The sequence below is a fragment of the Pseudomonas sp. FeS53a genome (genome assembly GCF_000931385.1).
Taxonomy (GTDB): Bacteria; Pseudomonadota; Gammaproteobacteria; order Pseudomonadales; family Pseudomonadaceae; genus Metapseudomonas; species Metapseudomonas otitidis.
In genome coordinates this window covers 115344-171244 of the sequence record NZ_JYFT01000008.1, presented here as the reverse complement: position 1 = coordinate 171244, position 55901 = coordinate 115344, and the positions used below count along the sequence as shown (strand labels likewise).

Annotated in this window: 52 protein-coding genes (2 of these 52 cut by a window edge); 32 read left to right on the top strand and 20 right to left on the bottom strand. The window is 66.9% G+C overall.

Annotation, left to right across the window (positions count from 1 at the left end):
* A protein-coding gene (locus tag SZ55_RS03470; RefSeq protein WP_044401343.1) for an isocitrate lyase/PEP mutase family protein crosses the window boundary here: on the bottom strand, positions 1–9 show its 5' end (the start). It extends 861 nt beyond the left edge of the window; 9 of the gene's 870 nt are visible here — the first part of the coding sequence; its start codon is at positions 7–9; its stop codon lies beyond the left edge, outside the window.
* Between the two features lie 244 nt (positions 10–253).
* Here SZ55_RS03470 and SZ55_RS03465 point away from each other — a divergent pair, with 244 nt between their 5' ends.
* The gene (locus SZ55_RS03465) at positions 254–691 is read left to right on the top strand and encodes a YqaA family protein (RefSeq protein ID WP_044401339.1); all 438 of its coding nucleotides are present in this window, start codon (positions 254–256) and stop codon (positions 689–691) included.
* A 25-nt stretch (positions 692–716) separates the two neighbouring features.
* Here SZ55_RS03465 and SZ55_RS03460 read toward each other — a convergent pair whose 3' ends face one another.
* A complete protein-coding gene (locus SZ55_RS03460) occupies positions 717–986 on the bottom strand; it encodes a PsiF family protein (protein ID WP_044401336.1) in 270 nt (89 codons plus the stop codon).
* A gap of 131 nt (positions 987–1117) precedes the next feature.
* On the opposite strand from SZ55_RS03460, the gene SZ55_RS03455 reads away from it, so the two are divergent.
* From SZ55_RS03455 to SZ55_RS03430, 6 genes are all read left to right on the top strand, one after another.
* Positions 1118–2383: an Hsp70 family protein gene (locus SZ55_RS03455; protein ID WP_044401333.1), complete on the top strand. Its 1266-nt coding sequence runs from the start codon at positions 1118–1120 to the stop codon at positions 2381–2383.
* A gap of 95 nt (positions 2384–2478) precedes the next feature.
* A complete protein-coding gene (locus SZ55_RS03450) occupies positions 2479–2691 on the top strand; it encodes a hypothetical protein (protein WP_044401330.1) in 213 nt (70 codons plus the stop codon).
* Between the two features lie 117 nt (positions 2692–2808).
* Complete coding sequence (gene osmE / locus SZ55_RS03445; protein ID WP_044401327.1) at positions 2809–3153, top strand: osmotically-inducible lipoprotein OsmE; 345 nt, start codon at positions 2809–2811, stop codon at positions 3151–3153.
* 148 nt (positions 3154–3301) lie between these two features.
* Positions 3302–3643, top strand: coding sequence for an osmotically-inducible lipoprotein OsmE (osmE, locus tag SZ55_RS03440; RefSeq protein ID WP_044401324.1), 342 nt, complete (start codon positions 3302–3304; stop codon positions 3641–3643).
* A 114-nt stretch (positions 3644–3757) separates the two neighbouring features.
* A complete protein-coding gene (locus tag SZ55_RS03435) occupies positions 3758–4294 on the top strand; it encodes a ferritin-like domain-containing protein (protein ID WP_044401322.1) in 537 nt (178 codons plus the stop codon).
* Positions 4295–4377: 83 nt separating this feature from the next.
* Entirely contained in the window at positions 4378–4824 is a 447-nt protein-coding gene (locus SZ55_RS03430) for a GyrI-like domain-containing protein (protein ID WP_044401319.1), read from the top strand.
* A gap of 15 nt (positions 4825–4839) precedes the next feature.
* On the opposite strand, the gene SZ55_RS03425 is transcribed toward SZ55_RS03430, so the two are convergent.
* Positions 4840–6891 (bottom strand): AsmA family protein, encoded by a 2052-nt coding sequence (locus SZ55_RS03425; protein WP_044401316.1) that lies wholly within the window; start codon positions 6889–6891, stop codon positions 4840–4842.
* 274 nt (positions 6892–7165) lie between these two features.
* Between SZ55_RS03425 and SZ55_RS03420 the strand changes: the two genes are divergently transcribed.
* The 7 genes from SZ55_RS03420 to SZ55_RS03395 all read left to right on the top strand — a co-directional run bounded on the left by SZ55_RS03420 (position 7166) and on the right by SZ55_RS03395 (position 14187).
* Positions 7166–7639 carry a hypothetical protein gene (locus tag SZ55_RS03420; RefSeq protein ID WP_044401313.1) on the top strand — a complete coding sequence of 158 codons (474 nt, stop codon included), beginning with the start codon at positions 7166–7168 and terminating at the stop codon, positions 7637–7639.
* 543 nt (positions 7640–8182) lie between these two features.
* On the top strand, positions 8183–8950 hold the full coding sequence (locus SZ55_RS03415; protein WP_152644431.1) for a hypothetical protein: 768 nt from the start codon (positions 8183–8185) through the stop codon (positions 8948–8950).
* 2 nt (positions 8951–8952) lie between these two features.
* The gene (locus tag SZ55_RS03410; RefSeq protein WP_044401307.1) at positions 8953–9354 is read left to right on the top strand and encodes a hypothetical protein; all 402 of its coding nucleotides are present in this window, start codon (positions 8953–8955) and stop codon (positions 9352–9354) included.
* A 226-nt stretch (positions 9355–9580) separates the two neighbouring features.
* Positions 9581–9748, top strand: coding sequence for a hypothetical protein (locus SZ55_RS28240; RefSeq protein ID WP_160298831.1), 168 nt, complete (start codon positions 9581–9583; stop codon positions 9746–9748).
* Positions 9749–9979: 231 nt separating this feature from the next.
* Entirely contained in the window at positions 9980–11302 is a 1323-nt protein-coding gene (locus tag SZ55_RS27860) for a hypothetical protein (RefSeq protein WP_152644430.1), read from the top strand.
* A gap of 792 nt (positions 11303–12094) precedes the next feature.
* Complete coding sequence (locus SZ55_RS27855) at positions 12095–13423, top strand: hypothetical protein (RefSeq protein ID WP_152644429.1); 1329 nt, start codon at positions 12095–12097, stop codon at positions 13421–13423.
* A 542-nt stretch (positions 13424–13965) separates the two neighbouring features.
* Positions 13966–14187: a hypothetical protein gene (locus tag SZ55_RS03395; RefSeq protein ID WP_044401299.1), complete on the top strand. Its 222-nt coding sequence runs from the start codon at positions 13966–13968 to the stop codon at positions 14185–14187.
* A gap of 2 nt (positions 14188–14189) precedes the next feature.
* On the opposite strand, the gene SZ55_RS03390 is transcribed toward SZ55_RS03395, so the two are convergent.
* On the bottom strand, positions 14190–15272 hold the full coding sequence (locus SZ55_RS03390; RefSeq protein WP_044401296.1) for a fatty acid desaturase family protein: 1083 nt from the start codon (positions 15270–15272) through the stop codon (positions 14190–14192).
* A gap of 11 nt (positions 15273–15283) precedes the next feature.
* Positions 15284–16390 carry a ferredoxin reductase gene (locus SZ55_RS03385; protein ID WP_044401294.1) on the bottom strand — a complete coding sequence of 369 codons (1107 nt, stop codon included), beginning with the start codon at positions 16388–16390 and terminating at the stop codon, positions 15284–15286.
* A 177-nt stretch (positions 16391–16567) separates the two neighbouring features.
* On the opposite strand from SZ55_RS03385, the gene SZ55_RS03380 reads away from it, so the two are divergent.
* The 7 genes from SZ55_RS03380 to SZ55_RS03350 all read left to right on the top strand — a co-directional run bounded on the left by SZ55_RS03380 (position 16568) and on the right by SZ55_RS03350 (position 21808).
* A complete protein-coding gene (locus SZ55_RS03380; protein WP_044401292.1) occupies positions 16568–17203 on the top strand; it encodes a TetR family transcriptional regulator in 636 nt (211 codons plus the stop codon).
* Positions 17204–17374: 171 nt separating this feature from the next.
* Positions 17375–17875, top strand: a complete 501-nt coding sequence (gene ureE / locus SZ55_RS03375) for an urease accessory protein UreE (protein ID WP_044401288.1) — start codon at positions 17375–17377, stop codon at positions 17873–17875.
* 17 nt (positions 17876–17892) lie between these two features.
* Positions 17893–18564, top strand: a complete 672-nt coding sequence (locus tag SZ55_RS03370) for an urease accessory protein UreF (RefSeq protein WP_236692384.1) — start codon at positions 17893–17895, stop codon at positions 18562–18564.
* A 9-nt stretch (positions 18565–18573) separates the two neighbouring features.
* Complete coding sequence (gene ureG, locus SZ55_RS03365) at positions 18574–19188, top strand: urease accessory protein UreG (RefSeq protein ID WP_044401282.1); 615 nt, start codon at positions 18574–18576, stop codon at positions 19186–19188.
* 18 nt (positions 19189–19206) lie between these two features.
* Positions 19207–19779 (top strand): HupE/UreJ family protein, encoded by a 573-nt coding sequence (locus SZ55_RS03360; protein ID WP_044401279.1) that lies wholly within the window; start codon positions 19207–19209, stop codon positions 19777–19779.
* A 385-nt stretch (positions 19780–20164) separates the two neighbouring features.
* On the top strand, positions 20165–20614 hold the full coding sequence (locus tag SZ55_RS03355; protein ID WP_044401276.1) for a BRO-N domain-containing protein: 450 nt from the start codon (positions 20165–20167) through the stop codon (positions 20612–20614).
* A gap of 279 nt (positions 20615–20893) precedes the next feature.
* On the top strand, positions 20894–21808 hold the full coding sequence (locus tag SZ55_RS03350) for a glycerophosphodiester phosphodiesterase (RefSeq protein ID WP_044401273.1): 915 nt from the start codon (positions 20894–20896) through the stop codon (positions 21806–21808).
* Here the strand turns inward: SZ55_RS03350 and SZ55_RS03345 are convergent.
* The 9 genes from SZ55_RS03345 to amaB all read right to left on the bottom strand — a co-directional run bounded on the left by SZ55_RS03345 (position 21786) and on the right by amaB (position 32810).
* A complete protein-coding gene (locus SZ55_RS03345; RefSeq protein ID WP_044401270.1) occupies positions 21786–22550 on the bottom strand; it encodes an SDR family oxidoreductase in 765 nt (254 codons plus the stop codon). The two genes, SZ55_RS03350 and SZ55_RS03345, sit on opposite strands and share 23 nt — an antisense overlap.
* Before the next feature lie 811 nt (positions 22551–23361).
* The gene (locus SZ55_RS03340; protein WP_044401267.1) at positions 23362–24291 is read right to left on the bottom strand and encodes an ornithine cyclodeaminase family protein; all 930 of its coding nucleotides are present in this window, start codon (positions 24289–24291) and stop codon (positions 23362–23364) included.
* A 96-nt stretch (positions 24292–24387) separates the two neighbouring features.
* A complete protein-coding gene (locus tag SZ55_RS03335; protein WP_044401264.1) occupies positions 24388–25104 on the bottom strand; it encodes an ABC transporter ATP-binding protein in 717 nt (238 codons plus the stop codon).
* Entirely contained in the window at positions 25101–25976 is an 876-nt protein-coding gene (locus SZ55_RS03330) for an ATP-binding cassette domain-containing protein (RefSeq protein WP_044401261.1), read from the bottom strand. Before SZ55_RS03330 ends, SZ55_RS03335 begins: the two co-directional genes overlap by 4 nt.
* Entirely contained in the window at positions 25973–27250 is a 1278-nt protein-coding gene (gene livM / locus SZ55_RS03325; protein ID WP_044401258.1) for a high-affinity branched-chain amino acid ABC transporter permease LivM, read from the bottom strand. The genes SZ55_RS03330 and livM overlap by 4 nt, the downstream gene beginning before the upstream one ends.
* A gap of 2 nt (positions 27251–27252) precedes the next feature.
* On the bottom strand, positions 27253–28167 hold the full coding sequence (locus tag SZ55_RS03320; protein ID WP_044401255.1) for an ABC transporter permease subunit: 915 nt from the start codon (positions 28165–28167) through the stop codon (positions 27253–27255).
* 275 nt (positions 28168–28442) lie between these two features.
* Positions 28443–29564 carry a branched-chain amino acid ABC transporter substrate-binding protein gene (locus SZ55_RS03315; RefSeq protein WP_044401252.1) on the bottom strand — a complete coding sequence of 374 codons (1122 nt, stop codon included), beginning with the start codon at positions 29562–29564 and terminating at the stop codon, positions 28443–28445.
* 438 nt (positions 29565–30002) lie between these two features.
* Entirely contained in the window at positions 30003–31286 is a 1284-nt protein-coding gene (gene amaA / locus SZ55_RS03310; protein ID WP_044401250.1) for an L-pipecolate oxidase, read from the bottom strand.
* A 33-nt stretch (positions 31287–31319) separates the two neighbouring features.
* Positions 31320–32810: an L-piperidine-6-carboxylate dehydrogenase gene (gene amaB, locus SZ55_RS03305; protein WP_044401247.1), complete on the bottom strand. Its 1491-nt coding sequence runs from the start codon at positions 32808–32810 to the stop codon at positions 31320–31322.
* A gap of 130 nt (positions 32811–32940) precedes the next feature.
* Here amaB and SZ55_RS03300 point away from each other — a divergent pair, with 130 nt between their 5' ends.
* Both SZ55_RS03300 and SZ55_RS03295 read left to right on the top strand, forming a co-directional pair.
* Positions 32941–33852 carry a LysR substrate-binding domain-containing protein gene (locus tag SZ55_RS03300; RefSeq protein WP_044401243.1) on the top strand — a complete coding sequence of 304 codons (912 nt, stop codon included), beginning with the start codon at positions 32941–32943 and terminating at the stop codon, positions 33850–33852.
* 80 nt (positions 33853–33932) lie between these two features.
* A complete protein-coding gene (locus tag SZ55_RS03295; protein ID WP_044401241.1) occupies positions 33933–34958 on the top strand; it encodes a DUF1338 domain-containing protein in 1026 nt (341 codons plus the stop codon).
* Positions 34959–35147: 189 nt separating this feature from the next.
* Here the strand turns inward: SZ55_RS03295 and azu are convergent, their stop codons facing one another.
* Positions 35148–35597, bottom strand: a complete 450-nt coding sequence (azu, locus tag SZ55_RS03290; protein WP_044401239.1) for an azurin — start codon at positions 35595–35597, stop codon at positions 35148–35150.
* Positions 35598–35953: 356 nt separating this feature from the next.
* On the opposite strand from azu, the gene SZ55_RS03285 reads away from it, so the two are divergent.
* The 8 genes from SZ55_RS03285 (at position 35954) to SZ55_RS03250 (ending at position 47146) form a co-directional block, all read left to right on the top strand.
* Complete coding sequence (locus SZ55_RS03285; RefSeq protein WP_044401235.1) at positions 35954–36541, top strand: TIGR00730 family Rossman fold protein; 588 nt, start codon at positions 35954–35956, stop codon at positions 36539–36541.
* Between the two features lie 72 nt (positions 36542–36613).
* The gene (locus tag SZ55_RS03280; protein ID WP_044401224.1) at positions 36614–36988 is read left to right on the top strand and encodes a thiol-disulfide oxidoreductase DCC family protein; all 375 of its coding nucleotides are present in this window, start codon (positions 36614–36616) and stop codon (positions 36986–36988) included.
* Positions 36989–36991: 3 nt separating this feature from the next.
* Positions 36992–37438, top strand: a complete 447-nt coding sequence (locus SZ55_RS03275; RefSeq protein ID WP_044401221.1) for a GNAT family N-acetyltransferase — start codon at positions 36992–36994, stop codon at positions 37436–37438.
* A 91-nt stretch (positions 37439–37529) separates the two neighbouring features.
* Positions 37530–38771, top strand: coding sequence for a parallel beta-helix domain-containing protein (locus tag SZ55_RS03270; RefSeq protein ID WP_044401217.1), 1242 nt, complete (start codon positions 37530–37532; stop codon positions 38769–38771).
* Positions 38768–39889, top strand: coding sequence for an SO2930 family diheme c-type cytochrome (locus SZ55_RS03265; protein ID WP_044401215.1), 1122 nt, complete (start codon positions 38768–38770; stop codon positions 39887–39889). Before SZ55_RS03270 ends, SZ55_RS03265 begins: the two co-directional genes overlap by 4 nt.
* A 520-nt stretch (positions 39890–40409) precedes the next feature.
* A complete protein-coding gene (locus SZ55_RS03260) occupies positions 40410–43691 on the top strand; it encodes a transglutaminase family protein (protein ID WP_044401212.1) in 3282 nt (1093 codons plus the stop codon).
* 27 nt (positions 43692–43718) lie between these two features.
* Entirely contained in the window at positions 43719–46214 is a 2496-nt protein-coding gene (locus tag SZ55_RS03255; RefSeq protein WP_044401210.1) for a circularly permuted type 2 ATP-grasp protein, read from the top strand.
* A complete protein-coding gene (locus SZ55_RS03250; RefSeq protein ID WP_044401207.1) occupies positions 46214–47146 on the top strand; it encodes a transglutaminase family protein in 933 nt (310 codons plus the stop codon). Before SZ55_RS03255 ends, SZ55_RS03250 begins: the two co-directional genes overlap by 1 nt.
* 469 nt (positions 47147–47615) lie before the next feature.
* On the opposite strand, the gene SZ55_RS03245 is transcribed toward SZ55_RS03250, so the two are convergent.
* Entirely contained in the window at positions 47616–49910 is a 2295-nt protein-coding gene (locus SZ55_RS03245; RefSeq protein ID WP_044401200.1) for a YgiQ family radical SAM protein, read from the bottom strand.
* 234 nt (positions 49911–50144) lie between these two features.
* Here SZ55_RS03245 and SZ55_RS03240 point away from each other — a divergent pair, with 234 nt between their 5' ends.
* Positions 50145–52031: a diguanylate cyclase domain-containing protein gene (locus SZ55_RS03240; RefSeq protein ID WP_152644433.1), complete on the top strand. Its 1887-nt coding sequence runs from the start codon at positions 50145–50147 to the stop codon at positions 52029–52031.
* Between the two features lie 18 nt (positions 52032–52049).
* Here SZ55_RS03240 and alr read toward each other — a convergent pair whose 3' ends face one another.
* From alr to SZ55_RS03220, 4 genes are all read right to left on the bottom strand, one after another.
* On the bottom strand, positions 52050–53126 hold the full coding sequence (alr, locus tag SZ55_RS03235; protein ID WP_044401195.1) for an alanine racemase: 1077 nt from the start codon (positions 53124–53126) through the stop codon (positions 52050–52052).
* Positions 53127–53213: 87 nt separating this feature from the next.
* Entirely contained in the window at positions 53214–54608 is a 1395-nt protein-coding gene (dnaB, locus tag SZ55_RS03230; RefSeq protein WP_044401194.1) for a replicative DNA helicase, read from the bottom strand.
* Positions 54609–54752: 144 nt separating this feature from the next.
* Positions 54753–55199, bottom strand: a complete 447-nt coding sequence (gene rplI, locus SZ55_RS03225; RefSeq protein WP_044401193.1) for a 50S ribosomal protein L9 — start codon at positions 55197–55199, stop codon at positions 54753–54755.
* A 21-nt stretch (positions 55200–55220) separates the two neighbouring features.
* Positions 55221–55901: the 3' portion of a hypothetical protein gene (locus tag SZ55_RS03220; protein WP_044401192.1), read on the bottom strand. It continues 195 nt past the right edge of the window; 681 of the gene's 876 nt are visible here — the last part of the coding sequence; the start codon falls outside the window, past its right edge; it ends in the stop codon at positions 55221–55223.

The window sequence follows — 55901 nt, the reverse complement described above, 5'->3', positions numbered from 1 at the left end:
TCTTCTCATTGTGATGTCCAGACAGCAGGCAAGGTTGATCGACGAGAAGGATGCAAGTATCGCACCCCCAGGTCACACCGACCGGCGGATAGGCCGTGGGCGCATTCTACGCGCCTCCGTCTTTCAGCTTCCTTAATGGCCACCGAACGCAGGGCCACCGCGCGCAGAAAGCAGTTCACCTTTGCCGCGTCCGTCGCTAGATTGCGCCCCGCATCCCGTTGCCAGCCCCCATCCCAGAGAGGTCCCCGCCTGCATGACCGACCTGCTCGCCTACACCAGCCTGTTCCTCGCCGCCTTCGGCGCCGCCACCCTGCTGCCCCTGCAGTCGGAGGCCGTGCTGCTCGGCCTGCTGCTCAACGGCGCGCAGCCGACCTGGGCGCTGCTGCTGGTGGCCACCGTCGGCAACGTGCTGGGTTCGCTGGTGAACTGGTTGCTGGGGCGCTACCTGGCGGATTTCCGCCGGAAGCGCTGGTTCCCCGTATCGGAATCCGCCATCGAGCGGGCCCGTCGGCACTACCTGCGCTACGGCCGCTGGACCTTGCTGCTGTCCTGGCTGCCGATCGTCGGCGACCCGCTCACCCTGGTGGCCGGGCTGATGCGCGAATCGCTCGGCGTGTTCCTGTTGCTGGTGCTGCTGGCCAAGGCCGGCCGCTACGCCGTGGTGGCGGCCCTGGCGCTGGGCTGGGGATAAGTCGTCACGATGGGCCGTGAGCGGCCTACGGCTTCTTCAGGCATTCGCTCATGAAGGCCTTGCGTTCGTCCCCCTTGAGCGCCTTGTCCGAGGCCGTCTTGTTGCAATTGATCATGCGTTCCTGCTGGGTGATCTTCAGGCACTGCGACATGAACGCCTTGCGCTCGTCGCCCTTGAGCCCCTTGGCGGTGGCGTCGGCGTTGCAGGACTTCATCTTCTCCTGCGGGGTGGCGGCCAGGGTCGGCAGGCTGGCCAGCAGGGCGAGGACGAGCAGGGGCAGGCGGAGCGTCTTCATGGCGTGACTCCCAGGGCGGTGGTGCCGGCAAGTCTAGACGGTGCGACGGACTGCGCCGGGCCGGGCGCGCAAGCCGCCCTCGCCTCGCGTATAGTGCGCGGCCGTTTTTCCACCCTCGGACCGTTCGTACCATGAGCACCACCCTCCCCGCCCGCGCCCTGGGCATCGACTTCGGCACCTCCAACTCCACCGTCGGCTGGTGGCGCCCGGACTGCGAGCCGCTGATCGTCCTGGAGGACGCCAAGGTCACCCTGCCGTCGGTGATCTTCTTCAACACCGAAGAGCGTCGCCCCGCCTTCGGCCGCCAGGCCCTGAACGAATACCTGGAAGGCTACGAAGGCCGCCTGATGCGCTCGCTCAAGAGCCTGCTGGGCTCGCCGCTGCTCAAGAGCGAGACCACCGTGCTGGGCAGCGCCCTGCCCTTCAAGGACCTGCTGGGCATCTTCATCGGCGAGCTGAAGAAGCGTGCCGAAGCCGCCGCCGACCGCCCCTTCGAGCAGGTGGTGCTGGGCCGACCGGTGTTCTTCGTCGACGACGACCCCGAGGCCGACCGCGAGGCCCAGGACACCCTGGTGGCCGTCGCCCACAAGCTCGGCTTCAAGGACGTCTCCTTCCAGTACGAACCCATCGCCGCCGCCTTCGACTACGAGCGCGAGATCCAGCGCGAGGAGCTGGTGCTGATCGTCGACATCGGCGGCGGCACCTCCGACTTCTCCCTGGTGCGCCTGTCGCCTGCGCGCCGCGACGTGGCCGACCGCCAGGGCGACATCCTCGCCACCGGCGGCGTGCACATCGGCGGCACCGACTTCGACAAGCAGCTCTCCCTCGCCGGGGTGATGCCGCTGTTCGGCTACGGCAGCCGCATGAAGAGCGACGCGCTGATGCCCACCAGCGTGCACCTCAACCTGGCCACCTGGCACACCATCAATGCCGTCTACGCGCAGAAGTCCCAGCTGGCGCTGAAGAACATGCGCTACGACATCGTCGACACCACCGGCATCGACCGCCTGTTCCGCCTCATCGAGCAGCGCGCCGGCCACTGGCTGGCCATGCAGGTGGAAGACAGCAAGATCGAGCTGACCGAAGCCCTGGAACGCCCCATCGACCTCGGCCGCGTCGAGCCCGGGCTGGTGGCGCCGCTGGACCGCGCCGGCTTCGAGGAGGCCGTCGGCCCGCTGCTGGAGCGCATCCGCGCCAGCGTCACAGCCATGCTGGCCCAGGCCGGTGTCGCCCTGGAGCAGGTGGACACGCTGTTCTTCACCGGCGGCTCCAGCGGCATCCCCGCCCTGCGCCGCTGCGTCGCCGACCTGCTGCCCAACGCCCGCCATGTCGAAGGCAACGCCTTCGGCAGCATCGGCAGCGGTCTGGCCATCGAAGCGCGCAAGCGCTACGGCTGACCGCAGGTCGGCCCCCGCGTCCATTCGCGCCGGCCCCGCTTGCCGGCGTCGGGCGGCGGGAGCACCTTGAGGGCCTCGTCACCGGAGACACCCTCATGCGCACACCGCTTCTCCTCACCCTGGCCGCCCTGCTGCTCAGCGGCTGCGGCCTCGGCGAAACCGCCGCCACCGGCGCGGCCCAGGCCAAGGCACAGGCCGACCAGGCCCGCCAGCTGCAACAGCAGGCCGACCAGCTCAAGCAGCAGATCGACCAGGCCAACGCCCAGAACCAGGCCCGCCTGGACGCCGCCGAAGACGCCGCCCGCTGAACCCGCGCCGCCCCTGCCGATCCGCCGGGGCGCCGTGCAAATATTCCTCGAACTCTCCAAGCGAGCCCGTGCTCGAAAGTCCCGTAGGCCCATCGCGCCCCATACGAGGACACCTTCATGTACAAGCACATCCTGCCCGCCGCTCTGGCCCTGGCCGCCGTGACCGGTTGCGCCACCAAGCTGGAAAACCCCACCGACTACGTCACCTACCGCAACGAGCCACTGGTGAAGCAGGTGGAAGACGGCATGGACCGCCAGCAGGTGCTCACCCTCGGCGGCCCACCCTCCAGTGAAGTGCGTCGCGTGGTGCACCCCGGCACCTGCAACAACTACGTGCTCAACAAGGAAGGCCACCAGCAGCCCTACTACGTCAGCTTCGACGCCAACGGCCGGGTCGATGGCAAGGGCTTCATGACCTGCGAACAGCACGAGCGCAACGAGGCCGAGGCCGCCAAGCGCTGATGCCGCGCCTCCCGGGGCCCCGCCCCGGGATGGCCCCGTGCCGTATTTGCCGACTGACGCACACCCGCCGCCCCGATCCGGGCGAACCGCGGGCGCTCCCTGCTGTCCAAGCGCTGTTATCAACAGCCGAACATGACGGGGACTGTGCATGCATTCACGCGCGCTCCTGCTTGCAGCCGCTCTGGCCTCGGGGGCCGGCTGTGCGACGAAGATCGAGAACCCCACCGACTACCTCACCTTCCGCAACGAGCCCCTGGTGCGCCAGGTCAAGGAAGGCATGAGCAAGGAGCAGGTGCTGGCCATCGGCGGACGCCCGTCCTCCATCGTCCAGCGCAGCATCCACCCTGGCTCGTGCAACAACTACATCCTCAACCACCAGGGCCACCAGCAGGCCTACCACGTCAGCTTCGGCGCCGATGGCCGCGTGCAGCACAGCGGCTTCATGACCTGCGGCCAGCGCGAGACGGTGGAACGCGACGGGCTGTTCTGAGGCACAGATTTCCTAAACTTTTCCCGCTTCGCCGCACTCACACACCAGGGAGGCCGCAGCGCCTGCGACCCCAGAGTCGCGCCACGGCCCGAGAACCCGTGAAGGAGAACCGTGATGAGTGACGTGCAACTGACCGATGTGAACACCCTGCGCCAGCGCGCCCGCCAGAACGTGCTGGATGGCGCCGTGACCGAGGGCTACAACGCCGACCGCCCCACCGTGCTGCGCCTGCTGAACGAAGCCCTGGCCACCGAGCTGGTCTGCCACCTGCGCTACAAGCGCCACTACTACATGGCCACCGGCCTCAAGGCGAGCATCGCCGCCGCCGAGTTCCTCGAACATGCCCAGCAGGAGCTGCAGCACGCCGACCAGCTGGCCGAGCGCATCGTGCAGCTGGGCGGCGAGCCCGACTTCAACCCCGCCGGGCTGGAGGCGCGCTCCCATGCCCAGTACGTGGCCGGCCGCAATCTGCGCGAGATGGTCACCGAGGACCTGATCGCCGAGCGCATCGCCATCGACAGCTACCGCGAGATCGTGCAGTTCCTCGGCGACAAGGACCCGACCACCCGCCGCCTGTTCGAGGAGATCCTCGCCCAGGAGGAGGAGCACGCCGACGACATGGCCGATATCCTCGAAGACCTCAAGGAATGATCGCCCGGGGCCATCATGCCCCTTGATCCCGGCGCGCGCTGGCCGCACAGTCTGCCGAGCAGACTGCCGAAGAGGACACGGCCATGCGCGCGCGCATCATCGAACGCCCCGCCTTTCAGGTCATCGGACTGGAACGTCCGGACGCCCCGCCCGAGGACATCGGCCAGCTGTGGGAGCGCTTCCTGCCCCGCAGCGAGGAAATCAGCGGCCGCGATGGCGTGCCCTGCGGGCTCTGCCTGCACCGCCCCAACGGCGAGCTGGGCTACCTGGCCGGCTACCCGGTCAAGCCCGGCACCCCGGTGCCGGATGGCATGACCCTGATCGACGTCCCCGCCGGTCGCTACGCCGTGTTCACCCACGTCGGCAGCACGCCGGACATCGCCCTCAGCTTCCAGGTGATCCACGACTTCCTGCTCGCCGAGCGCGGGCTGGAGGCCAGCCCCGGCATCTGCTTCGAGGAATACGGCGACGGCTTCCACGGGCCCCACGACCCGAAGTCGGAAACCCTGCTCTGGGTGCCGGTGTTCTGACCCCGCCGCCCTCGCCTAGCGCGAGGGCTTGGCCTGGGGCCTGGCCAACAGGCCCTGGCAGGCGTTGCTGCCGCCCTCGCTGGGCGCCACCAGCGCCAGCAGGCCGGCCGCCGGTGCCACCACCGCCCCCAGCACCACCATGCCCGCACCCCGCGCCAGCAGCGGCACCGCCTTGACCCCGGCATCGGGCTTCCTGAAGGTGCCGCGCACGTAGAGCGGCGAGCGCAGGGAGAAGATGCGCAAGCCCTTGGACTCGGGGCTCACCGTCAGGTCCAGCCGTTCGCTGGCCAGGTTGGCGCTGCCGTCCACCTGCACCAGGGCGTTCTCGGTGTCCAGCAGGAACAGCCGGGGCGTCACCAGCCCCCGCGTCACCTGCAGGTCGGCGGCGGCGCAGTTGATCTTCACCTCGTCGTCACCGAACAGCTTGCCCACCAGGTAGTTGCCCAGGTTGAGGCCGGCGATCTCCATCAGCCCACGGCTGACCGCGCCGTCGTTCATCAACAGCTTGAGGTTGCCGTTGGCGCTGCCCAGCAACGCCGCCACGGAGTTGCCGCTGCCGGCCAGGTCGGCGTCGCCGTTCAGCTCGCCGAAGCTGGTGCGCATCGGCTCGAAGGTGGGGAACAGCTGCTTGAGCTTGAAGTGCCGCGCACTGAGGCGGGCGCGGCCTTGCAGGGGCACGCGGCCGCCCTCCAGGCGCACGCTGGACTCCAGGGTGCCGCCGGCCATGCCGAAGCGCAGGGGTTCCAGGCTCAGCGTGCCGTCGTCCAGCACCAGGTGGGCCTCGAGGTCGTTGAAGGGCAGCTTGTCGCTGTGGACGATGCGCTTGCCGGTGAAGCGCACATCGGCGTCCATCACCCGCCAGCGCTCGGTGCGGAATTCCTCCACCGGCAGCACCTTGTCCGCCGGCTGCTGGCGGGTGACGCCACGGGCCTTCTTCTCGGCGTTGGAATCGGCGCCGATCAGCGGCGCCAGGTCGGCGAAGCGCAACTGGTTGGAGGTGAGCGCGCCGGAGAGCTTCGGTCGGGGCTGCCCTGCCAGGTAATGCAGGTCGCCGTGGATGTCGCTGTCGCCGATGGCGCCGTTGAAGCCCTGGTAGTGGAACTGCGCTCCACCGGCGTCGCGCAACTGCGCCACCAGGCGGCCATCGGTGGAATAGGCCGGGGTGTCCGGCAGGGTCACGCCGGTGAGCGGGTAGAGATTGCCCAGGCTGTCGCCGGACAGCGCCAGGCGCAGGTCCAACGCCCCCAGGTGGGTCGGATCGGTGAGGGTGCCGGCCACCGCGATACGGGTCGCACCAATGCGCACATCAGCCTGCAGCGGGAACGGCCGCCGGGCATCCTTCAGCGCCAGCAGGCCGCCGACCTTGCCGGTGCCCGTCAGGGTCTGGCCCTTGTAGCGCCCCTTGGCACTCCAGCCGAAGGCGTAGTCCTGAGGCGTGGCGCCTTGCTCCGCCGCCTTGCCGGCGACCTGCTCGCCGACGATGTCGCTGAACGGAATGGGCTGGCCCAACGGGTCCACCTGCAGGGTGAGACGGGTCTGGGTGGGAGCGTCGTCCACCTTCACCTCGCCCTGGTCGAATCCGATGGCGCCGATGTCCAGCGTCCACGCCGACGGTGCGTCGCCGTCCTGCTGCGGGGTGTCGAAGGTCCAGTTGTTGCGCCCGTCGGCCTGGCGCCGCAGGTCGGCACGGGGCTCGGTGAGGTCGATGCGGGGAATGCTCACGGTCTTCCACAGCAGGGGCAGCGGGGACAGGCTCAGCTCCACCCGCGCCAGGCTGGCGAAGGGGCCTTCGCCAGCCCACTCCGGGTTGCCCAGCACCAGGTCCTCGGCCTTCACGTGGGGCCAGGGCACCCAGGCGCGCAGGCCGGGCTCGGCGGGCTCGCGCTGCCAGCTCACGCTCAGGTCCCCGCGAATGGCGAACGGCCGCCCAAGGGCTGCAGACACCCGCTCATTGAGGGGCGCCTTGATGCGGTTCCAGTCGAAGGTGGCGATGAACACCCCCAACCCGACCAGCACGGCCACCAGGCTGCCAACGGTCCAAGCGAGGATTCTGCGTCCGCGCGTCATGCCTATCTCCCGTGTTCGGTATCAGCGAGCCACTACCGGCCTTTCCCATCCGACTGGCAAACGCACCGGATGACTCCGCAAACGAGCCGCCCCGTCACTCGGATCACGCTCGCAGCGCGCCGCCCAAGGGGCGCAAGGCACTGATTCGACACGGTATTTCCAACCATCAGCGATGTCGATGGCGACTATCGCGGTTGTTCACTTCCTGACCAGCGTGCCGCTGCGGAACATAGGCCCCGTCGCCACAACGGCCCCCACTTCCAGGAGAACCACCATGAAAAGCCAAGCCCTCGCCGTCCTCTTCCTCGCCGGCCTGTTCGCTGTACCGGTCGTCCAATCCGCCGTGTCCTACACCGTTGCCGAAGATGGCTCGGCCCGTACCCAAGGCTTCCGTGTCGCCGAAGACGGTTCGGACCGCACCCAGGGCTTCCGCGTCGCTGAAGACGGTTCGGCTCGCACCCAGGGCTTCCGCGTTGCTGAGGACGGTTCGGCCCGCACCCAAGGCTTCCGCGTTGCCGAAGACGGTTCGGCTCGTACCCAAGGCTTCCGCGTTGCTGAGGACGGTTCGGCCCGCACCCAGGGCTTCCGCGTCGCTGAAGACGGTTCGGCTCGCACCCAGGGCTTCCGCGTTGCCGAGGACGGTTCGGACCGCACCCAGGGCTTCCGCGTCACCGAGGACGGCTCGGACCGTACCCAAGGCTTCCGCGTCGCTGAAGGCGGTGCTGATCGCACCAACCGCGTGGCCTGATGCGGGCCAGCGGTCACTGCAGTCAAAGCCCGGCACAGGCCGGGCTTTTTGTTGGCTGTGCATCGGTTAGGGAGGCTCCGGCAAAGTCCCGACCGATCCGCTGAAATAAGACCTAGGTCACGCTATTCGCTCTTTCAAATCGGCAGATGGCGCGCTGGTACTTGCTGACGAATACGGGAGAGGTGTGCCTGTAAGAGGCTGAACCCGGTCAAAAGCCGGGTTCTAGTGAAAGCCTGCCGCCGAAGACCGGGCTGAAAAGCGATTCGGTCGCCAGGCAAATGCCCGTCGCTGACCGCTTCGGAGCTTCCTTAAGGTGACCTTATAATGGCTCGCGTGACCTGCTCTATCCGGAAGCGCTGGAGTTATGGAATATCACGAGCGATAAATCCTGTTCTGGTAACGGTGAGTTACCGGGTCAGGAGTTGAAGCCAAACACCGAGTCCCCTAAACAGTTCAGTCTCGATCGTATCGCAGAGAATATTGGGGCGATCACCACGAAGGGAACCGGGGAGAAGCCTTTGAAAATTGAGAATAGGACTGCGTATGGACCGTAAAGAGCTTTGGGCCCGACTGGAAAGTGCCAATTACTTTGATTGGTGCAGCGCAAGTGAAGTTGAGCGACTGCGGGCACTTTACTTCGACGGCACTGTAGAGAAGGATGCGCCCGATTTTCTAAAAGTCAGAGAGCTTTTTTGGCATCCAGAACAGAGTCATGCTCGATGGCTTTCGATCGTGGAGCAGCGCATGCGGTTTCGAGATGATGACGGCAACGAGCATGTATCAGAGTCGCTGGGCAAGGAGTACACGCAGGAGTGTCTCGATACCCTTTTGCTGACTGATTTCCTGTATGTGGGGTTGGCCATCGAGCAGCAGCTTGAGTTGCTTGAGTTCCTGGAATTTGAAAAAAATTGCAGTCTTCGTGGTGCCTATTTCGAAGCGTGGACTAGCGGTGTATTGGCGTGGTTGAAATCTCAAAATCGGGACGCTTGGGATGCCGCATGCTTCGATGACAGTAAGTTTTCCTCATCTTGGAAGTTTTTCTATCGGCTCATTGAGAAATCTCCTTTGGTGTTACAAGGCAAACGAATTGAATTTTCTGAGAAAGTGGGCGTGTGGAGTGGCTCTTTCTCGCAGCACTTTTTAAATTCCATAAAAGAGCTGATGCTTATGGCTGATAGGGGGAAATTCCCTCGCCGGCCTGATATCAATATTGAAACCCGTGCGCGTTTCCTGAGTGACTTCAAGAACGATCTGGAAACAGGTAAGGCTCCTAAATTTCTGCTCGACATCTGGGCCTTGGTGAAGAACTGAATATGGCTACTCCTTACTTCATAACCATTAGTGGCAACGCAACGTCGGACCGCTACCCGATCATTCTTGCGCTACTGGAGCAGGCAGCTGCGGGGATGGAACTCCACAAGCTGGAAAGTGCTTTCGCTGGGCTGGATGAATACGCTTTGGAATGCTTTCAGCCCGTTGCCAAGTACGCTCTCTTCTTCAGCTCCTTCAGAAGAGCTGCGGTTGCGGATGGACGTTTCACCTGGGCCTGGGAAATGGAGGCGCATGGCGACACCTTCCTTGAAGACATGCTCCAGTTGCTCGACGTAGTTGGGCTTGAGGATCTTGAGGGAGAATCACAGGGGGATGAAGAGGTCTATCGTTGCAACGTTACGGACGAGGTCATCGAGTGTGAGTATCACGAACTGATCGAATAGGCTCTGCGCACTCCGTCGTGCTGTTGGCTTGTGCCTCTGCAGACGCGCCATCTCCCCGCATCGGAACCACCACGTATTCCTCGCTTCCCCCCATTTCCGGGCGCTTCATCTGTGGTTTACTTGCACCGCGCCATCGCGCCCTGCCTAGGGTGCGATGGCGCGCTAGGTTTTGGCAGGCTGGGACTACGCCTGCTGTCCGCCGGCCTCCAACGCAATGGATTCTGCGATGCCCACCACCCGCTCTCTCGAACCCGTCGACTCCCCTTCCGAGGCCGTCAGCCTGCGTCGATTGCCGTCACCTTTTGCCAAGCGCCACGGCGTGCTGGGGCGGATGGGTGCGGTGGTGTCGCGGATCAAGGTCATGACCAAGCTATGGACGAGGGCCGGACGCTAGTCAGGGCGGAAAAGCGATACCTGCACCATATGCATGATCTGGCCATAAGAAATGCCAGATCATTTATATAGGAGTGAAAAATTGGCAGATGCCTGAGACCCCATACTTCCTAGCTTATTAAAGCGGGCAATTAGATAAAAATTATTGAGCATATGGATAATCGTTTAGCACCTGTGCTTGAGCAGGTTTTTTAAATTTAGCGGCAAGTTATCTGACGTGGAAGGTTGAGAAATGAAAAATTTCGGAAAGGCAGTTATTTGCTCTCGCCTTGAAAGTAGTTTTAATGTTTGTGCTGATAAGGTTTTTTTACGTAGCCTTGAGTATTTGTGGGATATTTCTAGCGAAAAACTAGATCTTGTACTTCAGGCTGATGGGTTAGCAGGCGCCGGTCTTGACGAGACTGGAAAATTTTCTGTGTTTCTTTCAGATGGCGTATATCACCTTGAGAATGGCAGCCTAGTAAAGGCTTCGATGAATATAGCTCATAAGGATTCAGAGCCTGAGAACTATGGGGGGGTTTTGTATACGGTAGATAGGCGAGGCTACCCATCCGTGTCCCATAGCCTTCATGATGCTGCTGGAGAGCTGATATTTGAGATCAAGGAGCGATATGTTGTTTTTTTGGGGTTCTTTTGTGGAGATTTTCTATTTTATCGCCGTCGCGAAAAAGAGCTGCTTTCAGTAGATGCGACCGGACAGCAGCAGAAGCTTTATCAGTCAAATGATGTAACGCACATAGGGCGAGCTGGTAATTTTGTTTTGTTTTCCGTACAGCTAGAAGATGAAAAAGCGAGATGTGATGTCTACGATCTGAACGGTAAATGTTTGGTAGATAGCCATTCGGTAGACTTTGATGCCTATGGTTTTTTTGGGGTTTCCGAGGGTCCTGATGGGTGGGGCTTTCTATGGGGCAATGAATTCTTTTTGCTTCGCTCAAACAAAATAGCCAGGGCATTCCCTAATAGGAAAGTCTTATCATATATGTTCTCAGACGGTGGTGCTTATATCGCGTTTGGGGATGAGTCTGTGCTTTATTTTTATGATACGTCCTTATCGCGCGTTCAGTTTCTTCTCGAATCCCCTGTGAAAGGATTTGTATTCTCAATGCTTGAGCCATTCGAGAGTGGATTCGTATGCTATTTGCAGCAGGAAGGAAAAATGACAGGTCTGGCGTACGCTTTATTTGCAAATAAAGCTATTAAGGACGGCCCTGTTGAAATTTCTTGTGAAGACCGGTCTTTCGAATATTCTAAGCGTCTCAAGAGTGACTCATTTGGCTATGTTGCTAATTTTGCGCCGGGGGTTTGCTTCGACACGCTTTTGCGCCAAGCTATCGCAGCAGTGGATGAAGCATTTAGTTATTTTTCGGAAAACAATGTAGAGGCGCTGCAGTTCGATGGTTGTGTTGAAGTCATCATGTACACTGGCGCGCTAAGTTTGGGTCAAAGACAGGCAATAGAAGAGGCTTGCAGTCAGGTAGCCCAGCGTTACTTTTATTGCAGCAGCCCAGTCACCGGTGACGTATTCAATGCCAAAGTCATTTTCATTGAGTGATTGAGCGAGGTATATGGTCCTTCTCGCTTATAACGGTGATGGCTTTGGCCTGGATAGTTGTCAGAGGGATAAACCCCAGTGCTCTGCTGTGCAAGCTGTTGTTCTTATTATCAACCAGTACGTAAATGCTGTTGGGAACTAGTTCGGCGACTCGTTTGATGACGTTGATCCCGTGCGTCTCCGGGTGTTCGAAGGTCACGATGCCTTCCACATCGACGGCATCCTCCGCGAGATGGTACAGCCCGGCGCGAGCTTGCGGTGCTGCGGGTGTCGCAGATCAAGGTCATGGCCAAGGACCGGACGCTAGTCAGGGCGGAAAAGCGATACATGCCCGGCTAAGATCCATGATCTAACCACGATAAGAATGGCAAGATTATTTATACGGAAGTGAAGAACTGGCAGATGCTTGAGAGCCTCTATTTACTGTGAGTTTCCATGAAGGAGGCGGCAAAAGATGTACAAGAAATCGGGTCAGCTTTATGTTGATTTGGCACATACTTTCTGAATACCGCAGGAAAAGATTGATGCGCAGTGGCTATTTTTCGCTCGCCCGGGGGATTTCAGCAAAATAATTGAATATTTAGCGGGATCTGCTAATAAGAATCCTGAGCGAGCTCTTGCAACACTTAAGAGGGCAGAAGCTAACGGATATAGCAAGCCCTCTGAAATTATGCAAATCCCTCGGATCTCTAGACAGAAAGAGGTTGAGATCTTCATGGAAAAGGAGTTGCGCTATGTTCTGGAGAAAATTATTCAGTCTGGTGGAAATTATCTGATGTGGCAGGGTGATCAATGAATGACTATGGCAAGGCGATAATTTGCTCTGGAGCCCAAGGCATTTTTCAGATTTGTACTGACAAGCTGTTCTTGATTGAATCTGGAATTATTTGGGACGTTGCCAAGGCAGGCAGTCCAATTGTCTATAACAGCGAGGCGACGGAGGGATTTTTTACAGATGAAGATGGGCGGGTGTTTTCGGTAATAAAGGACGGCATCTATCGGGTTGAAATGTGCTGTGCGAAAGGAGGTCAGCCTGAAATCGTTGAGGCTGATTCGCGGATTAACTCCGTGGCTTATGGCGGTCTGATTTACACGGAAGATAGACGTGACTACCCCATGTTGGCGCACACGCTAAAGCGTGAAAATGGTCAAATCGTATTTGATATCAAAGAGCGCCTCTTGAGTTTTGAGGGGTATATAGGAGGAGAGTTTTTATTTCATCGCCGGAGATCTAAGGAGTTCTTTGTGGTCACTGCGGATGGGCGTGAGCAAAGGCTCTATCAGGCAGATAGGCTGACCGACTTCGAGCGCATCGGCGATTTGCTGCTGATGTCGATTCAGTTGGCAGATAGTCAAGCCCGGTGTGATGTTTATGATCCGGTCAGGAGGGAAGTGGTTGATAGCTATGTGATCGACTCAGACAGCAGTGGCTTCTACTCTCCCAAAATCGTTAACGGAGTATGGGTATTTCAATGGTGTGGTGAGTTGTTTTCACTAGCCCCTAATGGACTGACTCGAATTTTCCCCGGGAAAAAGATTTGGTCTTATCTGCCGAAAAAGGAGGGCGTATACGTATCGTTCAAGGAAGATTTTACGCTTTATTTTTATGATCATGCGTTTTCGCAAACTCGTGCGTATCTCCAGTCTCCTGTTGAAGGATATCGATTTACTTTGTTGGAAGCATTCGGTGGTGGTTTGGCATGCTGCCTGTTCAACGCACAAAGGATGCACGGTTTGGCATACGTCTTGTTCATTACAGACGCTCTGGGTGAGAGTACGGTTGAATTTGAGTGTGAAAACCGATTGTTCGAGTACGCAAAGCGCTACTCCGGTGAGTCGTTTTCTTACGTCATTACATTTGCTCGTGATGTCCCCTACGATACGCTTGTCCGTCAGGCATTCGCCGCAGTGGATGAAGCTTTCGCTTATTTTTCCGAGCAAAATCCAGAAACGCTGTTGTTTGATGGGCACGTCGAAGCAGTGCTGGACGGTAGGGCGTTGACTCAGAAGCAGAAGCGTGCGCTTGTAGAGGGCTGCAATAAAATCGCGCAGGAGTATTTCTACCGGATAAGCCCCGTTACTGATGAGGCATTTAACGTCAGTGTTATTTTCAATGAGTGATTAAGCGAGGTATATGGTCCTTCTCGCTTATAACGGTGATGGCTTTGGCCTGGATAGTTGTCAGGTGTATTGACCCCAGGGCTCTGCTGTCCAGGCTGTTGTTCTTGCTATCAACCTGTACGTAAATGCTGCCGGGCGCTAGTTCGGCGACTCGTTTGATGACGTTGGTCCTGCCCGGGTGCTCGAAGATCGCAATATCGCCCTCTTTGCGCAGCCTGATCCACAACGGCTCCTCTAAGCAGGAGACAACCCGCCACGCTTGCTCCAGCGGCCAGAACATTCGCGACGGTACGCGCGACCGATACCGCCCCGAAAAGGACTTAAGAGAGTTCAAAGAAGTTAGCTGAATACATCGGCTCCAATGCCTGAAGTAGTGTCGAAACAGATGTTACGCAGCACGCGCATCACGTTCGACTACGCACCAAGACGGCCCTCCATCACCTCCATCAATGACCACCATCGCCCACCTTCACTTCTCCCCCGGCGCCCGATCCGTACCCTAGGCAACGTGTCTTTCACCCCCCTTGCAGAGGAGTCCGATCATGAAAGCCCACGCCCTCGCCGCCCTCTTCCTCAGCGTCCTGTCCAGCGCCGCCTTTGCCCTGCCCGCCGAACACCCGCCCGTGCTCGGTGAAGCCCGCGATGGCGCGGCCGAACGGCCGGTGGTGGAGCCGCTGGCCGGCAACCGGGTTCAGCAGGCCCCCGACCAGTGGCTGGCCGAAGGCGGCTCGGACCGCCTGCTGCGCGCCCACGGCGTCGCCTGAGGTCAGGCCGCCGGCAGCGCGGTTTCCGGCCGGCGGTAGACCCAGATGCGCCGCAGCACGGTGGCGAACTGCCGGGACAGGCGCCCGGTGTTGTACTCCTGCCCGTAGCGCCGGGCGATCTCCCGCACCTCCACCGCGAGCTGGCCGTAGCGGCGGGCCGGGAGGTCGGGGAACAGGTGGTGCTCGATCTGGTGGCTGAGGTTGCCGGTCATGAAGTGCAGCAGCGGGCCGCCCTCCAGGTTGCTGGAGCCCCGCAGCTGACGCAGGTACCACTGGCCACGGGTCTCCCCCTCCAGCACTTCAGGCGGGAACACCGCCGCCCGCTCGGTGAAATGCCCGCAGAAGATCACCGTGAAGGTCCACAGGTTGCGGATCAGGTTCGCCAGCGCATTGCCCGCCAGCACCGCCCAGGCATTGGCGCCCAGCAGCAGCGCCAGCAGCGGGAACACCCCGTAGTCCTTGACCAGCTGGCGCAGCACCTTGGCGTTGAAGGTGCGCAGGCGCGGGCGCAGTTCCTCCAGGGTCATGCGGCCCTTGAGGTACTTGTCCAGGCGCAGGTGCTGCACCGCCACGGCGAACTGGAACAGCAGCGCCTGCAGCGTCACCCACAGCGGCTGCCAGCGGAAGAACGGTTTCCAGCGCTGCTCGGGGAACAGCCGCACCAGCCCGTAGCCGACATCGTCGTCGTGCCCCAGCACGTTGGTGTAGGTGTGGTGGATGTGGTTGTGGGTATGCCGCCAGAAGTCGGCCGGCCCGACGATGTCCCACTCGTAGGTGCGCCCGGCGAATTCCGGGTCGTTCATCCAGTCGTACTGGCCATGCATGACGTTATGGCCCAGCTCCATGTTCTCGATGATCTTGCCCAGCCCCAGCAGCAGGCTGCCCAGCAGCCAGGTGGGCGGGAACCAGCCCAGCATCAGCAGGGCCCGGCCGCTCCAGCAGCAGGCCCGGGCGATGCTGCGCACGCGGCGGATGTAGCGGGCGTCGGTCTCGCCCAGGTCGGTCAGGGTGCGCTGGCGCAGGGCGTCCAGTTCTTCGCCGAAGGCACGGGCGGCCTCGGCATCGAGGGGGCGGTCGTGGCGCATGGCAGTCCTCGTCACAGGTCGAGCGTCACGTCGCCCACCGGGGCGCTGACGCAGAGGCGGATGGGTTGGTCGGGCTCGTGCTGGATGGCACCGCTGCGCAGGTCACGCACCGCACCGCTGAGCAGCCGGCAGGTGCATTGCGCGCAGACGCCCTGGCGGCAGCCGTGGGCCGGCCGCAGGCCCAGGGCCTCGGCCTGTTCCAGCAGGCTGCCGTGGGTGTCGCCCTCACCGTCGACGCGGGAGCGGGCGAAGCCCAGGCGCACGGTCTGGCTGGCCGAAGACGGCGCCATGCGCGGCAGGCTGAAGGCTTCCAGTTGCAGGTGACCGGCGCGGGGCGCGGCCTGCCACCACTGGCGCACCGTGTCGACGAAGCCGTGGGGGCCGCAGACCAGCAGGTCCCGAGGCGCCAGCCCGGCCAGGTGCTCCGGCTGGAAGCGCCCGGCCAGCTCACCGGGCGCCGGCGCATCGCCGCTGAGGCCCCAGCGCACGTTGAAGTTCGGGTAGCGGCGGGCCAGGGCCAGCAGCTCATCGACGAAGGCCCGCTGGCCCCGTTCGCGCACGTAGTGCAGCAGCGTCACCGGTGCGGAGAAGCCCCGCGCCAGCGCCTCCCGCAGCAGGCCGAGCAGCGGCGTGATGCCGCTGCCGGCGGCCAGCAGGAGCACATCGCCCTGCCCCTCGGGCCAGCTCAGCTCGCCCTCGGCCTGGCCCAGCTCCAGCACCTGGCCCACCTCCACCCGCTCCAGCAGGTGGCCGGACAGGCGCCCGCCCGGCTGGCGACGCACCGCCAGCTCGACACGGCCATCGCCGTGCACGGCCGTCAGGCTGTAGCTGCGCGCCAGACGCACGCCGTCCAGCGCCAGGTGCAGCTGCACGTGCTGGCCGGCCCGCCAGTGGCGGGCGTTGCCGTTGCAGCGCAGGGTCAGCGCCAGCATGTCCTGGGCCACCCAGCGACGCCCCTCGACGCGGGCGAACACCCGGTTCAGGCGCAGCACCGGGTGCAGCCGGGCGAGAAAGAAATCCACCTCCGACTCGCGCAGCCAGGCCCGGCGCACCAGCGCACGCAACGGAGCCAGCCACGCGCCGAGTCGGCGGGCCAGGGAGAAGGGGATGAGGGCCATGGATCTATCCAGTGAACAGTCGTGCACTAGGCTGCCTGAAGGCGGGAATTCCAGTCAACAGTCGTTCACTGAGAAAACCGACACCCGCCCTCCAGCCCCACCGGGCGCCGCGCAACTTGCACCAATGCAGTGACAGCCCCTAGAGTGCGGCCCATTCTTCGGCCTCGACTTCGCTCCATGTCCACGACGCCCCGCTCGGAACAGAAACAGCAGACCCGCCACGCCCTGATGGACGCGGCGCGCCAGCTGATGGACAGCGGACGCGGCTTCGGCAGCCTGAGCCTGCGGGAAGTCGCCCGCACCGCCGGCATCGTGCCCACCGGCTTCTACCGCCACTTCGCCGACATGGACCAGCTCGGCCTGGCCCTGGTGGAGGAAGTGGGCGAGACCTTCCGCGCCACCATCCGCGTGGTGCGCCACAACGAATTCGAGATGGGCGGGATCATCGACGCCTCGGTGCGCATCTTCCTCGACGCCGTCGCCGCCAACCGTGGCCAGTTCCTGTTCCTCGCCCGCGAGCAGTACGGCGGCTCGCAACCGGTGCGCCAGGCCATCGCCGCCCTGCGCGAGCGCATCACCGACGACCTGGCCGCCGACCTCAAGCTGATCAACCGCATGCCGCACCTGGACGACGACGCCCTCGACGTGGTCTCCGACCTGGTGGTGAAGACCGTCTTCGCCACCCTGCCCGAGCTGATCGACCCGCCCGCCCGCGACCTGCCGGCGCACCTCACCCCGGCGGCGAAGATCACCCAGCAGCTGCGCTTCATCATGATCGGCGGCAAGCACTGGCACGGCCTCGGCCGGGCCTGAAGCTGACCGAAGCGTCAGCGCACCATTTCGACCCACGCCACGCACCATTAGCGCGCACCCGAGCGCCCCATCCTTGCGCACCCACGCGCCACAGGCCCGCGCCCCGGGCGTTTCGCCGTCTTGGCAAGCCCCTTGCTCAGGCACCGGCATTGCACACTGCCGGAACTGCCCATGCTGGTCATCCAGGAACGCCTCCCGCCCCGCGAGCAGTGGGACGAAGAACTGCTGCTCACCTACGAAGCGCGAAGCAAGAGCCGCCTGCGCTGCTTCACCGTCGCCGGTGAAGACGTCGGGCTGTTTCTCGAACGGGGCCAGCCGCCCCTGCGCGACGGCGACTGCCTGCTGGCCGGGGATGGCCGCGTCGTGCGTGTCCGTGCCCGGCCCGAGGCCCTGCTCCACGTCACCTGCGCCAGCGCCTTCGAACTGACCCGCGCCGCCTACCACCTGGGCAACCGCCACGTCGCCCTGCAGATCGGCGACGGCTGGCTGCGCCTGCTGGACGACTACGTGCTCAAGGCCATGCTCGAACAGCTCGGTGCCACGGTGACCGCCGTGGAAGCCGGCTTCCAGCCCGAGCACGGCGCCTACGGTGGCGGCCACCACCACTCCCACCAGCTGGAAGCCGACTTCAACTACGCCCCGCGCCTGCACCAGTTCGGAGTGCGCCCGTGAGCGAAGCCGCCCCCTCGCTGGGCGCCTGGCAACTGCTGCGCCTGGCCAGCCCCCAGCTGCCCATCGGCGGCTACAGCTATTCCCAGGGGCTGGAGATGGCCGTGGACCAGGGCCAGGTGCACGACACCGAGAGCGCCCGGCGCTGGCTGGACGACCAGCTGCGCCTCAACCTCGCCCGCTTCGAAGCGCCCATGCTGCTCGACCTCTGCCAGGCCGCCGCCGACGAGGACTGGGCACGCCTGCTGCAACTGGGCGCCGAGCAGCGCGCCAGCCGCGAGACCCGCGAACTGCACCTGGAATGCCGGCAGATGGGCTACTCCCTGCAACAGCTGCTGGAGGGCCTGCCCGAGCTGGATGCCCCAGCCCGCGACGCCCTGGCSSGCCAGGGCGAACCCACCCTCGGCGTCGCCTGGGCGCTGGCCGCCCGCGCCTGGCGCATCCGCCCCGACGAGGCCCTTGGCGCCTGGCTCTGGGGCTGGCTGGAGAACCAGCTGGCCGTGCTGATGAAGACCCTGCCCCTGGGCCAGCAGGCCGCCCAGCGCCTCACCTCGCACCTGCTGCCGAGCCTCCAGGCCGCGAGCCTGGCCGCCCGCACATCCCCTTCCCACCCACGGGGCAGCGCCGCCTTCGGCCTGGCCCTGGCGAGCATGGCGCACGAGCGCCAGTACAGCCGCCTGTTCCGTTCCTAGGAGAGCACCATGAACAGCCAACCCCTGCGCGTCGGCATCGGCGGCCCCGTCGGCTCCGGCAAGACCGCCCTCACTCTCGCCCTCTGCCGTGCCCTGCGCGAGCGCTACAACATCGCCGTGGTGACCAACGACATCTACACCCAGGAAGACGCCCAGTTCCTGGTGCGCAACGAGGCCCTGGAGCCCGAGCGCATCATCGGCGTGGAAACCGGCGGCTGCCCGCACACCGCCATCCGCGAGGACGCCTCCATCAACCTGGAGGCGGTGGACCAGCTCAACCGCCGCTTCCCGGGCCTGGACCTGATCCTGGTGGAGTCCGGCGGCGACAACCTCTCCGCCACCTTCAGCCCCGAGCTGTCGGACCTGACCCTCTACGTGATCGACGTCTCCGCCGGCGACAAGCTGCCGCGCAAGGGCGGACCCGGCATCTGCAAGTCCGACCTGCTGGTGATCAACAAGATCGACCTGGCGCCCATGGTCGGTGCCTCGCTGGAGGTGATGGAACGCGACGCCCGCAAGATGCGCGGCGAGCGGCCCTTCGTGTTCAGCAACCAGAAGGTCGGCCAGGGCCTGGACGACATCATCGCCTTCATCGAAAAACAGGGCCTGCTCGGCGCAGCCTGACCCCCACAAGGAGCCCCCATGAACCTGCGCAAATCCCTCTTCGCCCTCGCCCTGTTCTGCACCCCGGCACTGGCCTTCGCCCACGCCGGGCATGACCACTCCGGGCTGATGGCCGGCGTCGCCCACCCGGTGACCGGCCTCGACCACCTGCTGGCCATGCTCGCCGTCGGCCTCTGGGCCGCCCAGCAACAGGGCCGTGCCCGCTGGGCCCTGCCGCTGACCTTCGTCGCCACCCTGCTGCTCGGCGGCCTGCTGGGCTTCCAGGGCCTGCAGCTGCCCTTCATGGAAACCGGCATCGCCGCCTCCGTGCTCGCCCTCGGCCTGCTGGTGGCCGTGGCCGTGCGCCCGCCGATGGCCGTCGCCGTGGCCATGACCGCCCTGTTCGCCCTGGCCCACGGCGTCGCCCACGGCCTGGAGCTGCCGGAGCTGGCCAGCCCCTGGGGCTACGCCGCCGGCTTCGTCGCCGCCACCGCCGCCCTGCATGCCATCGGCTACGCCCTGGTGCGCACCCTGCCCCTGGCCGCCGCGCCGCTGGTGCGCATCGCCGGCAGCGCCTCGGCCGTCGCCGGGGCCTGGTTGCTGGCGGGCTGAAAGGCTCGCCCCCAGGAAGTACAGGCCGGCCCCATCTCACCATTGCCATGAGCATGAGGAATTTTCTGAAACCGCTTTCCTGAGCTTGTTCCTGACCCGCAGGGCTCCTAAGTTCGCCCGGTCGCGGCAAACGCCGCGACCGGGTTTGACGACCTGAAGCAAACGGCGCGATAGCGCCTACGGGACAAGTGGAGAGCGGCGTACGCTCTCCGCGAGTCCTGGCTGGCATGCAGTTTTTCTGGCTGCAGCCTGTAATGGCGGATCGCGTGGGGAGACCCTTGTGGTCTGCCGGCTCCGTTTGCCCGGTTCGTCAACCCCACGCGATCCTCCACCCTTTGAACGACGACAAGGGATGGAGGCGGAGAACTGCAAACGGAGTCTTGCCATGGAAGATGCATACATCCCCATCACTTTCATCCGCCATAAGCGTCCATTGCGCGGCGTGATGATCGACAACCAGCCCTGGTTCAGTACCTACGACTTCGCCCGCTTGCTGGGCCTGCACCACCCGCATTCGTTGCACAGGCGTCTTCGTGCACATGAAACACAGCGCGTACGACTGACCTACCGAACAGGTAGCGAAGAGATTGTCGATGTCATGAACGAAGCCGGGCTCTACAAGGCACTTATCCGTTTTGGCCATCCGGAAACCCATCACCTCGATGAGTGGCTGACCCGTGAGGTAATCCCCACCCTCCGTGACCAAAACAACGCAGGGCTCTACGCGCCTCGACGCGTGATGATCGGTTGGCAGAACCAACGGCTATCGCTGCTGGAGTGGCAAGGCGAGCTGTGGATGCACTGGGAAGACGTACCTCGCCATCTGACCCAGTAGATGCCCCCAAGTTGCCCCGTGCGCACGGGGCAACTCCAAAGCTGAATAGCTTCTCCTGGCGAAAAATCGTCCGCCATTCGGCAGCCCACGGAACGCAAGGCCTGCAGCAATCTGCCCAGAAGATATCCACAGGCTGGCCCACCGTTTATGTGGGCAGTGCCGGCCCCGCACCCACACGCGGGGCCCCTGGGACACCTCGCCACTCGCGGCGCTTTCATGTCTTTGTCATAGTCGCCGGGTCTGATTCGGCACGCCCGTCTTCATCGAAATGGAAGCCCCATGAAACGCTTTGCCCGGTTCTGCCTCGTTCCGCTCTGCCTCCTGGCCATCGCCCTGCTGGGCATGGCGCTGACCAGCCGCCCGGTGGAGCGGCCGGCGGTGCTCGCCGGGCTGGGTGACCACCCGCTGGTGATCGCCCATCGCGGCGGCCGAGGGTTGTGGCCGGAGAACACCCTGTTCGCCTTCGAGCGCGCGGCCGCGCTGGGGGTGGACATGCTGGAGATGGACCTGCGCCTGACCGCCGACGGCCAGGTGGTGGTGCTGCATGACGCCACCGTGGACCGCACCACCGAGGGCAGCGGCGCGGTGGCTGCCCTCAGCCTCGCCCAGGTGCAGGCGCTGGACGCCGGCTACCGCTGGACCGCCGACGGCGGCGAGAGCCACCCCTACCGGGGCCAGGGCGTGCGCATCCCCACCCTCGACGCGGTGCTGCAGGGCTTCCCGCAGGTGGCCAAGGTCATCGAGATCAAGGTGCCCGACGTGGGGCTGGAAGAACGCCTGTGCAGCGCCCTGCAGCAGGCCGGGCAGCGCGACCGGGTCATCGTCGGCAGCTTCTACGAGCGCAGCCTCACGCACTTCCGCAGCGTCTGCCCCGGTGTGGCCACCTCGGCCGGGCCGACCTCGGTGAAGCTGCTGGTGGTGCTGCAGAGCCTCGGCCTGGAACGCCTGCTGAGCCCCTCCTACGAAGCCCTGCAGATTCCCGAGGAACACGCTGGGATGCAGCTCGCCACGCCGTCGATGATGCGCAGCGCCCGCGAGCGCGGGCTGAACGTGCAGATGTGGACCATCAACGAACAACCGGTGATGCAGCGCCTGCTGGACATGGGCGCCGAGGCGCTGATCACCGACTACCCCGACCGCGCCCTGCAGCTGCTGGGGCGGTCGACCCGCCTCACTTCGCTGAACGATCGATAGCGAAGCCGGCCCAGGTCTGGCTCACCGGCATCAGCTCCAGGGTGTTGATGTTGATGTGGGCCGGCTGGTTCATCACCCAGAAGATGGTCTCGGCGATGTCCTGCGGCTGGATCGGCTCGGCGCCGGCATAGGTCGCATCATAGCGCGCCTGGTCGCCGCCGAAGCGCACCAGGGAGAACTCGCTCTCGCACAGGCCCGGCTCGATGTCGGTGACGCGCACCCCGGTGCCCACCAGGTCGTTGCGCAGGTTCAGCGAGAACTGCCGGACGAAGGCCTTGGTGCCGCCGTACACGTGGCTGCCCGGATAGGGGTAGGTGCCGGCGATGGAGCCGAGGTTGACGATGCCGGCGCCCCGGCCGTGGGCGATCAGGCGCGGCAGCAGCAGGCGGGTGCTGTAGAGCAGGCCCTTGATGTTGGTGTCCACCATGGTGTCCCAGTCATCCAGGCTGCACTTGGGCGCCGGATCGGTGCCCAGGGCCAGGCCGGCGTTGTTGATCAGCCCCTGCAGGCGGTCGAACTGGGCGGGCAGGCCGGCGATGGCGGCTTCCATGGCCTGGCGGTCGCGCACGTCCACGGTCAGTGGCAGCACTTCGGTATGGGCCGAGAGTTCGGCGGCCAGGGCCTTCAGGCGGTCTTCGCGGCGACCGGTGATGACCAGCTTCCAGCCCGCCTGGGCGAAGCGACGGGCACAGGCTTCGCCGAACCCGGAGGTGGCGCCGGTGATGAACAGGGTGGATGTCATGGAATCTCTCCTCGCTGGGGCGGGCTATGTCACGGGGCGCCCACAGTGCCAGAAAGCGGGCGGGTTCTCCTAGCCCGTGGCGGATTTCCAGGCGGCCGCCAACGGGCCCTTGCAGGGCGTGGGATAGCGCCATCCGCCCCCAGGTTTTCCACAGGCAGGCCACAGGCTGTTCCACAGATCGTGGGGACAACTCCAGTGGGCCTGGGCGCGCCGGCCCGGCCGTTCGCCTTCATTCGTGAACGCCAGCAATCACGAGGCCTCCAGGGAATCCTGCCGGCGCTGCTGGTGATTTTTCGAGCAGCCTGCCCAGCGCCCCGACGGCAGGGGCTGCCGGCCAGGGCTCCAGAGCTTGCCCACACAGTTATCCACAGGCCGCGGGGATAACTGCCAGGGCACTTCAAGGCCCGCGCGCAAGCAACTGTTCTGCTTAAAAAAAGCCTGGCTGTACGAATCCCGAGCAAGCGCCGCGGACGACCGCCGGTCGGGCCCGGCAGCCAGCTGCCCACATGTTTTCAACAGCCCGGTCCACAGATTTTGTGAGCAGCCCGAGGCGCCCGCCTGCGCCTGTAGGGGCGAATTCATTCGCCCAGGCTGCCGTAGGTGGGCTTCAGCCCACGTTGACCACCGCTGGTGGGCTGAAGCGGAACGCCGCCCGGCCCACCCTGCATGGCCGCCACGTACGGGGCATCGATGCGGTTCGCTGAGCTCACCGCATCCTACGGACAGGCTCTGTGCGCCTTGGATGGCGCTCTTTCCATCCACCATTGGCGCTCGCCCTGACCCCGCCTGGTGGGCCGGTGGAGCGCCTGGCTCAGGCGCCGGCCAGCAGCACCCGCGCGGCCACCAGGTCTTCCAGGGCGTAGCCCACCGACTTGAACAGGGTGATCTCCGTGGCATCGCGCCGGGCGCCGCGTCCGGCGAGCAGGTCGCGCAGCTCGGTGTCGAGGCGGTCGGCGTCGAAGGCGCCGTCGGCCATGGCGAACAGCAGGTCGCCGGCTTCCTCCAGCGCGCCTTCGCGGGTGTCCACCACTACGCGGGCGCGGCCCACGGCGGCGGAGTCGGTCTCGCGCATGCTTGGCAGGAAGGCGCCGACCAGGTCGAGGTGGGTGCCGGGGCGCAGCCATTCGCCCCGCACCAGCGGCTCGCGGGAGGTGGTGACGCAGCTGATGCAGTCCGCCGTGGCCACGGCGCTGGCCAGGTCGCCGACCGCCTGCACCGGGTAGCCCTCGTCGCGCAGTGCGGTGGCCAACGCCGCCGCCTTGCCCGCGTCACGGCCCCAGAGTTCGATGCGGCGGTAGCCACGTACGCACACATGGGCCCGCACCATGTGCCGCGCCAGGGTGCCGGTGCCCACCACCAGCAGGCGCTCGGCGTCGGCGCGCACCAGGTGGTCGGCCGCCAGGGCGGAGGTGCAGGCGGTGCGCCGGGCGGTGAGTTCGGAGGCTTCGAGCAGGGCCAGGGGCTGCCCGGTGACGTCGTCGAACAGGGCGAACACCGCCGCCACGGCGGGCAGGCCCTGGGCGCCGTTGCCGGGGAACACCGTCACCAGCTTCACGCCGACGCCCTGCCCGGTGCGCCACACCGGCATGCACAGCAGCGAGGCGTCCTGCGGCAGGGCGTGGCAGGCGCGCACCGGCGCCTCGGCGGGCTGCGCCAGGCCCTGGCGCAGGGCTTCGATGAGTGCGGGATAGGCCAGGGTCGCCGCGACCTCGGCATTGGTGAAGAAACGGATGCTGGACATGACGCGCTCCTTTGCCGGCACGGCCACCCTGCCGGTGGCCGCGTTCCAGAGGCAGCCGCCCCCGGTGGCCCGGGTGGCGGCGTGGGTGACGGCGGGCTAGTGGCCGCCGAGGTAGGCGTTGCGCACCTCCTGGTTGCCCAGGAGTTCCTCGCCGGTGCCGCTCATGCGGATCTCCCCGGTGACCATCACGTAGGCGCGGTCGGAGAGTTTCAGCGCATGGTTGGCGTTCTGCTCCACGAGGAAGATGGTCATGCCGCTCTTCGCCAGCTCCCGCAGGGTCTGGAAGATCTGCTTGACCACGATGGGCGCGAGCCCGAGGGAGGGCTCGTCCAGCAGCAGCAGCTTGGGGCGGCTCATCAGCGCACGGGCGATGGCGAGCATCTGCTGCTCGCCGCCGGACATGGTCATGGCCCGCTGGTTGCGCCGCTCCTTGAGCCGGGGGAAGAGATCGAACATGCGCTGCATGTCCTCGTCGGCGTGGGCGGTACCGATGGGGATGGTGCCCATCAGCAGGTTCTCCTCCACGCTCATGTCGGGGAACACGCGGCGCCCCTCGGGGGACTGGGCGATGCCGTTGGAGGCCACGTAGTGCGGCGACTTGCGGGTGATATCGACGCCCTGGTAGAGGATCTGCCCGGCAGCCGCGCGGGGCTGGCCGAAGATCGACATCAGCAGGGTGGACTTGCCGGCCCCGTTGGCGCCGATGAGGCTCACCGTCTCCCCTTCGTTGATGTGCAGGCTGACCTGGCGCAGGGCCTGGATGGGCCCGTAGAAGACGTCGACGTCCTTGAATTCGAGCAGGGGGGCACTCATGCGACCTCCTCCTCGTCGGCGCCCAGGTAGGCGGCGATCACCTTCGGGTCGTTGCGGATCGCGTCGGGGCCGCCCTGGGCGATCACCACGCCGTGGTCCAGCACCACGATGTGGTCGGAAATGCTCATCACCATGCCCATGTCGTGCTCGATCAACAGTACGGTCAGTTGGTGTTCGTCGCGCAGCGTGCGGATGATCCGGCTGAGCGCCTCGGTTTCCGCCGGGTTGAGGCCGGCGGCGGGTTCGTCCAGGCAGATCAGCTGCGGCCGGGTGCACATGGCGCGGGCGATCTCCAGGCGGCGCTGCTGGCCGTAGGAGAGTTCGCCGGCCAGGCGGTTGGCGCAGTCGGTGAGGTCCACCACCTCCAGCCAGTAGAAGGCGTGGTCCAGGGCCTCCTGCTCGGCGCGGCGGAAGCCCGGGGTGTTGAGCACACCGGCCAGCAGGTTGCGGTTGACCCACATGTGCTGGGCCACCAGCAGGTTCTCCACCACCGACATCTCCCGGAACAGGCGGATGTTCTGGAAGGTGCGCGCAAGCCCGGCGCGGTTCACCAGGTGGGTGCCGCCGAACATCTTGTAGTAGAGGCGGCTGCCGATGCGCGCCGGGTTGACGAAGTCGGTGGGCTGGAAGGGCTCGCCGAGCACCTGGATGACGTCGGTGGAGGTGCCCCGGGCGTCCAGCAGGATGCTGCCGCCGGTGGCCTTGTAGAAGCCGGTGAGGCAGTTGAACACCGTGGTCTTGCCGGCGCCGTTGGGGCCGATCAGGGCCGAGATGGAATGGCGCTGGATGTCCAGGCTGACGTCGTTGAGGGCCTTGATGCCGCCGAAGTGCATCATCAGGTTGCGCACGCTGAGGATGGTGTCCTGGCTCATGGCGCGACTCCTTTGCGCGGGGCGAATCCGGCACGGCTGATGCGGATCAGCCCGCGCGGTCGCCACATCATCATCACCACCATGAGGATGCCGAACATCAGCACCCGGTAGTCGGCGAAGCTACGCAGCATCTCCGGGGCGATGGTCAGCACGAACGCAGCGATCACCACGCCGACGGTGGAGCCCATGCCGCCGAGCACCACGATGGCGAGGATCAGCGCCGACTCGAAGAAGGTGAAGGACGAGGGGTTCACGAAACCCTGGTAGCTGGCGAAGAACACCCCGGCCAGGCCCGCGGTGGAGGCGCCGAGCATGAAGGCGGAGAGCTTCACCAGCACGTGGTTGAGGCCCAGGGAGCGGCAGGCGATCTCATCCTCGCGCAGCGCCTCCCAGGCCCGCCCGACGGGCATGCGGGTGAGGCGGTGCTTGATGTAGAGCACCAGCAGCACCACCAGGAACAGCACCACGTAGATGAACAGGAACTTCAGGTTGGGGTTGTAGGCGATGCCGAGGAACTCGTGGATCGGCGTCCCCCCGTCCTTGGCCCGCCGGCCGAACTCCAGGCCGAAGAAGGTCGGCGACGGCACCGACATGCCGTTGGGGCCGCCGGTGAAGCTCAGCCAGTTGTTCAGCACCAGGCGGATGATCTCGCCGAAGCCGAGGGTGACGATGGCCAGGTAGTCGCCGTGCATGCGCAACACCGGGAAGCCGAGGATGGCCCCGGCCAGGGCGGCGGCCAGGGCGGCCAGCGGCAGCACGCTCCAGAAGCCCAGCCCCAGGTGCTCGTAGCCCAGCGCCAGGCCATAGGCACCGATGGCGTAGAAGGCCACGTAGCCGAGGTCGAGCAGGCCGGCGAGGCCGACCACGATGTTCAGCCCCAGGCCCAGCAGCACGTAGATCAGCCCGAGGATGACCACGGTGAGCAGGTACTTGCTGGCGAAGAAGGGGAAGATCACCGCGGCGACGATCACCAGCGGCAGCACCCAGCGCATCGCGCTGCGGTGGTCCGGCGGCAGCACGTGGACGCCGGAGCCACCGCGCTCGAAGCGCTCCAGCAGGCCGGAACCGCCGGCGCTCTGCAGGTACAGACTAAGGAGGAAGCGGCCGACCACCACGGCGCCGACCATCCAGGCGACGCGCTCCGGCTGCAGGTTGAAGCTGTAGCCGTCGAGCACCACCCCGACGATGGGGCCGAACACGATCAGCGCCAGCAGGCCGGCGACGATGGCGTCCACCAGGCTCTTCTTGATATCGATCTTGGAGGCAGAAGACATGCTTACACCTTGGCGACGTGCGGGCGGCCGAGCAGGCCCTGGGGACGGAAGATCAGGATCAGCACCAGCAGGGAGAAGCTGAAGACGTCCTTGTAGTCGGTGTTGACCATCCCGGAGAACTGCGCCTCGGCGACTCCGAGGATGATCCCGCCGAGCATCGCCCCGGGCAGCGAGCCGATGCCGCCGAGCACCGCGGCGGTGAACGCCTTGATGCCGATGATGAAGCCGGCATAGAAGTCGAAGGTGCCGTAGTTCATGGTGATCAGCACGCCGGCCAGCGCGGCCATGGCGGCGCCGATGACGAACACGTAGGAGATCACCCGGTCGGTGTTGATACCGAGGATCGAGGCCATCTTGCGGTCCTGCTGGGTGGCGCGGCACATGCGCCCGAGCTTGGTGCGCTGGATCACGTAGGTGAGCACGCCCATGCCGATGAACGCGGCCACCAGGATGAACACCTTGGTGTAGGTGAGCTGCACGAAACCCTCGCCGACGTGGAACTTCAGCGCGCCGTCCAGCAGCGTGGGCACGCCCTGCTGGCGGGCGCCCTGGGCCAGCTGCACGTAGTTCTGCAGGATCAGCGACATGCCGATGGCGGAGATCAGCGGCGCCAGGCGCGTGGAGTTGCGCAGCGGCTTGTAGGCGATGCGCTCGATCACGAAGCCGTAGATGCCGGTCACCGCGATGGTGAACAGCAAGGTGCCGAGGATCAGCAGCGGGAAGGATTCGAGCCCGAAGAAGGCCAGCAGCGCGAGGCCGATGGCCGAGAGGTAGGCGGAGATCATGTACACCTCGCCGTGGGCGAAGTTGATCATGCCGATGATGCCGTAAACCATGGTGTAGCCGATGGCGATGAGCCCGTAGACCGACCCGAGGGTCAGGCCGTTGATCAGCTGTTGCAGGAAGATGCCGTCCATTGATCAGTCTCGTCTTCTGGAGGACGGGCCTTGGGTTCGGCCAGCCCCCGCGAGTGAAATCGGACGGGTGCCACTGAATCGCCGTGTTACGTCGGGCAGTCGCCTGCGCGGCACAAGCAGGTGGGATTCGAGCGGGACCCGGAACACACCGGCCGACCAGGTGCGGGTGGCGCCTGGCGGGCCGGCCGAGCCATTACGCCGGGGATCGGTCGCTCGAAGGCCGGGCGGCGTCGTGGACACCGCCAGGCCGGCGCGCGGCCGTTCCCGGCCGGCGCTTACTGCTGGTGGTACTTCCCTTGGTCATCCCACTCGTAGATCACGTAGTCGGACACCTTCAGGTCGCCCTTGGCATCCCACTCCTTCTTGCCCATCACGGTCTGCACCGGGTGCGACTTCAGCCAGGCGGACGCCTTGGCCGCATCGTTGGCACCGGCCCCGTTGAAGGCCGCGGCCAGGGCCTGCAGGGAGGCATAGGAGTAGAGGGTGTAGCCTTCCGGCTCGAAGCCGTTGGCGCGGAACTTCTCGATCACGGCGGCGCCGTCGGCGATCTTGCGCGGGTCGGCGCCGAAGGTCATCAGCACGCCCTTGACGTACTGCGGGCCGCCGGCGGTGGTGACCAGCTCGTCGGTGACGATGCCGTCGCCGGAGAGGAACTTGGCGGTCAGGCCCTGCTCGCGCATCTGCCGGACCAGCGGGCCGGCCTCGGGGTGCAGGCCGCCGAAGTAGACCACTTCCGCCCCGCTGGCGCGGATCTTGGTGACCAGGGCGTTGAAGTCCTTCTCGCCACGGGTCAGGCCCTCGTACAGCACCTCCTTCACGCCGCGCTTGGCCAGCTGCGCCTTGGTGGCGTCGGCCAGGCCCTGGCCGTAGGTGTCCTTGTCGTGGACGATCGCCACCTTGGTGGCCTTGAGCACGTCGACGATGTAGTCGCCGGCGACGATGCCCTGCTGGTCGTCACGGCCGCACATGCGGAACATGCCGGACAGGCCGCGCTCGGTGACCTGCGGGTTGGTGGAGCCGGGGGTTATGGCGATGATGCCCGCCTCGTCGTAGACCTCCGACGCCGGGATGGTGGAGGAGGAGCAGAAGTGCCCGACCACGCCGATGGCCTTGTCCTGGTCCACCAGGCGGTTGGCCACGGCCACGGCCTGCTTCGGTTCGCAGGCGTCGTCCGCCTTGACCAGCTTGATCTTCTCGCCGTTGACCCCACCGGCGGCATTGATGTCCTCGGCGGCCTGGCTCGCGCCACGCCAGTACTGCTCGCCGAAGGAGGCGTTGGCGCCGGTGTGCGGACCGGCCACGCCGATCACCACGTCGGCGAACGCCAGGGAAGACAGACTCATAACACTGGAAACCGCAACAGCCAGAACACCTTTCTTGAAAGACTTGTGAGGCATGGGAGTTGTGCTCCTGAGGGGGGTTATGTGTTGGCAGCGGTTACTTCAGCAAGCGCCGTGCCACTCGTTTTTGCGCGTCCTGAAAAAACGTCGTACAGCCCTCCGAACCGTCTGGAACGGCAATGTGCAACCCGCCTCCGGACAAAGGTGCAACCCGGCAGCACCCCTCTTTCCGGGCACTCGCCAGGCAATAGCAACCCCCGGCGCCGCAAGCGCAACCCCTGGTAACTGCCACTGTCACCGAAGTGCACACGCCTGGTGCGCGGGCGGCGGGCTCGCGCACCAATACAGGCTAGTGCATGACCGCCCGGGCGGCGGTCCGGATTGCCGACAGTGTGATGGACACGGCGTCGCAGGCCGGGCGAAGGCCCGGCTCGGCGTGCCGCTGTCGCGAAGGGGCCGCACCGCGCCCGGCCGGGCGGTCGGGGCGGTGGCCCATCAGATGACCACCCGCAGGCATTGCCCGGCGTGGTAGAGGGAGAAGCCCAGCTCGTACAGGCCGCTGCGCAGGCCCACGGCGGCCACCGGCGTCATCGGCTGGAAGGGCATCGGCAGGGCATCCGGCGAGGCGCCCAGCAGGTAGTCGGCGAAGGCGCGCCCCACCACGGTGCCGGTGGTGACGCCCCGGCCGTTGTAGCCGGTGACCGCCACCAGCCCGGGGGCCGGCTCGAACAGGCGCATCAGGTGGTCCGGGGTGAAGGCGATGCAGCCGGTCCAGGTGTGGGTCCACTCCACCTTGCCCAGGTAGGGGAAGTAGTGGCCCTGGATGCGGTCGGCCCAGGCCTTGAGGAACCACAGCGGCTTCTGCGCGCCATTGCCCAGGCTGCCCAGCAGCAGGCGGCCCTCGGCGTCGCGGCGGATGCTGCTGAGCACCTGGCGGGTGTCCCAGGAGCCCTGCCCGCCCGGCAGGATGCGCGCGGCGGCCTCGCCGGTCAGTGGCGCCGAGGCCACTTGGTAATAGAAGCCAGGGAAGAAGTGGCGGCGCAGCTCGGTCCACTCCCCTTCGGTGTAGGCGTTGGAGGCGATGACCACCTGGGGCGCCATCACGGTGCCGCGCTCGGTGGCGACGCACCAGAGCGAGCCCTGGCGCTCCAGCCGGTTCACCGCGCTGTGGTGGAACAACTGGCCGCCCTGCCCCACCACCGCCCGCGCCAGCCCCCGGGTGTAGCCCATGGGATTGAGGGTGCCGGCGCGGCGGTCCAGCAGGGCCGCGGCGATGCGGTCGGTGCCGGTGGCGTCGCGGCAGGCCTGGCCGGTGAGCAGCTCCACCGGGGCGCCACGCCGCTGCCACTGGGCACAGCGGCTGGCGAGGTCGGCCTGACCACGGGCGTTGTGGGCCATGTGCAGGGTGCCTTCGCGGCGCAGCTGGCAGTCGATGCCGTAGCGTTCGATCACCTCGAACACCTGGGCCGGGGCGCCGCCGAGGGTGCGGTTGAGGCGCTCGCCGACCGCCTCACCGAGCCCGGCGACGATGTCGTCCGGCGGAATCCACAGGCCGGCGTTGACCAGCCCGACGTTGCGCCCGGAGCCGCCGTGGCCCGCTTCATGGGCCTCCAGCACGCACACCCGGCGCCCGGCCTCCAGCAGGCGCAGGGCGGCGTTCAGGCCGGTGATGCCGCCACCGATGACGCAGACGTCGGCCCGGACCTCGCCGGACAGCGCGGCGGCCTCGGGCAACGCCGGTGTCACGGACTCCCAGAGACAGGACGAACGCAGGGACATGCACGACTCCTCAGGGCCGGTGTAGCGACCCGCTCAATCGAAGGTGATGCCCTGGGCCAGCGGCAGCTCGTGGGAATAGTTCACGGTGTTGGTCTGCCGGCGCATGTAGGCCTTCCAGGCGTCGGAGCCGGATTCGCGGCCACCGCCGGTTTCCTTCTCGCCGCCGAAGGCGCCGCCGATCTCCGCCCCGCTGGGGCCGATGTTGACGTTGGCGATGCCGCAGTCGCTGCCCACCGCCGACTGGAAGCGTTCCGCCTCGCGCACGTCGGTGGTGAACAGGCAGGACGACAGGCCCTGGGGCACGGCGTTGTTCAGCGCCACCGCCTCGTCGAAGTCGCGGTAGCCGATGACGTAGAGGATCGGCGCGAAGGTCTCGTGGCACACCACCTCGGTCTGTCCCGGCATCTCGACGATGGCCGGCGACACGTAGTAGCCGCCGGGGTAGCGCTCGGCCAGTTGGCGCTCGCCGCCGAACACCGTGCCGCCTTCGGCGCGGGCCTTGTCCAGCGCGGCCTGCATGGCCTCGAAGCTGCCCCGGTCGATCAGCGGGCCGACCAGGTTGCCCTCCAGCGGGTGGCCGATGCGCACGCGGGCATAGGCGACCTTGAGGCGCTCGACGATCTCGGCCTTCACCGACTCGTGGGCGATCAGCCGGCGCAGGGTGGTGCAGCGCTGGCCGGCGGTGCCGACGGCGCTGAAGAGGATGGCCCGCACCGCCAGGTCGAGGTCGGCGCTGGGGGCGAGGATCATGGCGTTGTTGCCGCCCAGTTCGAGGATGCTGCGGCCGAAGCGCGCAGCCACCCGGGGCGCCACTTCGCGGCCCATGCGGGTGCTGCCGGTGGCGCTGACCAGCGCCACGCGGCGGTCGTCCACCAGCGCCTCGCCGGCCTCGCGGGCGCCCAGCAGGACCTGGCAGAGGTGCGCCGGGGCATCGGAGAACTCAGCGGCCACGCGCTCGAACAGCGCCTGGCAGGCCAGGGCGGTGAGCGGGGTCTTCTCCGAGGGCTTCCACACCACGCTGTTGCCGCACACCAGCGCCAGCGCGGCGTTCCACGACCACACCGCCACCGGGAAGTTGAAGGCGCTGATCACCCCGACCACACCCAGCGGGTGCCAGGTCTCGCGCATGTGGTGGCCCGGCCGCTCGGAGGCGATGGTCAGGCCGTAGAGCTGACGCGACAGGCCGACGGCGAAGTCGCAGATGTCGATCATCTCCTGCACTTCGCCCAGGCCTTCCTGGGCGATCTTGCCGGCCTCCCAGGAGACCAGCTCGCCGAGGTCCGCCTTGTGCGCCCGCAGCGCCTCGCCGAAGCGGCGCAGCAGCTCGCCCCGGCGCGGTGCCGGCACCTGGCGCCAGGCCTGGAAGGCGGCATCGGCCCGCTCGATGCAGGCCCGCGCCTCGTCACGGCCCTGCAGCCGCACCTGGCCGATGACGCTGCCGTCGATGGGGGTGTGCACGGCGTGATCGCCCTGCCGGTAGAGGCCGGGGGCGACGCCGAGGCGATCGAGCAATGCGGCAACCATGGGAACTCCTGGAAAGCACGGGATGAAAGGTCGGCGCCAGTATTAGCCGCTCCGGGGGCTTGCCAACAAACGACCTTTGCTCCACATATCATTCCGTTTGCTCATGAACCCCAGCCGCCCGGACCCGCCCATGCTCAAGCGCCACATGCCCTCCCTCACCGCCCTGCAATGCTTCGAGGCCGTGGCCCGGCACCTGAGCTTCACCCGCGCGTCGGAAGAGCTGGCGCTGACCCAGAGCGCCGTGAGCAAGCAGGTGGCGCAGCTGGAGGACATGCTCCAGCACCTGCTGTTCCGCCGCGTGCGCCGGCGCCTGCAGCTGACCCCGGCGGGTGCGCTGTACCTGGCCGAGGTGCGCAAGATCCTCACCCAGGTGGAGATGTCGACCCACTACATGCTGTCCTACGGCGGCGAGACCGAGGTGCTGCGGGTGGCGACGCCACCCACCTTCGGCGCGCGCTGGCTGATCCCGCGCCTGAAGGGCTGGCGCCTGCGCCACCCGAACATCCACCTGGACGTGCGCAACGAGCTGGAGCCGGATGCGCTGGTGCAGGGCCGCGCCGACGTGGCGCTGTTCTTCGGCCAGGGCGCACTGCCCGGCGCCGAGTGCATCCGCCTGTTCAGCGAGGAAGTGGTGCCGGTGTGCGCCCCCTCCACCCTGCCCGAGGCCCCCTTCACCGACCCCACCCAGCTCACCCGCCTGGTGCTGCTGCAGAACGCCACCCGCCCGGAAGCCTGGCACGAGTGGTTCCAGAGCCAGGGCCGGCACACCGAGCACAGCTACCACGGGCCGCGCTTCGACACCTCCTACATGTGCATCCGCGCCGCCCAGGCCGGCTGCGGCGTGGCCCTGCTGCCGCGCTTCCTGGTGGAAGAGGAGCTGGCCGAGGGCAAGCTGGCGATCCCCTGGGACCACGCCATGCCCAGCCGCAACGCCTACTACCTGGCCTACCCCGAGCACACCGCCGAGGTACCCAAGGTGCGCGACTTCGTGCGCTGGATGCGCGAGCAGCTGGAACCGCCCCATCAGGAAAAAACGGAATGAATGCAGCGGTTTTTTTCGTTTGCCGCGCCCCCGCCCGGCTGCTTGGATAACGCCATCGTCCTCGCCGCTGGAAGCCGCCGATGTCCACCGACCGCCTGTTCGACCTGGTTGCCCATGTGATCGGCCCCGACGCCGCCCACTGGGTGCGCACCCACGTGGAAGTGCCCGAGGGCCTGGCCGCCTTCCCCTTCGATGACCGGCAGGTGCACCGCGCCTGGCTGGCCGAGGCGCTCAACCTGTGCCTGTTCCACAAGCTGGTGGAGGCGGTGCCCATCGGCCGCACCTACGTCGAGGAACAGCGCGCCGCCGGGCGCCAGGTGTGCTTCGACCACGGCGCCATCCGCACCGTCGACTGGCCGGACAACGGCGCGCTGCCGCGCGGTCGCCAGGCCTTCAACCGCCTGCTGGAGCCCCTGGGCTTCACCGACGTGCGCACCTACCCGCTGACCCGCCTGAACATGACCGGGCACGCCTACCGCCACCTCGACCTGCCGGAGGACATCGCCCAGTTCTTCGTCTCCGAACTGCACCCGGGACGCTTCAGCGAAGGCTTCCGCGAGGCCGTGAGCCGCGTGGTGGGCCAGAGCCGCGACCCGCTCTCGCCCACGCACCTGGCGGTGCTCGACCAGCTCTGGCGGGAGCGCCAGTGCAGCCCGGTCCAGGCCCGCGAACTGCTCCCGGCGCTCCACGCCGCCTTCGACCGCCAGCACCCGACCCCGCACGAAGCGGACTACCTGCGCCTGCGGGAGGAAAGCGTGGAGATGGCCTGGATCGCCACCGAGGGCAACATGTTCAACCACCTGACCGACCGCGTCGCCGACCTGGAGGCCCTGGTGGCCGAGCAGAACGCCAAGGGCCGGCCGATGAAGCCGAGCATCGAGGTCTCCGCCTCCGGCCGCGTCCTGCAGACCGCCTACCGCGCCGTGCAGGTCCGGCGCGAACTGCTGGACGCCAGCGGCCGCCCGGTGCAGCGGGAGGTGCCGGGGTCCTTCGTGGAGTTCATCCAGCGCCGGGTGGACGACAGCACCGGCCGCCTGGACCTGGCCTTCGACAGCAGCAACGCCCAGGGCATCTTCAAGATGACGGCGGGGCAGGTCGGGGCCTGATACGGGCCTCCCTGCCCGGGAGTTCGCGAGCAGAGCTCGCCCCTGCACACCGCGCGGCGCCGATCGGGCGTAGGTGGATGGCGCTCTTTCCATCCACCATTGGCGCTCGCCGTGACCCCGCCTGGTGGACAAAAAACACCCATGAAAAAGGCCGCTTCGATGAGCGGCCTTCTTGCCTTGCCTGAGTGATCAGTCGACCAGGGCCAGGTTGCCCTTCATCATCGCCACGTGGCCGGGGAACGAGCAGAAGAACTCGTAGCTTTCACCCGCAGCCAGCTTGGACACATCGAAGGAGACGCTGGCGCTCTCGCCGCCACCGATCAGCTTGGTGTGGGCGATGATGCGGGCGTCGTCGGCCTTCAGGTAGTCCTTGTCGACACCGGCGGCCATGCCTTCGGTGGCAACCGGCTGGGCGTCAGCGGTCTTGGTCAGCACCCAGTTGTGACCCATCACGTTCTTGGGCAGCTTGCCCACGTGCTTGAGGTTCACGGTGAAGCTCTTGCAGCTCTTGCTGACCTTGATTTCCTTGGTGTTGAAGGTCATCTGGTCGGTGGCCTCGACATCCACGGAGCATTCAGCAGCGAGCAGCGGAGCACTGGCCAGGGCCAGCACGGATGCAACGACGAGCTTGCGAATCATGGGTTTCTCCTTGGCAGGTTTGGGCAAAGCGCCCGATACGGAAGACTGCCTGACTCGAGCGCCAGTTCCCATAACCTGCGGCAACGGGCCGCACGATTGGCAACCGCCTATGAGGGCGATGCAAAGCCTTGTCGTGCAGGCCACGGCGGGCGCCCCTAGGCTGTGCACGTCATCCCAATGGAGCCTTGCCATGAACTTCCTGCAGAGCCTGCTCGCCGCCTACGCTGCCGGCGCCAGCGGCACCTGCGCCGACTGAACCCGGCGCGTCCTACCGTTCGGAAGCTGCGCCCATGCGCCGCTTCCGGGACGGGTGCGAAGTCGGTAATCTTGCGCGCTTTTTTCGCCAGGAACCGATCATGACCTTGCGCTCCGTCTGCGTATTCTGCGGCGCCAGCCCCGGCGCCAACCCCATCTACCAACGCGCGGCCAGCGACCTGGGCCGTACCCTCGCCGAGCGCGGCATCACCCTGGTGTACGGCGGTGGCGCCGTGGGCCTGATGGGCACCGTGGCCGATGCAGCCCTGGCTGCTGGCGGCGAGGTGATCGGCATCATCCCGCGCAGCCTGGAAGAGGCGGAGATCGGCCACAAGGGCCTGAGCCGCCTGGAAGTGGTCGACGGCATGCACGCGCGCAAGGCCCGCATGGCCGAACTGGCCGACGCCTTCATCGCCCTGCCCGGCGGCCTGGGCACCCTGGAGGAACTGTTCGAGGTGTGGACCTGGGGCCAGCTCGGCTACCACAGCAAGCCCCTGGGCCTGCTGGAGGTGAACAGCTTCTACGGCAAGCTCACCGAGTTCCTCGACCACTTGGTGGAAGAGCGCTTCGTGCGTGACCAGCACCGCGGCATGCTGCAGGTCGGCGGCACCCCCGACCAGTTGCTCGGCCGCCTGGAAGCCTGGCAGCCCACCGTCGCGCCCAAGTGGGTGGACCGCAAGCCGCACTGACCGCTGGACAGCCCGAGGGGCGCTGCAGCACCCTGGCGCCCGGGCCGATCCGGCCCGCGCAGGGAGTGCCCCATGGCCGATGAACAGGACCGCATCAAGGTCTACTACAACAGCGCCTGCCCGGTGTGCCGGGCGGGCATCGAAGGGCAGAAGGACAAGACCACCGCCTGCCAGGTGCAATGGGCCGACATCCACCAGGACAACGACGCCGTCGCAGAGATCGGCGAATCGCTGGAATACGTGCGCGAGCGCCTGCACGTGGTGGATGAGCAGGGCGTGAAGCGCATGGGCGTGGACGCCTTCATCGTGCTCTGGCGCCACTCGCCGAAGGAGCGCTGGAAAGCCCGCCTGCTGTCGCTACCCCTGATCCACCCGCTGGCGCAACTGGGCTACAAGGCCTTCGCCCGCCTGCTCTACCACTGGAACCGACGCAAAGGACACTGGTAACCCATGGACCTGGAAACCCTTTCCCCCCTCACCGACACCGACCGCCAGCGCCTGGCAGCCATCTGGGAAGCCGCCGTGCGCGCCACCCATCATTTCCTTGGCGAAGACGACATCGACTTCTTCCGCCCCCTGGTGCGCGACACCTACCTGGACTGCGTACGGCTCACCGCCGCACGGGACGCGGCCGGCCAGTTGCACGGCTTCGTCGGCACCGCCGAGGGCAAGGTGGAGATGCTCTTCGTCGACCCGGCCTGCCACGGCCAGGGCCTGGGGCGCCGCCTGATGCAACACGCCATCGACGTGGACGGCGCCCGCGCGGTGGATGTGAACGAACAGAACCCGCAGGCCGTGGGCTTCTACCACCACCTGGGCTTCGAGCTGGAGCAGCGCTCCGAGCTGGACGGCTCCGGCCGCCCCTTTCCCATCCTGCACCTGCGTCTGCCCGGCTGAACCGCCGGGCGGCAGGCCCCTGAAAGAACTGGTTACACATTGTTTTTAGCACTATAGTGCCAACTCAATAAAAACAATGACGGAGCCTGCCATGCGTATCGCCCCTCTCTCCCTTCTTGCGCTGTCACTCGTCCTGGCCGCCTGCGGCGAGCAGGACAAGGCACCCACCACCCACGCGGACTTCCAGAAGGACCTGCAGGCCAGGCTGATCAAGGCCAAGCCGGGCACCGTCATCGAGATTCCCGCCGGCACCTACCAGCTCGACCGCAGCCTCAGCCTCAAGGTCAGCGGCGTGACCCTCAAGGGCGCCGGGATGGACAAGACCATCCTCAACTTCAAGGGCCAGAAGGCCGGCGCCGAAGGGCTGCTGGTGGATGCCTCGGACTTCACCATCGAGGACCTGGCCCTGGAGGACACCAAGGGCGATGCGCTCAAGGTGGTGGGCGGCAAGAACATCGTCATCCGCAACGTGCGCACCGAATGGACCAACGGCCCGGCCACCGAGAACGGCGCCTACGGCATCTACCCGGTGCAGACCGAGAACACCCTGATCGAAGGCGCGGTGGCCATCGGCGCCTCCGACGCCGGTATCTACGTCGGCCAGTCGCGCAACGTGGTGGTGCGCAACAGCCGGGCCGAGCGCAACGTCGCCGGCATCGAGATCGAGAACACCATCGGCGCCGACGTCTACGACAACATCGCCACCGGCAACACCGGCGGCATCCTCGTGTTCAACATGCCCAACCTGCAGCAGCCGGGGCACGGCACGCGGGTCTACCGCAACCAGGTCAAGGACAACGACCACGACAACTTCGGCCACAAGGGCACCCCGGTGGCCAGCGTGCCGGCGGGCTCCGGCGTGGTGATCAACTCCAACGACGACGTGGAGATCTTCGACAACGATATCGGCGGCCACCGCACCGCCAACGTCATCGTCAGCAGCTACTTCAGCACCGGCTACACCAACCTCTCCACCTCGGAGAGCTTCGACCCCTACCCCGAGCGCATCTACATCCACGGCAACCGCTTCGGACCGGGCGGCGACAGCCCCGACAACCTCGAACTCAAGGCCCTCAAGCTGGCCAAGTTCGGCCTCAACGGCCGCCTGCCGGACATCCTCTGGGACGGCTACGTGAACCCCGCCAAACTGGTGGACGGCAAGCTGCCGGCGGAGCTGGGCATCTGCGTCGACAACGGCGAGGCCACGCTGATCAACGTCGACGGCCCCAACGGCTACAAGAACATCAGCACCGACATGAGCGCCCACCGCTGCACGCTGCCGCGCCTGCCGGAGATCGTCCTCGGCACCCCGGCCAAGGCGCCTGGCGCATGAAGGGGCGCGCGCTCCTGCTGGCGCTGCTGCTCCTCGTCGGTTGCGGCCGGGAGCAGGCGCCGCGCTTCATGCCCGAAGGCGATGCCTACCCGGAGACGCTCAGCCAGTGGGGCATGCTGCACCTGCACGACGGGCACCTCACGCCCGCCGCCGAGGTGCTGCCCTACGACCTGAACACCCCGCTGTTCACCGACTACGCGCACAAGCTGCGCACCGTCTGGATGCCGGCAGGCCAGGCCGCGCAGTACGGCGAGGACCACTTCGACTACCCGGTGGGCACGGTGCTGACCAAGACCTTCTACTACCCGAAGGACGCCCATGGTCGCCTGCTGAAGAACACCCGCGACGAACGCGACCCGGCCAAGGGCCTGGCCCTGGACCAGGTGCGGCTGGTGGAGACGCGCATCCTGCTGCGCCAGAAGGACGGCTGGGTGGCCCTGCCCTACGTGTGGGACGAGGCCCAGCGCGAAGCGACCCTGGAATGGGCCGGCGCCAGCCTGGACCTGACCCTGCAGGACGACGCCGGGCAGCCCCTGGCGGTGGACTACCAGGTGCCCGACGCCAACCAGTGCGCCGGCTGCCACGAAGAGCGCCACGGCGAGGGTGTGCGCCCGCTCGGGCCCAAGGTTCGCCACCTGAACCGCGAGCTGGTGTACGCCGACGGCAACGCCAACCAGCTGGAACGCTGGCAGGCCCGGGGCTTTCTCGCCGGTGTACCGGGGCCGGTCGCCGACCTGCCGCGCAACGCGCTGTTCGGCCACCCGCGCCCCGACGAGCCCCTGGAGCGGCAGGCCCGCAGCTACCTGGACGCCAATTGCGGCCACTGCCACAACCCCAAGGGACCGGCGCGCACCTCCGGGCTGTTCCTCGATGCGGCGGCCGCGATGGGCATCAACTACGGCCTGTGCAAGCAGCCGGTGGCGGCGGGCAAGGGCTCCGGCGACCGCCTGGTGGACATCCACCCCGGCCAGCCCGACGCCTCGGTGCTCACCTACCGCGTCGAAAGCACCGACCCCAGCGTGATGATGCCGGAGCTGGGCCGCTCCACTACCCACCGCGAGGGCCTGGACATCCTCCAACGCTGGATCGCCAGCCTGCCGGGCAACTGCCAGGGCTAGATCCGCGCCGCGCCGTCGGTAGACGTGAAGAGCGACGTCCGCCCTGCCGACTGACTCGGGCCTCCCGGGCTGAAGCCCGGGCTACCTATGCTGCGCCCTGTGAGAGCGGATTTATCCGCGATGGGTGGCGCAGGGTGGGCCGCGCTTCACCGGTCCACCAGCGGAGCACCCGCCGCACCGTCGGCGGACGTAGAGAGCGACGTCCGCCCTACCGACTGGCTCGGGCCTCCCGGGCTGAAGCCCGGGCTACCTATGCCGCGCCCTGTGGGAGCGGATTCATCCGTGATGGGGAGGGCACAGCTGCCTCGGCCTGCGCGCCGGTCATCTTCCCTGTCTAAGCTCACCCGCGGACCCGACCCGAGGGCGGCACGAACCATTTTCGTGCAGGCCGCTCGAAACGGTGCGGTTGCGGCCCCAATGCGGTGCCGCAAGCGCCGTCGACCACCCCAAAACAGGACCCTGGCCGCTGGCATGAGACTTGCGCAGCAGGCTCATCGCCCAGGCTCGCAGGAGGCACGCCGTGTCGATTCACGTCGCTCTGCATCACGTCACCCACTACCGCTACGACCGGGCCATTGCCCTCGGCCCGCAGGTGATCCGCCTGCGCCCGGCGCCCCACAGCCGCACCCGCATCCTCGGCTACAGCCTGAAGGTGCTGCCCGAGCAGCACTTCATCAACTGGCAGCAGGACCCCCAGGGCAACTACCTGGCGCGCCTGGTGTTCCCGGAGAAGACCGGCGAACTCAAGGTCGAGGTGGACCTGGTGGCCGAGATGGCGGTGTTCAACCCCTTCGACTTCTTCCTCGAGCCCTACGCCGAGCTGGCGCCCTTCGACTACACCGCCGACGAGGCCCGCGAACTGGCGCCCTACCTGATCCGCCTGCCGGCCACGCCACTGTTCGCCGACTACCTGGCCGGCGTGGACCGCACGCCCCGGGGCACGGTGGATTTCCTGGTGGAGCTGAACCAGCGCCTGGCCAACGACATCCGCTACCTGATCCGCCTGGAGCCGGGAGTGCAGAGCCCGGAGGAGAGCCTGGAGAAGGGCTCCGGCTCCTGCCGCGACTCCGCCTGGCTGCTGGTGCAGCTGCTGCGCCACCTGGGCCTGGCGGCGCGCTTCGTCTCCGGCTACCTGATCCAGCTCACCGCCGACCAGAAGGCCCTCGACGGCCCCAGCGGCACCGAGGTGGACTTCACCGACCTGCACGCCTGGTGCGAGGTGTACCTGCCCGGCGCCGGCTGGATCGGCCTGGACCCCACCTCCGGGCTGTTCGCCGGTGAAGGCCACATCCCGCTCGCCTGCAGCCCCGAGCCCTCCTCCGCCGCGCCCATCAGCGGGATGCTGGAGGAATGCGAGTGCGAGTTCAGCCACAGCATGCGCGTGGAGCGGGTCTGGGAGGCGCCCCGGGTCACCCGCCCCTACAGCGACGCGCAATGGCAGGCCATCCAGGACCTCGGCCGGCGCATCGACCGCGACCTGCAGGCCCGCGACGTGCGCCTGACCATGGGCGGCGAGCCGACCTTCGTCGCCATCGACTACCCCGACGACCCGGAGTGGAACACCGCCGCCCTCGGCCCCAACAAGCGTCGCCTGGCCGCCGAGCTGTTCCACCGCCTGCGCGACCACTACGCGCCCCAGGGCCTGGTGCATTTCGGCCAGGGCAAGTGGTACCCCGGCGAGCAATTGCCGCGCTGGTCGCTGAACTGCTTCTGGCGCAAGGACGGCGAGCCGGTCTGGCAGGACCGCGCCCTGCTGGCCGACGAACGCCGCGACTACGGCGCCGACGCCGAGCTGGCGGCGCGCTTCCTGGCCGGCGTGGCGCAGCAGCTGGGCCTGCCGGACTCGGCGCTGTTCCCGGCCTATGAAGACGCCCTCTACTACCTGTGGCGCGAGCGCCGCCTGCCGATCAACGTCACCCCGGACGATCCGCGCCTGGCCGACCCGCTGGAGCGTGAACGCCTGCGCCGGGTGTTCGAGCGCGGCCTGGGCAGCGTGGTCGGGCAGGTGCTGCCGCTGGCGCGCAGCCCAGCCGGCGACGCCTGGCAGACCGGCCCCTGGTTCCTGCGGGACGAACACTGCCGGCTGATCCCCGGCGACTCGCCGCTGGGCTATCGCCTGCCGCTGGACTCGCAACCCTGGGTCAGCGAGGCGGACTACCCCTACGTGCAGGCCGCCGACCCCAGCCAGGCCTTCCCCCCGCTGCGCCGAACCGCCGAGCTGCGCACCCAGCCACGCCATGGAGCCGCCACGCCGGCGCAGCAGCCGCCCGGCCCGCACCAGTCCGCCGGCGGCATCACCCGCACCGCGCTCTGCGCCGAGCCCCGCGAGGGCCGGCTGTACCTGTTCATGCCGCCGCTGGGGGAGCTGGAGGCCTACCTGGAACTGGTGGCGGCCATCGAGGCCACCGCCGGGGCCCTGGCCTGCCCGGTGCTGCTGGAGGGCTACGAGCCGCCCCGCGACCCGCGCCTGGAGTGCTTCCGCGTCACCCCGGACCCGGGGGTGATCGAGGTGAACATCCACCCGGCCAGCAACTGGGACGAGCTGGAGGAGCGCACCGAGTTCCTCTACGAGGCAGCCCGGCAGACGCGGCTGGCCAGCGAGAAGTTCATGGTCGACGGCCGCCACGTCGGCACCGGCGGCGGCAACCATTTCGTCCTCGGCGGCGCCACCCCGGCGGACTCGCCCTTCCTGCGCCGCCCGGACCTGCTGCGCAGCCTGGTGAGCTACTGGCACAACCACCCGTCGCTGTCGTACCTGTTCTCCGGCCTGTTCATCGGCCCCACCTCCCAGGCACCCCGGGTGGACGAGGCGCGCAACGATGCGCTCTACGAGCTGGAAGTGGCCTTCTCGCAGATGCCCGCACCCGGCAGCGACTGCCCGCCCTGGCGGGTGGACCGGCTGCTGCGCAACCTGCTGGTGGACGTGACTGGCAACACCCACCGCGCCGAGTTCTGCATCGACAAGCTCTATTCCCCCGACAGCGCCAGCGGCCGCCTGGGCCTGCTGGAGCTGCGCGCCTTCGAGATGCCGCCCCACGCGCGCATGAGCCTGGCCCAGCAGCTCCTGCTGCGCGGGCTGGTGGCGCGCTTCTGGGAGGCGCCCTACGCGCCGCCGAAGCTGGCCCGCTGGGGCACCGATCTGCATGACCGCTTCATGCTGCCGCACGTCGTCCGCCAGGACTTCGAGGACGTGGTGCAGGAGCTGAACGAGGCCGGCTACCCGGTGCGCAGCGACTGGTTCGACCCGCACTTCGAGTTCCGCTTCCCGCGGTACGGCGACTTCGCCGTGAAGGGCATCGAGCTGGAGCTGCGCCAGGCCCTGGAGCCCTGGCACGTGCTCGGCGAGGAAGGCACCATCGGCGGCACCGTGCGCTACGTCGACTCCTCCCTGGAGCGGGTGCAGGTGCGCCTCGGCGGCCTGGCCCCGGACCGCTACGTGCTGACCTGCAACGGCGAGCCGGTGCCGCTGCAGAACACCGGCCGGGTCGGCGAGTACATCGGCGCCGTGCGCTACCGCGCCTGGCAGCCGGCCGCGCGCCTGCAGCCCACCATCGGCGTGCACGCGCCCTTGGTGTTCGACCTGGTGGACACCTGGATGCAGCGCTCCCTGGGCGGCTGCCAGTACCATGTGGCCCACCCGGGCGGGCGCAACTACGAGCGCGTGCCGGTCAACGCCTACGAGGCGGAAAGCCGGCGCCTGGCGCGGTTCTTCCGCCACGGGCACACCCCCGGCACGCTGGAGGTCACCGCCCCGGCGAGGAGCGACGAACTGCCCATGACCCTGGACCTGCGCCGCCGCTGATCCGGGCCACCCTGAACCGAGTCCCCGATGCCTGACCTGCTCGCCCACTACCCCTACAGCCCCACCGCCTACCACGAGCTGCTGGAGGCGGAGGGCCGTGTGCGCCCCCACTGGCAGCGCCTGCACCAGCAACTGGCGCGCAGCGGCGCGGCCCAGCTGCGCCAGCGCCAGGAGCTGCTGGTGCGGCAGATCCAGGAGAACGGCGTCACCTACAACGTCTACGCCGACCCCAAGGGCACCGACCGCCCCTGGGAGCTGGACCTGCTGCCGAACCTGCTCAGCGCGGCGGAATGGGCGCCCATCGCCGCCGGCGTGGCCCAGCGCGCACGCCTGCTGGACGCGGTGCTGGCCGACCTCTACGGCGAGCAGCGCCTGGTGGGCGAGGGTCTGCTGCCCAGCGAGCTGGTGTTCGGCCACACCAGCTTCCTCTGGCCCTGCCAGGGCATCCGCCCGGCGGGCGGGCGCTTCCTGCACAGCTACGCGGTGGACCTGGCGCGCGATGCCGACGGCCAGTGGCACGTGCTGGCCGACCGCACCCAGGCCCCTTCCGGCGCGGGCTATGCGCTGGAGAACCGGCAGATCGTCTCCCGCGCCCTGCCGGAGCTGTACCGCGACCTGCGGGTGCAGTACCTGGCCGGCTACTTCCGCGCCCTGCAGGACACCCTGCTGCGCCAGGCCCCCAGCGATGGCGAGACGCCGCTGGTGGTGCTGCTGACCCCCGGACGCTTCAACGAGACCTACTTCGAGCACCTGTACCTGGCCCGCCAGCTGGGCTTCCCCCTGGTGGAAGGCAGCGACCTGACGGTGCGCGACGCCACCCTCTACCTGAAGACCCTGGGCGGCCTGAAGCGCGTGCACGCCGTGCTGCGCCGCCTGGACGACGACTTCTGCGACCCGCTGGAGCTGCGCACCGACTCGGCCCTGGGCGTGCCCGGCCTGCTGGAGGCAGTGCGCCAGGGCCGGGTGCTGGTGGCCAATGCTTTGGGCAGCGGCGTGCTGGAGTCGCCGGGGCTGCTGGGCTTCCTCCCGGGGGTGAACCGCCGCCTGTTCGGCGAGGAGCTGCTGCTGCCCACCGTGGGCACCCGCTGGTGCGGCGAGCCGGGCGCGCTGGGGGACATCCTCACCGGGCTGGAGGGGCTGGTGATCAAGCCGGCCTTCCCTTCCCAGAGTTTCGAGCCGGTCTTCGGCCACACCCTCTCGGCCTCCGAGCGCGAGGCCCTGCACCAACGCCTGCGGGCCCGCCCCCACGCCTACGTGGCGCAGCACCAGGCGCAGCTGTCGCTGGCCCCGGTGTGGCAGCCGGACCACGGCGGCACCCTGCAGGCCCGCGCCATCGGCATGCGGGTGTTCGCGGTGGCCACGGCCGACGGCGGCTACTGGGTGATGCCCGGCGGGCTGACGCGGGTGGCCTCGGAGGCGGATGCCGAGGTGGTGTCCATGCAGCGCGGCGGCGCCAGCAAGGACACCTGGGTGCTGGCCGACCGCCCGGTGACCGGGGAACCGCTGCGCCCGCGCGAACTGGGGGTGCGCGACCTGGTGCGCCAGGACCCGTACCTGCCCTCGCGGCTGGTGGAGAACCTGTTCTGGTTCGGCCGCTACGCCGAGCGCTGCGACGACTCGGCGCGCTTGCTGCGGGTGGTGCTGACCCGCTACGTGGACGCCGACGGCGACGAGCAGGCGCTGCACAGCGCATTGCACCTGGCCGGCCAGCTGGGGCAGTTGCCGGCCGGCGACGCGCCCCTGGAGCGACGCCTGCTGGACGCCCTGCTGAGCGAGGACTGGCCCTTCAGCCTGCGCGCCAACCTGCGCCGCCTGCACTGGTCGGCCGCCCAGGTGCGCGGGCGCCTGTCACGGGAGAACTGGCACGCGCTGCTGGAGCTGCAACGCGAGGTGAATGCCCTCGACCCGCGCCAGGTGGACCTGGGCGATGCCCTGGACTTCCTCGGGCGGCTGCTGATGTCGATGGCGGCGCTGTCGGGCTTCGCCCTGGACGACATGACCCGCGACGACGGCTGGCGCTTCCTGATGATCGGCCGGCGCATCGAGCGGGTGCAGTTCTTCGCCGAGGCCATCGCCGGCGTCCTGCGCGGCGGCGCGGCCTGGGAGGCCGGCACCCTGGACTGGCTGCTGGAGCTGGGCAACAGCACCATCACCTACCGCTCGCGCTACCTGGCCTCGCCGCAGCTGATCCCGGTGCTGGACCTGCTGCTGCTGCACGAACAGAACCCCCATGCCCTGCGCTTCCAGCTGCAGGCGCTGGAACGCTCCCTGGCGCGCGTGCACGAGACCTTCGGGGCGCCCCAGGAGCTGGTGCTCAGCGGGCTGATCGGGCGCCTGCTGGCCTTCGACCTGGGCAGCCTGGAGAACCCGCTGTTCGGCGCCGACAGCGTCGACGAGGTGCTGGAAGGGCTGGCCGGCCTGCTGCAGGAGATCGCCACCCTCGCCGGCCAGCTCTCCGACCGCCTCGGGCTGCGCTATTTTGCCCATGTCGATGACGTCAGCCAGCAAACGGTGTCCACCTGATGCACGCCCCCGCCCTCTCCCTCGCGCCCCAGGGCGCGCGCTACCAGGTGTTCCACGACACCCTCTACCGCTATGCCTCGCCGGTGTCGCTGTCGCAGCAGCAGGTGCACCTGTGGCCCCGGGAATGCCCCTGGCAGCGCTGCCATGGCCAGTCCCTGGAGATCCACCCCGCACCCTCGACCCGCAGCGACGGGCTGGACGTGTTCGGCAACCCGCTGACCCGGCTGGCCTTCGAGCGCCCCCACGACGAACTGCAGGTCAACGCGCGGCTGCTGGTGGAGGTACTGCCCCGCGGCCCCTTCGACCTCGACGCCTCGCCGGCCTGGGAGCAGGTGCTGGCCGGCCTGGCCTACACCGGGCGGCCGCTGCCGGCGGACACACTGGAGGCCTGCCGCTTCCGCAGCGAGTCGCCCTACGTGCGCCTGAAGCGCCAGTTCGCCGACTACGCCGAGGACTGCTTCCCCCTCGGCCGACCGCTGCTGCGGGGCGTGGCGGCACTGATGGAGAAGATCTTCCGCGAGTTCGACTTCGACGCCGATGCGACCCAGGTGGCGACACCCCTGGTGGAAGTGCTGGAGCGCCGCCGTGGCGTGTGCCAGGACTTCGCCCACCTGATGCTGGCCTGCCTGCGCTCGCGGGGCCTGGCCGCACGCTACGTCAGCGGCTACCTGCTGACCCAGCCACCACCGGGGCAACCCCGGCTGATCGGCGCCGACGCCTCCCACGCCTGGGTGTCGGTGTACTGCCCCCGGCACGGCTGGGTGGACTTCGACCCGACCAACAACATGCTGCCGGACCTGGAGCACATCACCCTCGGCTGGGGCCGGGACTTCTCGGACGTCTCCCCGCTGCGGGGCGTGATCCTCGGGGGCGGCAGCCATGACCCGGAGGTGCGGGTGACGGTGATGCCGTTGTGGGAGATGGCGGTCTAGAGCATGAGAGGGGCCGTGGCGCGTCAGGCCTGTACACCAGCTCTGCTGATATCGCCCATTTCGCCACACGCACCAGCGCTCTGACGGCCAACCCAGCCAACGCCTTTAGCCATCGCACGCTCCCACCATTGAAATGCATCCGAAGCGCACGCCGGGTTCATGCTTTCGCGTGAATGGCGGGGCAAGGAACGTGCCCCTTCAGGAGGCCGAGCGGAATCGTCGTGTAGGGGGCTGAGCGACATGGATGTCGCGAAAGCGCTGCCGGGCCAGGGATGGCCCGTCAGCGCGGGCCCCTGGAACGACGATGGAGCGAGGGAAGTCCCGCGCAGCGGGACCCGGATGCAGGGGCAAGCCCTTTTGGCTCCTTTTGGGGCGACTGCCAAAAGGGGCTCGCCCGGCGGGGCGAAACACGCGACATCCGCAGAACTCGAAAACCAGCTTGGCTCTATCTGCGGACATCACCGTTCAGTCAGCGTGGCGCGACGGGGCGCTTTGCGGGCTTCTTGCCACCGCCCTTGCCGGGCCCGGCGGCCTTCTCCTCGGCGCGCTTGCGGGCCTGGGCTGCCGCCTTGGCCTGCTCGCGCTTGTCCCACGGCTTGCTGCCATCGCTGCCACGGGGCGGCAGGCCGGTGTGCTGGGTGAGCACCTTGCCGGTGCTGCCGGCCTTGCGTGTGCCGGCCGTGGTGGAGTTCTTGCGGCGGGCGCTGTGGTACTCGTCGGCTTGCGGCTGGAAGGTGGGGATCAGCTGGTGCTTGGCGTTGCCGATCAGGTCGGCGCGGCCCATGCGCTGCAGGGCCTCGCGCAGCAGCGGCCAGTTCTTCGGGTCGTGGTAGCGCAGGAAGGCCTTGTGCAGGCGGCGCTGCTCCTCGCTCTTGACGATGGTGACGCCGTCGCTCTTGTAGGTGACCTTGCGCAGGGGGTTCTTGCCCGAGTGGTACATGGCCGTGGCGGTGGCCATGGGCGAGGGGTAGAACGCCTGCACCTGGTCGGCACGGAAGCCGTTGCGCTTGAGCCACAGGGCGAGGTTCATCATGTCTTCATCGGTGGTGCCGGGGTGGGCGGCGATGAAGTACGGGATGAGGTACTGCTCCTTGCCCGCTTCCTTCGAGTACTTCTCGAACATCTGCTTGAAGCGGTCGTAGCTGCCGATGCCGGGCTTCATCATCTTGTCCAGCGGGCCGCGCTCGGTGTGCTCCGGGGCGATCTTGAGGTAGCCGCCGACGTGGTGGGTCACCAGCTCCTTGACGTACTCGGGGGACTCCACGGCCAGGTCGTAGCGCAGGCCGGAGGCGATGAGGATCTTCTTCACGCCGGGCAGTGCGCGCGCCTTCCGGTACAGCTCGATGAGCGAGCTGTGGTCGGTGTTGAGGTTCTCGCAGATGCCGGGGAAGACGCAGGACGGCTTGCGGCAGTGACGCTCGATCTCCGGGTCCTTGCAGGCGATGCGGTACATGTTGGCGGTCGGGCCGCCGAGGTCGGAGACCACGCCGGTGAAGCCCGGCACCTTGTCACGCATTTCCTCGATCTCGCGGATGATCGAGTCGTGGGAGCGGTTCTGGATGATGCGGCCTTCGTGCTCGGTGATGGAGCAGAAGGTGCAGCCACCGAAGCAGCCACGCATGATGTTCACCGAGAAACGGATCATCTCGTAGGCGGGGATCTTCTCCTTGCCATAGGCCGGGTGCGGCACGCGCGCGTAGGGCATGCCGAACACGTAGTCCATTTCCTCGGTGGTCATGGGGATGGGTGGCGGGTTGAACCACACGTCCACCTCGCCATGCTTCTGCACCAGTGCGCGGGCGTTGCCCGGGTTGGTCTCCAGGTGCAGCACGCGGTTGGCGTGGGCGTAGAGGACCGGGTCGTTGCGCACCTTCTCGAAGGACGGCAGGCGGATCACCGTCTTGTCGCGGGTCATGCGCGGGCTGTCGAGGATCTGCACGACCTTGGCTTCGTTCGGGTCCTCGACCTCCCCTTTGGCCTGCTCAATGGCGCAGGCTTCGGTGTCCTGGGTGTTGACGTAGGGGTTGATGATCTTGTCGACGCGGCCCGGGCGGTCGATGCGGGTGGAGTCCACCTCGTACCAGCCTTCGGGGGTGTCGCGGCGGACGAAGGCGGTGCCGCGCACGTCGGTGATGCGTTCGATGGCTTCGCCACGGGACAGGCGCTGGGCGATCTCGACCACGGCGCGCTCGGCGTTGCCGTAGAGAAGGATGTCGGCGGTGGCGTCCATGAGGATGGAGCGGCGCACCTTGTCCTGCCAGTAGTCGTAGTGGGCGATGCGGCGCAGGGAGGCTTCGATGCCACCGAGCACCACCGGGACGTGGGTGTAGGCTTCCTTGCAGCGCTGGCTGTAGACCAGGCTGGCGCGGTCGGGGCGCTTGCCGGCGACGCCGCCGGGGGTGTAGGCGTCGTCGGAGCGGATCTTACGGTCGGCGGTGTAGCGGTTGATCATGGAGTCCATGTTGCCGGCGGCGACCCCGAAGAACAGGTTCGGCTCGCCGAGCTTCATGAAGTCGTCCTTCGAGCGCCAGTCGGGCTGGGCGATGATCCCCACGCGGAAGCCCTGGGCCTCCAGCAGACGGCCGATGATGGCCATGCCGAACGAAGGATGATCGACGTAGGCATCGCCGGTGACGATGATGATGTCGCAGGAATCCCAGCCCAGCTGATCCATCTCTTCCCGGCTCATGGGCAGGAAGGGGGCGGGCCCGAAGCACTCGGCCCAGTACTTGGGGTAGTCGAACAGCGGCTTGGCGGCTTGCATGTTTTTTGATCAGCTGGCTTTCACGGGGGCGCGGAATATAGCACAAAAAATGTACAAGCCCGACTCCCACGCTTGGTTTTTTGAGGGTGCTTCGGACAGATGACGGCACGATTCGTGCTCCTGTCATGAAGCGTTGATGTCCAATGGCTATACTCCCGCCGATAACAAGATCGCCCGCTTCCACCGGTAACGGGCACACAGGAGCGTGCGGTGTTATCTCGACTCATCCCCCTGATGGTTCTGCTGGGTGTCCTTGGCCTGTGCACGCACGCCGGCGCAGCTCCCTTCACCCTGCAACCCGATAGCAGCGGCCGCCCCCTCAACGGCTCCATCGAACTCCTCGAAGACCCCAGCGGCCAACTGACCATCGCCGACATGGCCGACCCGGCGGTGCAGGCGCGTTTCGTGCCGGCCGAGGGGCGTGCTTCGGTGGGGCAGAGCCGCAGCCAGTGGTGGGTGAAGGTGCAACTGGCCCGCGCGCCGGGGGCTCCGGCGCAGTGGTGGCTGGAGAACTCGGGCATCACCGTGTACCGGGTGAGCCTGTTCCTGCCGGACGGCCAGGGCGGCTGGCGGGAGCGCGTCACCAGCGAGAGCGTGCCCTTCGCCGAGGGCCGCGACCATGACTACCGGCGCATGGTGTTCCGCCTGCCGCCCATCGACGAGCAGGGGCTGACCTTCTACTTCCGCAGCTACGACCCGGCCGGCAACTCCTTCCCCCTCAAGGTCTGGCAGCTGCAGGACCTGCAGGACCTGCGCGCCACCGAGAACATGGGCTTCGGCATCATCTACGGGGTGATCCTGGCGCTGTTCCTCTACAACCTGTTCATCCTCGTGGCGCTGCGGGACAAGGCCTACTTCTGGTACGTGCTGGCCACCGGCTGCGCGCTGGTGTTCATCCTCAGCATGACCGGCCACGGCTTCCAGTACTTCTGGGGAGACTGGCCGGTGCCGTTCTGGCTGGACCGCATCACCCTGCCCTCGCTGTGGGGCATCTTCGTCATGCGCTTCACCCAGGAGTTGCTCTACACCCGGCGCGGGCTGGTGTGGGCGGATCGGGCGTTCAACACCGGCTGCGTGCTCTATGCCATCGCCATCCTGATCAACGCCTTCGGCTACCGCGCCGAGGGCGCCCTGCTGATCGCCCTGACGCCCATCGTCACGGTGCCCACTGCGCTGGTCAGCGCGGGGGTGCGCTGTTACCAGGGCTTCTTCCCGGCGCGCTTCTACCTGGTGGGCTACGGCACGGTGCTGATCAGCACCGCCGTGCTGGTGATGCGTGCGGCGGGAATCGTGCAGCCCACCAATTTCACGGCCTACATGTTCCCCATCGCGGTGGCGGCCGAGTCCATCCTGTTCTCCTTCGCCCTGGCCTACCGCATCCAGATGCTCAAGCAGGAGAAGGCGGCCGCGCTGGAACTGGCCGACCGCGAGAAGACCGCGCGGCTGGCGCAGATGCAGGCCAGCTCGGACGAGCTGCAGGCGGCGGTGACCCGGCGCACGGCGGAACTGGCGGCGGCCAACCAGCGCCTCAGCGAGCGGGAGCGCGAGCTGGAGCACGCGGCGTTCCACGACAGCCTCACGGACCTGCCCAACCGCCGCCACCTGATCGACCGCGCCGAGCAGGCCCTGGCCAATGCGGGACGCCGCGAGGAGACGGTGGCGCTGATGCTGATCGACCTGGACCACTTCAAGCCGATCAACGACCGCCATGGCCACGACGCCGGGGACGCGATGCTGCGGGCCATCGGCCACCGCCTGCGCGAGCACGTGCGCGGCGGCGACAGCGTGGCGCGGCTGGGCGGGGACGAGTTCGCGGTGCTGATCTGCGGGCCGGATGCCGAACCCCACGCGCGGGAGATCGCCGAGCGCCTGCTGGCGGAGCTGTCCAAGCCGGTGAGCTACGGCCAGCACGAGCTGACGGTGACCATCAGCATCGGTGTGGCGCTCTTCCCGAACCACGCCCGGCAGTTCGCCGGCCTGTACAAGACGGCGGACCAGGCGCTCTACCAGGTGAAGGACCGGGGACGTTCGGGCTTCGCCATCTTCGGCGACAACGGTGAGCTGTCCGGCGAGGCCTGCCTGCGCCTGGACGTGCTGAAGGTGCCCACCGGGCTGACCTGAGCCTGTGTGCCCTCCCCGTCAGCTCAGGTAGCGACGGGGAACGCGGGCGGTGACCTTGGTCAGCAGCTCGTAGCCGATGGTGCCGCAGGCGGCGGCCACTTCATCCACCGGCAATTGCGCCCCCCAGAGTTCCACGGCATCCCCTTCGCGGGCCTCCGGCAGGTCGGTGAGGTCCACCGCGAGCATGTCCATCGACACCCGCCCGGCCAGCGGGACGCGCTGGCCGTGGATCACCACGGGGGTGCCGCTGGGGGCGTGGCGCGGGTAGCCGTCGGCGTAGCCGCAGCTGACGGTGCCGATCCGCGAGGGGCGCTGGGCGACCCAGGTGGCGCCGTAGCCAACGCTCTCGCCGGCGGCCAGGTCGCGCACGGCGATCAGTTCGGCGGTCAGGCTCATGGCCGGCTTGAGCCCCAGTTCGCGGGCGCTGAGGTCGCTGATGGCGCTGGCGCCGTAGAGCATGATGCCGGGGCGGACCCAGTCCATGTGGGCAGCCGGGACGCTGAGCACGGCGGCCGAGTTGGCCAGGCTGCGTTGGTGGAAATCCAGGTCGAGGACGTCGAGGAAGCGCTCCAGTTGCACCTCGGTGAGGCTGTGGCCGCGCTCGTCGGCACAGGCGAAGTGGCTGATGAGGTTGAGCTCGGCGATGCGTGCGTCGCCCTGCAGGTGGGCATGCCAGGCGCGCAGGCTGTCACCGTCGAAACCCAGGCGGTGCATGCCGGTGTCGAGCTTGAGCCAGACGTTCAGCGGGCGGCCGATGTCCGACGCCAGCAGGGCGCGGGCCTGGCGCTCGCTCTGGATCACCAGGTCGAGGCCGAGTTGGGCGGCGATCATCACTTCACGCGCTTCGAAGCAGCCTTCCAGCAGCAGGATGCGGGCGCGGTCGTCCAGGGCGCGGACTTCGGCAGCCTCCTCCAGGCAGGCGACGGCGAAACCGTCGGCAACGCCACGCAGCACGCTCACCACTTCGCGTACACCGTGGCCGTAGGCGTTGGCCTTGACCACCGCGAACACCTGGCGTCCGGGCGCGCAACGCTGGGCGACGGCGAGGTTGTGGCGGATGGCGGAGAGGTCGACGGCGGCGATCAGCGGGCGCATGGGCGTGGCTCATGAACGAAAACGGGCGCCCATGATACCTGCAGGGCGCCCGTGTTCATTGATCCACGACGGATGTTGCGAGCCGGTCTACTCGTCTTCGAAGTTGTAGCTGCCGGGGGCGAGGTTCTCGAAGCGCGAGTACTTGCCGAGGAAGGCCAGGCGGACGGTGCCGATGGGGCCGTTACGCTGCTTGCCGATGATGATCTCGGCGACGCCCTTGTACTCGGTCTCGGGGTGATACACCTCGTCGCGGTACACGAACATGATGATGTCGGCGTCCTGCTCGATGGCCCCGGATTCGCGGAGGTCGGAGTTGACCGGGCGTTTGTTGGGGCGCTGTTCCAGGGAGCGGTTGAGCTGGGACAGGGCGATCACCGGGCAGTTGAATTCCTTGGCCAGGGCCTTGAGCGAGCGGGAGATCTCGGAAATCTCGTTCACCCGGCTGTCGCCGCTGGAACCGGGGATCTGCATGAGCTGCAGGTAGTCGACCATGATCAGGCCGATCTCGCCGTGCTCGCGGGCCAGGCGGCGGGTACGGGCGCGCATTTCCGAGGGGGAGATACCGGCGGTGTCGTCGATGAACAGCTTGCGGTCGTTGAGCAGGTTCACCGCGGAGGTGAGCCGCGGCCAGTCGTCGTCGTCCAGCCGGCCGGCACGGACCTTGGTCTGGTCGATGCGGCCGAGGGAGGCGAGCATACGGATCACGATGGATTCCGAGGGCATCTCCAGGGAGTACACCAGGATCGCCTTGTCGCTGCGCATCAGGGCGTTCTCCACCAGGTTCATGGCGAAGGTGGTCTTACCCATGGAGGGACGGCCGGCGACGATGATCAGGTCCGCCGGCTGCAGGCCGCTGGTCTGCTGGTCGAGGTCGTCGAAGCCGGTGGTCAGGCCGGTGATGGCATCGCCGTTGTTGAACAACTCGTCGATGCGGTCGATGGCCCTGACCAGGATGTCGTTGATGCCTACCGGGCCGCCGGTCTTGGGACGGGCTTCGGCGATCTCGAAGATCTTGCGCTCGGCCTCGTCGAGGATCTCCTCGCCGGTACGGCCCTGGGGGGCGTAGGCGCTGTCGGCGATCTCGTTGCTGATGCCGATCAGCTGCCGCAGGGTGGCGCGCTCGCGGATGATCTGCGCGTAGGCCTTGATGTTGGCCACCGAGGGGGTGTTCTTGGCCAATTCGCCGAGGTACGCCAGGCCACCGACCTGGGACAGCTGCCCTTCCTTGTCCAGTTGCTCGGACAGGGTGACGACGTCGAAGGGCATGTTGCGCTCGGCGAGCTTGAAGATGGAGCGGAAGATCAGTCGGTGGTCGTGGCGGTAGAAGTCGCCATCGGACACCTGGTCCAGCACCCGCTCCCAGGCGTTGTTGTCCAGCATGAGGCCACCCAGAACCGCCTGCTCGGCCTCGATGGAGTGCGGCGGCACCTTGAGGGCTGAGGTTTCCAGGTCGAACTGCTCGGGAATGCTGATCTCGTTCATGGGCTCGGAATGGAAGGGGGTAGAAAGACAACGGGCACGTCACCGCTTGCGCAATGACGTGCCCGATTGTTGAGCCGGCCGCACCGGAGTGCAAGCCTGCTCCGCCTGGATGGCCCTCAAGCGAGGACCCACCGGGCGCGTCGCTTAGGCGGCTACGACGATCAGCTTGACCGCGGCTTCGACGTCGGTGTGCAGGTGCACGGCCACGTCGTATTCGCCGGTCTGGCGGATGGTGCCGTTCGGCAGGCGGACTTCGGCCTTGGCAACCGGAACGCCAGCGGCGGTCAGGGCGTCAGCGATGTCGTGGGTACCGATGGAACCGAACAGCTTGCCTTCGTCACCAGCGGTGGCAGTGATGGTCACTTCCAGCTCGGACAGTTGGGCAGCGCGGGCTTCGGCAGAAGCCTTCTTGTCGGCAGCCAGTTTTTCCAGTTCAGCGCGGCGGGCTTCGAACGCAGCAACGTTCTCGGCGGTAGCAGCGGTGGCCTTGCCCTGCGGCAGCAGGTAGTTACGGCCGTAACCGGACTTTACGTTCACCTTGTCGCCCAGGTTGCCCAGGTTGGCGATTTTTTCCAGCAGGATGACTTCCATTTGGCATTAACCTCTTAACTTTTAACCTTCACCGTTCGCGGGGCCGGCGCCGTTCTTGCGCGCAAGGCGGCCGCGAAAATCAAACAGGCTGTCGATCACAGCCAACAGACAGATCAAGTTCCCGAGCATCAGCACGGCGGCGTACAACACCACCAGCCAACCGCCTGACAGCTGTTTCTGGGCGATCAGGCCATGCCCCAATGCGATACCGGCGACCAGCAGCGGCACGCTGCACAGCGGGCCGAACATCGCCGCCTCGGGCGACAGTTGCGGTGCCAGCATGGCACCCAGCAACAGCAACACCGCGACGACGGGCGACAGGCGCAGACTCCGGAATTCGCGGCCGAAACCGCCCGGGTTGTACAGCGCCGCCTGCCAGTAACGCGCAAGCACCAGGCAGAGCAGGCTGGTCATCTGCAGCGAGGAGGCCATCACTCCGGTAAGGAGCGGCAACATCATCGCCTGCAACGCGTCGGCCTCTTCGCCCGACGCGGGACTGCCACTCTTGAACTGCGCCATGACCTTGGAAATCTCGGTCGAGAGGGCGCTGATCAATTCGCCATGGGTATGGCCCAGCACCAGGGCGAACACCACCCCGATCACCAGGCTGCCCAGCAGTACATGGTTCCAGGAGGTGGTGGCGCGCAGGATCTGCGCCAGCACCAGCGTCCCGAGCAGGACCAGAAGGGTGCTCGGTTCGCC

Excerpts from the sequence above, each read along its gene's own strand:
- SZ55_RS28240 (WP_160298831.1), top strand. The coding sequence starts at position 9,581 with ATGCCCACCACCCGCTCTCTCGAACCCGTCGACTCCCCTTCCGAGGCC.
- SZ55_RS03360 (WP_044401279.1), top strand. The coding sequence starts at position 19,207 with ATGAACCTGCGCAAATCCCTCTTCGCCCTCGCCCTGTTCTGCACCCCG.
- osmE (WP_044401327.1), top strand. The coding sequence starts at position 2,809 with ATGTACAAGCACATCCTGCCCGCCGCTCTGGCCCTGGCCGCCGTGACC.
- SZ55_RS03435 (WP_044401322.1), top strand. The coding sequence starts at position 3,758 with ATGAGTGACGTGCAACTGACCGATGTGAACACCCTGCGCCAGCGCGCC.
- alr (WP_044401195.1), bottom strand. The coding sequence starts at position 53,126 with ATGCGCCCGCTGATCGCCGCCGTCGACCTCTCCGCCATCCGCCACAAC.
- SZ55_RS03385 (WP_044401294.1), bottom strand. The coding sequence starts at position 16,390 with ATGGCCCTCATCCCCTTCTCCCTGGCCCGCCGACTCGGCGCGTGGCTG.
- SZ55_RS03245 (WP_044401200.1), bottom strand. The coding sequence starts at position 49,910 with ATGCAAGCCGCCAAGCCGCTGTTCGACTACCCCAAGTACTGGGCCGAG.
- SZ55_RS03250 (WP_044401207.1), top strand. The coding sequence starts at position 46,214 with ATGCACGCCCCCGCCCTCTCCCTCGCGCCCCAGGGCGCGCGCTACCAG.
- SZ55_RS03465 (WP_044401339.1), top strand. The coding sequence starts at position 254 with ATGACCGACCTGCTCGCCTACACCAGCCTGTTCCTCGCCGCCTTCGGC.
- SZ55_RS03330 (WP_044401261.1), bottom strand. The coding sequence starts at position 25,976 with ATGAGCCAGGACACCATCCTCAGCGTGCGCAACCTGATGATGCACTTC.
- SZ55_RS03410 (WP_044401307.1), top strand. The coding sequence starts at position 8,953 with ATGGCTACTCCTTACTTCATAACCATTAGTGGCAACGCAACGTCGGAC.
- SZ55_RS03255 (WP_044401210.1), top strand. The coding sequence starts at position 43,719 with ATGCCTGACCTGCTCGCCCACTACCCCTACAGCCCCACCGCCTACCAC.
- SZ55_RS03320 (WP_044401255.1), bottom strand. The coding sequence starts at position 28,167 with ATGGACGGCATCTTCCTGCAACAGCTGATCAACGGCCTGACCCTCGGG.
- SZ55_RS03335 (WP_044401264.1), bottom strand. The coding sequence starts at position 25,104 with ATGAGTGCCCCCCTGCTCGAATTCAAGGACGTCGACGTCTTCTACGGG.
- SZ55_RS03390 (WP_044401296.1), bottom strand. The coding sequence starts at position 15,272 with ATGCGCCACGACCGCCCCCTCGATGCCGAGGCCGCCCGTGCCTTCGGC.
- SZ55_RS03425 (WP_044401316.1), bottom strand. The coding sequence starts at position 6,891 with ATGACGCGCGGACGCAGAATCCTCGCTTGGACCGTTGGCAGCCTGGTG.
- ureE (WP_044401288.1), top strand. The coding sequence starts at position 17,375 with ATGCTGGTCATCCAGGAACGCCTCCCGCCCCGCGAGCAGTGGGACGAA.
- SZ55_RS03270 (WP_044401217.1), top strand. The coding sequence starts at position 37,530 with ATGCGTATCGCCCCTCTCTCCCTTCTTGCGCTGTCACTCGTCCTGGCC.
- SZ55_RS03345 (WP_044401270.1), bottom strand. The coding sequence starts at position 22,550 with ATGACATCCACCCTGTTCATCACCGGCGCCACCTCCGGGTTCGGCGAA.
- SZ55_RS03265 (WP_044401215.1), top strand. The coding sequence starts at position 38,768 with ATGAAGGGGCGCGCGCTCCTGCTGGCGCTGCTGCTCCTCGTCGGTTGC.
- SZ55_RS27860 (WP_152644430.1), top strand. The coding sequence starts at position 9,980 with ATGAAAAATTTCGGAAAGGCAGTTATTTGCTCTCGCCTTGAAAGTAGT.
- SZ55_RS03350 (WP_044401273.1), top strand. The coding sequence starts at position 20,894 with ATGAAACGCTTTGCCCGGTTCTGCCTCGTTCCGCTCTGCCTCCTGGCC.
- ureG (WP_044401282.1), top strand. The coding sequence starts at position 18,574 with ATGAACAGCCAACCCCTGCGCGTCGGCATCGGCGGCCCCGTCGGCTCC.
- SZ55_RS03415 (WP_152644431.1), top strand. The coding sequence starts at position 8,183 with ATGGACCGTAAAGAGCTTTGGGCCCGACTGGAAAGTGCCAATTACTTT.
- SZ55_RS03430 (WP_044401319.1), top strand. The coding sequence starts at position 4,378 with ATGCGCGCGCGCATCATCGAACGCCCCGCCTTTCAGGTCATCGGACTG.
- SZ55_RS03300 (WP_044401243.1), top strand. The coding sequence starts at position 32,941 with ATGCTCAAGCGCCACATGCCCTCCCTCACCGCCCTGCAATGCTTCGAG.
- amaA (WP_044401250.1), bottom strand. The coding sequence starts at position 31,286 with ATGTCCCTGCGTTCGTCCTGTCTCTGGGAGTCCGTGACACCGGCGTTG.
- SZ55_RS03450 (WP_044401330.1), top strand. The coding sequence starts at position 2,479 with ATGCGCACACCGCTTCTCCTCACCCTGGCCGCCCTGCTGCTCAGCGGC.
- rplI (WP_044401193.1), bottom strand. The coding sequence starts at position 55,199 with ATGGAAGTCATCCTGCTGGAAAAAATCGCCAACCTGGGCAACCTGGGC.
- amaB (WP_044401247.1), bottom strand. The coding sequence starts at position 32,810 with ATGGTTGCCGCATTGCTCGATCGCCTCGGCGTCGCCCCCGGCCTCTAC.
- SZ55_RS03420 (WP_044401313.1), top strand. The coding sequence starts at position 7,166 with ATGAAAAGCCAAGCCCTCGCCGTCCTCTTCCTCGCCGGCCTGTTCGCT.
- SZ55_RS03285 (WP_044401235.1), top strand. The coding sequence starts at position 35,954 with ATGACCTTGCGCTCCGTCTGCGTATTCTGCGGCGCCAGCCCCGGCGCC.
- SZ55_RS03295 (WP_044401241.1), top strand. The coding sequence starts at position 33,933 with ATGTCCACCGACCGCCTGTTCGACCTGGTTGCCCATGTGATCGGCCCC.
- SZ55_RS03280 (WP_044401224.1), top strand. The coding sequence starts at position 36,614 with ATGGCCGATGAACAGGACCGCATCAAGGTCTACTACAACAGCGCCTGC.
- SZ55_RS03315 (WP_044401252.1), bottom strand. The coding sequence starts at position 29,564 with ATGCCTCACAAGTCTTTCAAGAAAGGTGTTCTGGCTGTTGCGGTTTCC.
- osmE (WP_044401324.1), top strand. The coding sequence starts at position 3,302 with ATGCATTCACGCGCGCTCCTGCTTGCAGCCGCTCTGGCCTCGGGGGCC.
- SZ55_RS03355 (WP_044401276.1), top strand. The coding sequence starts at position 20,165 with ATGGAAGATGCATACATCCCCATCACTTTCATCCGCCATAAGCGTCCA.
- SZ55_RS03460 (WP_044401336.1), bottom strand. The coding sequence starts at position 986 with ATGAAGACGCTCCGCCTGCCCCTGCTCGTCCTCGCCCTGCTGGCCAGC.
- SZ55_RS03395 (WP_044401299.1), top strand. The coding sequence starts at position 13,966 with ATGAAAGCCCACGCCCTCGCCGCCCTCTTCCTCAGCGTCCTGTCCAGC.
- azu (WP_044401239.1), bottom strand. The coding sequence starts at position 35,597 with ATGATTCGCAAGCTCGTCGTTGCATCCGTGCTGGCCCTGGCCAGTGCT.
- SZ55_RS03275 (WP_044401221.1), top strand. The coding sequence starts at position 36,992 with ATGGACCTGGAAACCCTTTCCCCCCTCACCGACACCGACCGCCAGCGC.
- livM (WP_044401258.1), bottom strand. The coding sequence starts at position 27,250 with ATGTCTTCTGCCTCCAAGATCGATATCAAGAAGAGCCTGGTGGACGCC.
- SZ55_RS03340 (WP_044401267.1), bottom strand. The coding sequence starts at position 24,291 with ATGTCCAGCATCCGTTTCTTCACCAATGCCGAGGTCGCGGCGACCCTG.
- SZ55_RS03380 (WP_044401292.1), top strand. The coding sequence starts at position 16,568 with ATGTCCACGACGCCCCGCTCGGAACAGAAACAGCAGACCCGCCACGCC.
- SZ55_RS27855 (WP_152644429.1), top strand. The coding sequence starts at position 12,095 with ATGAATGACTATGGCAAGGCGATAATTTGCTCTGGAGCCCAAGGCATT.
- SZ55_RS03240 (WP_152644433.1), top strand. The coding sequence starts at position 50,145 with ATGGTTCTGCTGGGTGTCCTTGGCCTGTGCACGCACGCCGGCGCAGCT.
- dnaB (WP_044401194.1), bottom strand. The coding sequence starts at position 54,608 with ATGAACGAGATCAGCATTCCCGAGCAGTTCGACCTGGAAACCTCAGCC.
- SZ55_RS03455 (WP_044401333.1), top strand. The coding sequence starts at position 1,118 with ATGAGCACCACCCTCCCCGCCCGCGCCCTGGGCATCGACTTCGGCACC.